This window comes from Pseudoalteromonas sp. SG44-5, assembly GCF_014164175.1.
Taxonomy (GTDB): domain Bacteria; phylum Pseudomonadota; class Gammaproteobacteria; order Enterobacterales; family Alteromonadaceae; genus Pseudoalteromonas; species Pseudoalteromonas nigrifaciens.
Map to the genome: position 1 here is coordinate 72,337 of NZ_JACJES010000002.1, position 57,671 is coordinate 130,007.

Sequence of the window (57,671 nt, forward strand, 5' to 3'; positions counted from 1 at the left end):
TGTCGGTTAGGTTAGGTGCACCAAAGGGTAAGTTGTGTGCAACAGAGCCTTTACCGTCAGCACCATGACATGCAGCACACATAGCCCACTTAGCTTCGCCGGCAGCAGCGTCTTTTTGGTTTACAGTACGACCTGAAAGGCTAAGTACATGAGCGGTCATTTCTTTAACGCCTTGCTCACCTAATGCAGCACCCCAAGGTGGCATTGCTGCTATACGCCCGTAAAGTAATGTTTCTTTAATTTTATCGGGTGTGCCGCCATATAACCAATCATTATCAGTTAGGTTAGGAAAGCCAGTACCACCACGTGCGTCAGAGCCATGACACTGAGAACAGTTTTGTGCAAAAAGACGTTGGCCAATTTCAATTGCTAGCTGACCTTGTGTCTCGGCATGTTTTTCACCATTTTCAAGTGCAACTTGCTGTGCTGCGTCACCTTCAAATTTAGACTCAACCAATTTTACTACAGGTATTTGTGCTAGTTCATTAAAAATAGGACCAAAACGTGCATCTGCAACGCGGTACTCAGCGTCTAGTTTTACAAAGCGACCTTCTTCTTTAGCAAGTTCTACTGCTTCTTTAGACTCAGCCAAAGATGTAATACCTTGGTTAGAACTAGTCCACTTACCTAACCCTTCCCAGTTACCTAAACCTGGGTAAGCTGCTAAGTAATAAACAGACCAAATAAATGTTGCAAAGAACATGTAAGTCCACCACTTTGGTAGTGGATTATTTAGCTCTTCAATTCCATCATATACATGTCCGCAGCTTTCACCTTCAGGTACACCAGCGTAGTTTTTTAAATTCCACACGAGTAAACCAAACAAAATGAACAAACATGATAGGGTTAATACAATAACCCAAATACTCCAAAAGCTAGTCATTTCTCAGACCCCTTTTCCTCGTTAGAGAGCGTATTGTTGTGTTTTTTTTCATCTTCGAAAATAACATTAGCAGCGTCTTTAAAACGTGTTTTACTACGTTTGCTGTATGCCCAAGCAACAATCACAATAAATAGTACTAAAATTACCAGAGTTAAAATGCCTCTGTATGTCCCATAATCCATAATTAGTTACTTCAAGTGGGTGCCAAGCTGTTGCAAATAAGCGATAAGGGCTTGCATTTCTGTTGCACCTTTACCGTCATTCATTGCATCAACTTTGGCAACATCAGCGATTAATTCTTCATCACTACCGTAACCTAAACCATCGTAACGGTCGGTACGGCTATCGATTCCAAATGTGTCACGGAAAATTTTAAGTTTATTCAAAGTCAAGCTTGTATCAAGCGTATTCTCTGCTAACCAAGGAAAGCCTGGCATGTTCGACTCAGGAACCACAGCACGTGGGTCAACTAAGTGAGCATAATGCCAGTCATCCGAATAACGTTTGCCTACACGAGCTAAGTCAGGACCAGTACGTTTAGAACCCCAAAGGAAAGGGTGATCCCAAACAGATTCACCAGCAACCGAATAGTGGCCATAACGCTCAACTTCGTCACGAAAAGGGCGGATCATTTGTGAGTGACAGTTAGAACAACCCTCACGTACATATAGATCTCGGCCTTCCATTTCAAGTGCCGTTAACGGACGTAGTCCGTCAACTGGTTTAGTTGTATCGTCTTGAAACATTAGCGGAGTAATTTCAACTAATGCACCAAAGCTAATTGCGAAAACGGTCAAGATAGCCATAAGGCCAATGTTTTTTTCGACTATTTCGTGTTTGTTTTGTGAATTTTTATTGCTCATTATCTCACTCCGTTATGCTAATTGTGCTTGTTCGTCTAATTGCAGCGAATCGTTCTTCGCTGCCACTGTACGATAAACGTTATAAGCCATAACTAGCATACCTACTACGATGAACACACCACCAATAAAGCGTATAACATAGAAAGGATGAGACGCCTCTAAAGACTGTACAAAGCTATACATTAATGTGCCATCAGAGTTAACTGCACGCCACATTAGACCTTGCATTACACCTGAGATCCACATTGCTACTATGTATAAAACAACACCAACAGTGTGTAACCAAAAATGTGTGTTAATTAATTTAACGCTGTACATACGACCTTGCGAGAATAGCGCAGGGATTAAGTGGTAAATAGCGCCGATAGATATCATTGCAACCCAACCTAATGCACCTGAGTGAACGTGTCCTACAGTCCAGTCGGTGTAATGAGAAAGCGCGTTTACAGATTTAATTGCCATCATTGGACCTTCAAACGTAGACATACCGTAAAAAGATAATGAAACAACTAAGAAACGTAAAACAGGGTCAGTACGAAGCTTATGCCATGCACCAGACAACGTCATAATACCGTTAATCATGCCACCCCAAGATGGAACGAATAGGATAATAGACATAACCATACCTAAACTTTGCGTCCAATCAGGAAGCGCAGTGTAGTGAAGGTGATGAGGGCCTGCCCAAATATAAAGCGAAATAAGCGCCCAAAAGTGAACCACAGATAAGCGGTAAGAGTAAACCGGACGGCCTGCTTGTTTTGGTACAAAGTAATACATCATACCTAAAAAGCCAGCTGTTAATAAAAAGCCAACGGCATTGTGTCCGTACCACCACTGTACCATTGCATCAACTGCACCAGCATAAATGGAATACGATTTAGTTAACGACACAGGTACAGCCATACTGTTTACAATATGAAGTACAGCAACCGTAATGATAAAGCCAGCATAGAACCAGTTAGCTACATATATATGAGACACTTTACGCTTTGCGATTGTGCCCATAAATACTACGGCATAAGTTACCCATACAACGGCTATTAAAATATCAATTGGCCACTCAAGTTCTGCATATTCTTTAGAACTTGTAATACCCAAAGGTAGTGTAATAACAGCAAGCACAATAACAAGCTGCCAACCCCAAAAGGTAAAAGCTGCTAATTTATCTGAAAGAAGGCGCGTTTGACAGGTACGTTGAACGACGTAATAAGACGTCGCAAAAAGTGCACTTGTACCAAATGCGAAAATAACTGCGTTCGTGTGTAACGGACGAAGTCGAGAGTATGTTAACCATGGTGTATCAAAGTTAAGTGCTGGCCAAGCTAGTTGGGCAGCAATCAGAACCCCAATACTCATGCCAACGATGCCCCAAATCACTGTCATAATAGCGAATTGGCGTACAACTTTATAGTTGTACTCAGTGTGTGATGCTACTGTCTGGCTCATTTTCTGGCTTCCGCTGCAATAAATGCGTTTAGAAATGAATTACCCACCTAAAAAAAGTGGGGCCTACTATTACTTCACAAGCTTGCCATCTAAAACATTAAAAATACGATTATTTTAGAAAACAGACTCGAGAAACCCTTATTTTTTTGCGGTTGAAATGATAAAATTTTTGGCTTAAAAAAGATAGGTCAATTACATAATATTATGACATCAATCAAACTTTACTAGCTTGCTGTTTACTTTTTGAGGTGAATTGTACGTTATTTGTAATAAAAGTGTGATTTGACCTTGTGACTATTAAATTAGTGCCAGCCATTATTTTTTGGATTGTGAGTACCTGCCACATGTATATATATAGAGTATGTTTGTTTTTTTTACTAATTTTTTTAGTTGCGTGTGATTATTCAAAAACCAGCGATACACAACAATTAAAAAACCTTGCTTGCGAAGCCGGTTTAGCCTGTACTTTTCCAAATGGCGTTAAAGTGTGGCTTAGCGATGGTGATTTATCCCCTGAAACACCATTCTCCATATTTGCCGAGTTACCTAAAGGGCATGTTATTACGAATGCAAAACTTGAAGGCGTAACTATGTATATGGGGTATATTCCTCAGCAATTTAAGCGCCATGGCAACACTTGGCAAAGTGAAACTATGGTAGGTATTTGCGCTGAAAAAAATATGCTGTGGAAATTAATCCTTAACGTAACCGATGAGGTAACACAGCAAAGCAACTCGGTATATTATTATTTTTACGTTACTTACTAAACATGCCATTGCTTATATTGCTTATTAAGTAGCTCGCTTAATTTGCAGCAGGGAGATAAGCATTCTGGTTGAGATCAGTTTAGTTGTGCTTACTCTCTTTAAGTTAAGCGTTACTTTTTATTTCTTGGCGCAGAAAAGCTAAATCCACAGAGGGTTAGCTTTAGCGCAAGAAGATTAAGCCTACAATAAGAATACTTCGTACACTCACATCATTTTAGCTAGCACTTAGCACTCCTGCCTTTTGTAATTTTTACTTTCTCTTTTTAATTTCTAAAAATGCATCAATGGTATTTGGTTAATTAAGTGTACTACTAGGTTTGAGGCAATCATTGCTTCATTAAATTGGTGAATAATTTACTTGTTTAATCTTGGCTGAATAAAAAATCTCTCCTTTAAAAGCTATATATGCGTTAAAACAGACTAATTAATTACTCAAAGCGCATAAATATAGTTATCAATTAACATCTAGTTTTACGGTTTTAATAACCTACTGTGATTAACTTGTTAAATTACCGGTTAAAGGTACATTGTTGAGTTAATTACATTTAATTACAAAGTCCATTAGTTTGATTTCACCTGTGCTTTTAATGTAGCGCAATGCATTTAGTGTATTGATTTTGAAGTGTATTTATTAATTAACAAGGAAACATAGTGTAACTTTTGTACCTTTTTTGGGTGTTGTGTTTTTCGGTTGGTTTTTAATTAGTCTTTCGTTAAGTTTTTGTTCAGTTAATCACGCCTAAGTTGCTGTTTTCTGACTCACAATTCTTATAAAAGTGAGCATTACCATTTAGGTAAATTTTCAACAAGTAGGGTTCATCCATGAAAAAATCAACTCTTGGCTTAGCGGTTATCGCTGCTATTCCAATGTTCTCAAGTGTGCAAGTTTTAGCGGCTGACGAAGCGGCAAAGTCAATTGAAAAAATTCAAGTAACGGGTTCTCGTATTAAGCGTACCGACATGGAAACGTCTAGTCCTGTTACTCTTATTGGTGCAGATGACATCAAAGCGATGGGCGCAACGAGTATTGATAGCGTTTTACAAAAAATGACTGCTGCAAGTGGCGCTATGACCAATCCTGCAGTTAATAATGGTTCAGGTGGTAATGCACGAGTTGATCTTCGTGGTTTAGGCGCACAGCGTACTTTAGTACTAGTAAATGGCCGACGCATGATTAACTCAGGCACAGGTGCTGCATCTACAGTTGATTTGAATACCATTCCAGTATCTATGATTAAACAAGTTGAAGTGTTAAAAGATGGTGCTTCAGCAGTTTATGGAACAGATGCAGTAGCTGGTGTAGTAAACATCATATTAAAAGATGATTTTGAAGGCCTTGATATGAACCTTAGCGGTGCTATCACTGGCGAAGGCGATGCTGATGAAACTTCATTTGATATCACAATGGGGTCAAGTTTTGATCGCGGTAATGTTGTTATAGGCTTACAGTACACAGACCGTGGTGATGCAAATCAAGCAGACCGTGACTTCTCAAATTGTCCAATTGAAGAAAACTTTGCAGATAAGAGTTTTTATTGTGGAGGTTCTCCATACAGTCCGAACGGTCGAGTATGGGGTACAACTGCTGATCTACAAGGTCAAGCAGATGGTCAGTGGCATGATTATGTAGCAGAAAATGATGCTTATAACTTTGCACCGGATAGTTACTTATATACACCAATGCGTCGTTTAAACCTTACAGGTATTGGTCATTTTGAATTAACTGATGAGACGCGTTTATTCACAGAGTTTACATACTCTAAACGTTGGTCTACTCAACAAATGGCACCACAACCAGTATGGTTTGACTTTAATTATGACCAAGCTGCAATGGGTGATTCACTAATATCACACGGTGTTACTGACGGGGAAGCTATTTCATACGGTCGCCGTATGACTGATATTGGTCCTCGTGGCTATGAACAAGTAGTTGATACAGTACGCGCAGTTATTGGCCTTGATGGTGCATTTGATAATGGTTGGGGCTGGGATACATCTGTAGTATTTGGTCGTAATGATGCTGTAGATCGCGCCACAAATTTATTAAATATGGGTTCTATTCAAAAAGATATAGGTACGGGTAACTTCAATCCTTTAGATCAAAGTGATTGGAGTGCAGGTAATTTAGCTGAATATAACTACACGGAAAATAACTCAGGCGGAAGCCAATTACTTGTTTTATCTGCAGGCTTAAACGGCGAAGTGGTTGAACTACCAGCTGGCTATGTAGGTTTTGCTGCTGGTATTGAGCGTCGTGAAGAAAAAGCATGGTATATACCTGACTCATTAACATCACAAGGCCTAGCTAATGATCCACGTGTAGAGCCAACGGGCGGTCGTTTTGCAGTTAACGAAGCGTATGTTGAGTTTGCAGTACCGCTAGTTGCAGATACAGTGTTTGCTGATAGCATTGATTTGAGTGCTGCTGTGCGTGCATTTGATTATAGTACTTTTGGTTCAGATGAAACATGGAAACTTGGTTTAACATGGCGTGTAAATGATGAGCTAATGCTTCGTGCTGTTCGTTCAACTGCTTTTCGTGCTCCAACAGTTTCAGAGCTATACCAAGGTAAATCACCTTCATTTGAACGAGTCGAGTTCCCAGGAGCGCAGGATCAAGCTGAAGTAACCGTAGGTGGTAATGATAATTTAAGCCCCGAGCTTGCTGATACCGTGACGGCTGGTTTTGTGTATGCACCATCTTGGTTTGAAGGTTTTTCAATGACAGTTGATTACTACGAAATTGAAATTGAAAATGCAATCTCAAGTGTTAATAATCAATATATTGTGAATAGCTGTCTTGATTCAGCATCAGGTAACAATATTAATGAAAATACAGCACTCTGTCAGTCTGCAGGTGTTAAATTTAACCAAAGTACAGGTCGTATTAGCTTTAATAATCAGTTACAAAATATTGGCGCTGAAACAACAAAAGGTTACGATGTAAACTTTAAGTATGCATTCGAAGCTGCAGGTCTTAATTGGCGCACTGGTCTAGATGTAACCATTTTAGACGAATATATAGTTGATTCAGGTACTAGCACGATTGATTATACTGGCCTTGTAACGTCTAGTAGCGGTAGCTATGCAAAAGTTAAGTCAAACTTCACACTAAATGTTTCAGGTGATAATTGGGATACACAATATCAAGCTCGTTTAATCGATGGCCTTGATAGCTATTCATGTCTTGCTGCTGACAGTGAGTGTTTAGTGCCGAGCGTTGGTACTGTTGTTTACCATGACTTAAGTGGTTCATATGTAATAAATGATACTGTTTCTTTATCTGCAGGTGTTAATAACTTGTTTGACAAGCAAGCACCTTATTACACAGGCAACAATGATTCAAACACTGACCCGTATACCTATGACGTATTAGGTCGTCGTTTCTTTGCTGGAATCAATATTAAGTACTAATTAAATACAGTACCATAAATATTTTAAGGCCTAGTTTTTACTAGGCCTTTTTTATTGAACAAAATACTTCAGGCAAGTACACTAAGGAGCTATATTACAAGGAGATTTAATTGTTAAAGCAAGATGAGAATTTATCTTTTATTATTGAACCGCAGCTGGGCCAACGCTCAGAGCAACGCCTTGATTTATACTTTTCGATCCCCAACGAAATGGGCGTGAATGCACAAACCCTTAGTGAAGAATCCTATTTTAATAATCAATTTAAATCTTATTTAGCTTATAACGCCAATAATATTCACCTACCGCTAGTGCGAAGCCGTTTTGTAAGTAAAAACAAAGGTGAGCAGCGAGATTACCGACAAAACCTCAATTTGTATTGTTATCAGGTGCGCTTGGCTATTGATGCAGATATTAAAGAAACCCTCAAAATAGAAGACCCTGATGAATTTTATCAACGGGCGGGTGAGCTGTGCGAGCAAAGCCAAAGCTTATTAAGAAAACTAAGACGTTATACCCCTGAAGATGAAAAGCTAATTTCATTTTACACCAATGCCGATAACTACCTTAGTTGGCAAATAGAGCAGTCGTTTTTAAAACTGCTCGATGAAGGACCGCGCAGTAGTGACTATGCAAAAGAGCGCAACGACTTAGTTAATTTTTGTAAGTCAGAAAACAGTTATCGCGAAGAGCAACAATATAATTCAGAATCAACCCTTAAAGATGCAAACCGCATTACTAATAAAATGCGGTTATTGCAGCGTTTAATTGAACATGGTGTAATTTTAAACCGCCAAACTCGCTACCTTAATAGTTATTTAAAACGTTTAGTTAAGGGCTCGGTAACCGCTGTAATTATGGCGTTAGTGATGATAGTTATACTCAACGCACGCGCAACTTTTACAGAAGTTACAGCAACATTAATCTTAATATTGGGGCTTATTTATGGCCTTCGCGAAATATTTAAAGAAGATATAACCCGAATTATTTGGCGCGCTATTGTACGTGGGCGGCCTAAGTGGCGGTTTGTTTTTAAAAATAGCGTGACCAAAGACAAAGTTGCGAGCCAGCTTATTTGGTTAGAATATACGCGCTTTAAAAATATTCCAAAAGAAGTCCGTGCTATTTTCTCCAAACGCCGGCAACAAAATAAGCTCGCTGCACAGTGGTTACACTTTGCAAGCGAAACACGTGTAAATGCCCGAGAGTTTTTACCAGGTTACGATAGTTTGCATCAAACACTGCAGTTTAGCCTTGCGCCGTTTTCTCGCTATCTTAAAAAAGGTGAGGGTAAGTTATATCATCTTGAGAGTAATAAGGTTTCTAAGCAGGCTGTAGAGCGGCGTTATCAATTAAATATGGTATTAGTGCTAACCGAGCGAGATAAAAAGCTGTATCAGCGTTATAAAATAACCATGAACCGCAGTAAAATAGTTAATATTGAACTTATTTACTCTGATGACGGTACTAAGCAGGAATAACAAAGGCTGTAACCGGTTACATCCCATGTTATTCCTCTAAAGGGTTAGCGTTAGTTGTTCGCTAACCCTTTTTTGGTAAATAAAGTTACCTTGTTTGATACGAGTATAATTTCGATATTTTTCGCATCGTCACCCCAAACGCAGTTGGTATGCAGTGTTTTTTCTACGCAGTTATCAGCGTTTCCTAAAAAAACTTCGACTTCTGATTTATCCATACCAATTTTTATTTTTTCGTAGTTCTCAACACTTACTTTAGAACACGCTGCTAGGCTTAGCGTTGCTGCAATAATCAGGAGTTTTTTCATTGTTATTTCCTATGTGTTAAATAACATCATATTAATGTTTGAATTTTCTAATTTGGACGATCATCCCCATTCTAGGGTGATCAAAATAGTGTATTTCTTCACTTATTACTCGTCTAAATTGTGAAAAACGAGCGGCTTCTATTTCACCACTATCGTGCTTTTGGCTAATATCGAAATTAGCGGTTATGTATAAATAATGGCGTAAATGTATTTTAAATAAACCGTCGAGTTCCCACTTCATAGTGGGTTCTTTAGGAGCATTAAAAAAGGAATCTTGCGAGTTAACCAAACTAATAAAGTCTGGGTTTGCATAACTTGGGGCGCTAGGCTCTGCACTTTTAATATGCTCACCAGCGATTAAATGCATGCTAGGTGCACGCGACTTACTTGCCCCTTCAAAACGCCAGCCAGTATGTAATAGTGGCGTTAACCCTTTGCGCTCTAGGGCTTGGCGTTGGCTGTTAAATTGCAGTTGTGTTGGTGCTAAAAGGTATGTTTGCTGCATTGTATCTTGTGCAGCTACAAGCGGTGTTACCGGTAGCTGATCATAACTTTTTAAATAATCAATACTGTTATCACACACCCCAGATTGCTGTTTTGAGTTAACTAAAGAATCTGTAAAAGAGCGTTTTTCAAAGCGTGTATCGCCATCAATACACGCTTGCATAGCTTGCTCAGTGTAAAGTGGGGTGAGTAAATCAAGTGTGTTTTTATCTTCAATAGCTGGTTTTTTAAGGCTAAAGTCTTCTTGTAAGTACGGAGCAGGGCGTTGTTTAAATACCAGCACTTCTACTTCAAACCAGCGCTCAGCAATTGCGGTGCTGCTAAATAAGCAGCATAAAATAATAAGCGATTTTTTTAGCAACATTAATGGCTAACCTTTTTTTCGAAATCTGCAAGCATTGCAGTGACCATTTTCAAGCGTTCGCGGGCATTTGCCTCGCTAATAACAAAGCGCAGTTTATTTGCGCCATCCATTTTGTACACGCGCGGTGCACTTTGTATCAAGCCTATGATGAAGCTAGGATTAACCTTAGTGTTTTGGCTAAATTCAAAGTAACCACCTTTCGGGTTTGCCTCAATTTTTGTTATACCTAAATCACTTGCTCGCATTTTTAATTGCTGCAGGCTAAAGAGGTTTTTAGCCGCGTCGGGTAATAAGCCAAAGCGGTCGATTAATTCTACCTGCAATTCGTCCATATCGGCAACATTAGCACAACTAGCAACGCGCTTGTACATACCTAAACGTGCGTTCACATCGTAAATATAATCATCGGGTAATAAAGCCGGTAGCTTTAAGTCTACCTCAGTTTGTTTTTGCAAGAGGTTTTCAAGGGTGGGCTCTTTGCCTTCTCGCAATGCTTTTACTGCTTGTTCAAGCATTTCCATGTATAAGCTAAAGCCAATGGTTTGCATTTGTCCTGATTGATCATCACCTAAAAGTTCACCCGCACCACGAATTTCTAAATCGTGGGTTGCTAGTGCAAAACCTGCGCCTAAGTCTTCTAATGACTCTATTGCTTGTAAGCGTTTGCTTGCATCTTTAGAAAGAGCTTTAGGATCGCCTGTTAATAAGTAGGCATAAGCTTGATGATGGCTGCGACCAACACGTCCACGTAATTGGTGTAACTGCGCTAAACCTAGTTTGTCGGCTCTATCCATAATTATGGTGTTAGCAGTTGGTATGTCAATACCGGTTTCTATTATAGTGGTGCACACTAATACGTTGTATTTTTGGTGGTAAAAGTCAGCCATTATTTGCTCAAGCTCTTGCTCGCGCATTTGCCCATGTGCACTGGTTACGCTTGCCTCGGGCACCCATTCACTTATTTCTTGTGCTACGCGCTCAATTGTCTCTACGTTATTATGTAAAAAGTAAACTTGGCCACCGCGTTTAATTTCTCTAAGTACCGCTTCACGTATTAATTCTACATCGCGTTGGCGCACAAAGGTTTTTACTGCTAAACGCTTTGCAGGTGGAGTGGCAATAATAGATAAGTCGCGCATACCGCTCATGGCCATATTTAAGGTACGCGGGATAGGCGTTGCAGTTAAAGTGAGTATGTCGACATCGGCGCGTAGCGCTTTAATCTTCTCCTTTTGGCGCACCCCAAAGCGATGTTCTTCATCAACAATTAATAAGCCTAAATCGTTAAATATAATATCAGCCTGGATCAGCTTATGAGTACCAATGACAATATCGAGCTTGCCGTTGGCCATTTTTTCAAGCGTGTCTTTTTGCTCTTTAGGTGAGTTAAAACGCGACAATACACCTACCTCAATAGGAAAGTCGGCAAAACGGTCTTTAAAGTTTTCAAAGTGTTGTTGGGCAAGTAATGTTGTAGGCACCAAAATAGCTACTTGTTTGTTATCGTTAACAGCTACAAATGCGGCGCGCATGGCGACTTCGGTTTTACCAAAGCCTACATCGCCACACACTAAACGGTCCATGGCTTGTTTTGATTGCATATCGCCTAATACGGCTTCAATGGCATTGCGTTGATCGTCGGTTTCTTCAAACGGGAAGCTGTCGCTAAATTGGCGATAAGCTGGGGCATCGAGGGTAAATTTATTCCCTGGTTTAGCTTGGCGCTGAGCGTAAATATCAAGTAACTCGGCGGCTACATCGCGCACTTTTTCAGCAGCACGTTTTTTAGCTTTGTCCCATGCATCTGAGCCAAGTTTATGCAGTGGTGCACTGGCTTCTTCGCCGCCCGAATAACGACTTAGCATATGCAGCGCCGAAACCGGTACATACAATTTTGCTTCACTGGCGTAAGTAATGGTAACAAATTCAGTGATAATGCCTGCGGCATCTATGGTTTGCAAACCTTGATAGCGACCAACGCCGTGATCAAGATGTACAATAGGTTGGCCTTCTTTAAGTTCGGCTAAGTTACGAATTAGTGCATCTTGGCTGGCTTGGTATTTATGCTTACGGCGACGGCGCTGCGATACTTTTATGCCAAGCAATTCTTGTTCGGTGATAATAGATAAACTAGGTTTAGTACCTAATACAACACTTTGCTCCAGTGGGCTAACAATTAGGCCAACATCGCTTTGGCTTTTTGTAAACTGCTCAAAACTAGTAAATTCTTTAAACTTTAAGCCGCTAGGTTTTAATACTCCCAGTAATGACTCGCGCCGGCCATCCGACTCTACGCTTAGTAAAATACGGCCTTTGTGCTTTTTTTGCGCCGCTACATAGTTTATAAACGCACCGTAAGGTTCGCTTTGTTTATGATCAATGCGAATAACAGGTAATTCACTAACAGTTAAATTTTTATTGCCTGCTTTTGTACCTAGTTTTGCTTGAGATAAGCGAATACGCGCATAATTCCCTAAATTAGCAAACAATTCATTAATGGGTTGATACAGCGCGCTTGGCTCTAATAATGGACGCAGTGGGTCTACGCGGCGGTTTTCATAGCGCACGTTTACGTCATGCCAAAAATTATCGGCGGCATGTTCTAAATCACCGAGCTGCATTACCGTTGTGGTTTCAGGTAGGTAATCAAAAATAGTGGCCAGTTGCTCGAAAAACAGTGGCATATAATATTCTATACCGGCGGGCCAATTACCTTTACTCACTTGCATGTAAACAGAATCTTGCTGCGCGCTGGCACCAAACTTCTCACGGTACGCTATTCTAAAGCGTTCAATGTCGGCTTCGTTAGTGGGAAATTCGTGTGCCGGGAGCAGTTCAATTTTATCTACTTTTTCATCTGAGCGCTGGGTTTCAACATCAAATAAACGAATGCTGTCGAGCTCGTCGTCAAAAAAGTCGAGTCTAAAAGGATGCGGGCTGCCCATAGGGTATAAGTCGACAATAGAGCCGCGAATGGCGTACTCGCCGTGCTCCATTACTTGCTGTACGTTTAAATAACCCGCTTGTTCTAAATTATTTCTGAAATTATGAGTATCGAGCTTATCACCCACCTTAAAGTTAATTGTGGACCCATAAATAAACGAAGCCGGGGCGGTGCGCAGCATTAAGGTAGAAACAGGGACAATTAAAACACTTTGTTGCTCGTTTTTGAGCGTATTTAAAGTGGCTAAACGGGCAGAAATAATATCTTGATGAGGAGAAAAATGGTCGTAAGGTAGGGTTTCCCAGTCAGGAAATATCATTACCGGGTTGTCGGGCAATAAATATTCTAGCTCGGTTTCAAGGCGCAGGGCGCTTGGCGTGTCTGGGGTTACAATTAACACTAAATTGTCTTGTTGTTTTACACCCTCAGCAATAGCAATGCTTAAACCACTGCCGCTAAGTTGCCCCCATTGAATTTTATCTTTTTGAGATTTCACCCAAGGCAAGGCTGCCCATTGCTCAAACGCCATTTATTACTCCATTTATAAATTGGCCCTAACTTATTATGTAATAAGGGCCAAGTAATTTTATTTAATCGCGGTAAATTTTTGTTAAGTCTTGGTAGTGATCAATTCTGCGGTCGCGTAAATACGGCCAAATACGTCTTACGTTTTCGCTGCGCTGTTGATCAAGCTCAATTACTAAAATTTGCTCGTCAGTATTATTAGCCTCAGCAAGTAATTCACCTTGTGGCCCTGCAATAAAAGAGTTCCCCCAAAATTGAATCCCTTCGCTTTGCTCACTTGGGTCTTGCTCGACTCCAACGCGGTTACAACTAATTACCGGTACACCATTGGCAATCGCATGGGCGCGCTGGCTAATAACCCACGCATCTTTTTGGCGGGTTTGTTCATCGCTATCATCACGCGGATCCCAGCCTATTGCAGTTGGATAAATAAGTAGCTCAGCACCGGCCATTGCCATTAAGCGTGCAGCTTCAGGAAACCACTGATCCCAACATACTAATACGCCCAATTTACCTACTGAGGTTTGAATTGGCTCAAAGCCTAAATCGCCTGGAGTAAAGTAAAATTTTTCGTAAAAACCAGGGTCATCGGGAATATGCATTTTACGGTATTTACCGGCAATACTGCCGTCATTTTCAAGTACTACAGCGGTATTGTGATAAAGGCCGGTAGCACGTTTTTCAAATAACGACGCCACAATTACAATGCTTAACTCTTTTGCCAGCTCACCTAAAGTATGCGTGCTTGGGCCTGGAATGGTTTCGGCTAAATCAAACACGTCTACATCTTCGGTTTGGCAAAAGTACAGGCTACGGTGTAGCTCTTGCAGCACAACTAATTTAGCGCCTTTGTTGGCTGCTTCACGAATTGCGGCAATCGACTTTGCCATATTTTGCTCAGCATTATCGCTATTGCTTTGTTGTACGAGTGCAACGGTTAATTTTGCAGGGCTGGTCATTGAGCTGCTCCAGTTAAAAATCCACGTGGGAGTTGCATTGTTATACAGTGCAAACTGCCAAATTGTTCAATAATAGGTAGGCAATTAATGCCCACTATTGTGTGCTCTGGGTACGCTTGTTGAATTTGCGCTAAGGCGAGCTTATCGCTTACATCATCGTACGTTGGTACTAATACCGTATTATTAATAATTAAGTAGTTAGCATAGGTGGCAGGCAAACGTGTTTGCTCATCGTCATACACTGCTTTGGGCCAAGGTAAGGCAATTAAATTATATGGGGTGTTATCGGTAGTTTTAAAGCCTTGAAGCTGTTTTTCCATCGCATGCAGCGCGTTGTAATGCTCATCGGTTTTATCATCGCACTGTACATAAACAAGGGTATTGTTTGGTGCAAAGCGAACTAGCGTGTCTATGTGGCTGTCGGTGTCGTCGCCCGCTAAATAACCATGGTCAACCCATAAAAAGTCAGTTGCTCCTAAGTGCTGTTTTAACAGTGTTGCAATGTCACTTGGGGTTAAATTTGGGTTGCGGTTTTTATTGAGCAAACATTCACTGGTAGTAAGTAATACGCCGTGTTCGTTTATTTCAATGCCACCGCCTTCAAGTACCATATCTACTGCTTGGTAGTCATTATTTGTATCGCTAAGCTCATTGACTAAAACACGGTTTATTTGATTATCTAAATTACTTGCAAATTTATTGCCCCAACCGTTAAAGGTAAAATCATACACTTTAAGCTGATTAGGGTTATTTATAGCGGCGCAAGTAAGGGGGCCGTGATCGCGTGCCCATGTATCATTTGTTGGTGTAACTACAAAGTGAACACAGTTTAAGGGGACGTTGGCGGCGTGCAATAGCGCAATAACATGCTCTTTTACAGGCTCACTGTGCGCTACAATAACTAACTGTTGTACTGCGGTAATATGTTTTGTAAGCGCTACATACACAGGCTCAACGCGTGCTAAGTTTTCAGCCCAATCGGTGTCTTTATGCGGCCAAGTTAGCATAACAGCGTCTTGCTCGGCCCATTCTGGTAAAAGTCTAAAATTCATGAGTAATTGATACAAATTAAGGTAGCGCTAGTTTAGCAGTTTGAGTGTACATGTCAGCTATTTATCATCTGCTTGCATGTTTTGTGATTGCTCTAATTGCTGGCGTTTTTTTAGTTGTCGGGTTTGTGCATGCAAACTGGCTCTAACGACTAGTTCTTGGTCGCTGTCTCTTATGGCTATAAAGAGTAAAGTGTATTGGTAATGCTCGGTATCGATTTTTTTAATTGCAACGACTTCGGTATAGCAATAAACAGCTGACGCTTCATGGTGTAAAAAAAGTTTAGTCCGAAACTTTTGCCCTAAAGAATAAACATCCTCTGTTGTAAATTTTACGCCACCGCCGCCATAACTATCGCAATAAATAACGTTATCTTCGCTTTGCTCTGAGGCGAGAACATGGCTCATTATTAAGTCTATTTTACGTGATTGCGCTTGTAAAAAAACCGCTAGCTCTTGGGCAACATCACCTAAATTACGCAGTGGTCCAAGCGCGCTTTGCTCTAAGCTACTTACTTCATTAGCGAGTTTAAATAAAGGGGGAATGTCTGCGTCTAACTGGGTAAGGTTTTTTGGAACGGCGTTATCATCAACTATGTATAGGTTTACACGGTTACTTTCATCAATTTGAAAATATTGTTCAAACTCACTTAATCTTTGACTGTTCATAGCACTCTCCGCAACACATTTAAGTAATAATAGCGCCCTTAGTGCTAAATTACTAGAATATATGTTTTTTGAATAACTGCTTGAATACTTTATTTATATTCATTTTATAAATATAAAAAAACGGCCAACGTTATCCTAACATTGGCCGCTGGGGTATTGATTAATTTTTACCACTTTAATCATGGCACATAGATGCCGTATGGGGAGGAGAGCATTACATCAGGTTATTTAAGCAGCTCGGTTAACTCATGTAAGTTTTTTACAACATGATCTGGTTTTTTAGCCAGTGGGTAAAGTGCTTTACCTGGGCGTGCAATAAAAGTGGTTTGTAAACCGGCTGCTTTTGCGCCGGCTACGTCCCAACCATGTGCTGCAACCATCATGGCATCATTTGGTTTTACATTAAGTTTTTTAAGTACCCATTGGTACGCACGTAAATCAGGCTTGTACACTTTAATATCTTCAATGCTGTAGCGCTCGTCAAAATAATGGGTTAAACCAGCGCTTTCAAATTGTGCTTGTACGCCTTTATTTGAAGAGTTTGTTAGGCTAACCAGCTTATAACCTTGTGCTCTTAATGCAGCTAAACCTGCTTTTACGTCTGCGTGTGGAGGCAGTGTTAATAATGGTGTAACAATCGCGGTTTTTGCTTGCTCGCTGGTAATATTAATATTGTTGTTTTGTGCCACCATTAATAATGACGCCACGCCAATTTGGCCAAAGTCTTGGTAATCGCCAATTACAGTTGATACCAACGAGTGGTGTAGCATAGTAGAAAACCACAATGGTAATAAATCCTCTCGCCCACCAAGTGCTTCGCCTATAGAAGCGCGCATTGAATCTAGATCAAGGAGTGTTTCGTTAACGTCAAAAATTAACACTTTAGGTTTATTTGAGGTTTGTTCGGCCATAGTATCTCCAGATAATAGGCTTGCGCCTAAAATTAATGAAAGGGTTAGGGTTTTTAGGGATGTTAATACAGACATTATTTACTCTCAGATTTTAAAGCGTTTAATACATCAAAAGGTTCAGCGCGTAGGGTGTAGTCTTCAGTTACAAATGCGTAAGTGATCACACCTTGTTGATTAATAACATAAGTGGCCGGTAGTGGTAGTTGAAAGCTTTTATCGCCGTAGTAGTGCTCAAAATCAATACCAAATTCGGTATATAACGCTTGAATACGCTCATCGAGTGTAAACAATAAACCGAACTGCTTGGCTATTTTATTACTTACATCTGAAAGTACATCAAATTCAAGGTCGTTTTTTTGCGCCGTTGACAGTGTTTCATCAGGAAGTTGTGGTGAAATGGCAATTAACTGTGCATTTTGCGCTTTAAATTGTGGTAAGTAATCATTTAGGGCTTTTAACTCTAAATTGCAATAAGGGCACCAGCCACCACGGTAAAAGCTAATAATTACTGGGCCTTGTTTTAATAATGTCGCAAGTTCAACCGTGTTCCCTTGATGATTAGCCAAGCTAAAATTGGTAACTTTTTGCCCTACCTGTAATGCATTATCTTTAATGTGCTGGGCAATAAGCTCTGCGTTTGTCGTATTCATTAGTGCTAAAACATCTGCAGGGAGCTTTGCTTCTTTTTGCACGTTATAGGCGTCAATTTGCGCTTTTAAACTCATATATAACCTCAATAATTAAGTTACGTTAGATTATATAGTTTTAGTTATTTAAATATAGATTGCAAAAGTGAAAGCTTCATTCGAAAATATTAAACATTGAAAACCCAAAGTAGCTTTTTATGTATAACATAAGTGATTTAGAAACTTTTATAGCCGTAGTAGAGAATAAAGGTGTACTTGCCGCTGCGCGCGAGCAAGGTTTATCGCCAGCAACAGTGAGCCATCGCCTTAGTAAATTAGAGCGAGAGTTGTCTACTGTTTTAGTCTTTAGGGATAGTCGGCGAGTACGTTTATCGCCTGCAGGAGAGGTGTTTTACACGCGTGTGGGCGCTATTATTGAGGCACTGCACGATGCAGAGCATAGTATAGGTGCTCGCAGCTCAACTGTGAGTGGGTTGCTAAGGGTAACTATGCCACCGTGGATTTTTTCTAAGTATGTTATGCCTAAGCTCAGCGAGTTTGAAAGTGAATATCCTCAATTAAAACTCGACTTTTTAATTACGGACCACTTTATTAATGTGGTTGATGATGCTCAAGATGTGGCTATAAGAGTAGGGCAGTTAAACGACTCTGGCATGTTGTCGCGTAAAATAGTCAATAATAGCCGTGTGTTATGTGCAGCGCCTAGCTATATAAATAAACAGGGTATGCCAAGTAATTTAACCGAGCTTGCGGCGCATTATTGGGTATGTTTGCCGTGGCAAAAGCAATTAAAATTATTTGACGAGCAAGGCAAAATCCACAGTTTTAATGCTAAAACCCGCTTTACTATTTCAAACTCAGATAACATGACCCAAGCTGCCATTGCTGGGCATGGCATTGCAATTAAATCAAAAATAGCAATTGGTGAAGAGCTTGCAAATGGCACCTTAGTTGAAGTTATGCCCGGTGTAATGGCGCAAAGCGACGCACCAGTATGGTTTTTACGGCCACAAAACAGCTTAACCACACGTAAAACTGAGGTGTTTTTTAACTTTATAAAGTCATTATTTGTTGCATGCTAACTATATAAGCGGTTGCATGACGCTTTTATTATGAGCAGCGCATGCGTTAGATCAACCTTTGTTCTTATACTCATTTGAGAATATTTTATTGTTGTTATTATCTCCCTCAGGCTTATTGGCCGTTTTATTTCTTTGAGGGATTAAATTTAACAATGAAAAAAGTGACGTACATTGTGTTAGTAGGTATTGCACTCTTGGTGTTTGCCTTTATGGGCGCTAAGCTCATTCCTATTACTTTAGCACCACCTTTAGCTGCAACACATAAAGTAGATATTAACGATCAAACGCTCATTGCTCAGGGCGAATACTACGCACGAGTTGCTGACTGTGTTGCGTGCCATACGGCACCCGGCGGAAAACCTTTTGCGGGTGGCTTAGGCATGCAAACACCTATGGGGGCTATTTATTCTACAAATATTACTCCCGACATCGAAACAGGCATTGGTAGTTATAGCTACGCCGATTTTGAACGTGCAGTTAGAAAAGGCATTCGCCAAGATAACCAACCGCTTTATCCTGCTATGCCTTTTGTGTCATATAAAATAGTAAATGATGCTGAAATAGAGGCAATGTACGCGTATTTTATGTCAAGCGTTAGCGCAGTAAAGCAACAAAATCAACAAACAACCATTCCATGGCCTGCAAGTATGCGTTGGCCATTAGCATGGTGGCATGCATTATTTTCACCAGCGCGTAGCTTTACAGCTAACCCCAATTTAACGACTGAGCAAAATCAGGGTGCCTATTTAGTTGAGGGATTAGCTCACTGCGGTGCGTGCCATACGCCACGTGGTATTGCTTTTCAAGAAAAGGCGCTATCAGATGATGCATCGGGTCAGTTTGTATCAGGCTCAGTACTGGAGGGCTGGTATGCTAAAAGTTTACGTAATGAAGGGTTAGGCTTAGCAACCTGGAAACAAGCCGATATTGTTGAATTTTTAAAAACAGGACGTACCGACAAAACTGCCGCATTTGGCAGCATGGCCGATGTAGTGGCGCATAGTACGCGGTACTTTACTGATAAAGATTTAAACGCTATTGCTAGCTATTTGCATCAGTTAGCACCGCGCCCTGGGTATGAAAAAAATTGGCAGTCAAAAGCAGATACCACCACAAGTGCATTGCGGGCAGGTGACTTTTCGGCCTCTGGTGCTTTGTTGTATATGGAGCAGTGCGCCGCGTGTCATCGTTTAGATGGAAAAGGCGCACCACGTATTTTTCCAGCATTGGCTGGTAACTCTATTGTGTTTGCAGAAGATCCCAGTTCGTTAATTCAAGTCACTTTAGCAGGGGGGGAAATGGCAACAACCGCGCACGATGTAATGACATTTACTATGCCTGAGTTTTATCATTTAAAAAACCAAGAGTTAGCCGATGTTTTAAACTTTATTCGCAACAGTTGGGGCAATCATGGCAGCCATATTTCAACTCGAGATGTTGCGACTATGCGCCGTGTAGTTGACCATGCTCCGGTGCATTATGTACCCGCAAAGGAGATAGAAAATGAATAAGTTACTAGGGATAAGCGTGCTTGTAGTTGTAATTTCGGTTGCTGCTTACATGGGTTATGAAAGCCGTTTTTATGATGCGCCTGATGCAAAAACTTACGATGTAATTGATGCCGAAGGTAAGGTGATTGATCAATTTACCATTCCAAAAATTACCGATGTAGTAGGCCACAAAGATGAAGAGGCTATTTTATACGGTATGCGCTTACTTAACGAAACGGCGCGCTTATTGCCCGATAATGTAGGTAACGGGCTCAATTGCAATAGTTGCCATATGGGGCAAGGTAAACGAGAGTTGGGGGCACCCTATATAAATACTTATAATCGCTATCCGCGCTTTAATCCGCGTGCGCAACGCGTACTTGATTTAAACGAGCGTATTAACGGCTGTTTTCAACGTTCGATGAATGGTAAACCAATCCCAATAGATTCGCCAGAAATGCAAGGTATGCATGCTTATATGAAATGGTTGGGTGGTGATGTGGCACCGGGCAATACCGTTAAGCTAACTAGCCTAGAGTATTTTAAAGTAGGCAAATATACAGCAAACGCAAATAACGGTGCACAGGTTTATGCAGCGCAATGCGGTACTTGTCATGGCAGTGATGGCGAGGGGGTAAAAGATCAATTTGGTGATTATATTTTCCCACCATTATGGGGCGATGACTCATTTAACATTGGGGCAGGTATGGCACGAGCCTCTCGAGCAGGTGCATTTGTTATTCATAACATGCCATTGAGTGTGAGTCGTGAAGCGCCGCTTGGGCAGATCACTTTATCAGAGCAAGAGGTTGTTGATGTTGTGGAATACTTTACTAAAAAGCCACGTCCAGACTTTGCAGGTAAAGAAAACGATTGGCCAGGTATGGATAATCCCGCTGATTCTCGTTATTAATACAGTATGCATAACCGCTTAAGCTAACAAGGTTAAGCGGTTTTTTATTGCTGCAATGTACTTAGTTAAAACTCAGATTATTTACTCTGTGTATACTAGAGTAGTACAAAAAACGCGCCGTTTTGGCGCATTTTTATTGGCATAACATAAACCTAATATTTGAATTAAGACCATTACCTCAGATTATTTAAAATTCCACATTGACCATATACCTACTTCATTTTGAGTTCGCTCAACTGTTGCACTATCAATATTACTTTGCTTAGCAACAAGCGCCAGCGTTAAATAAGAAGTTGCCTTATAATCAACACCTAGTTGTATGTAATCACGTTCTAAACTAGCGTTTAAACGTCTATTAGGGTTGATTGTATCGTACCGAGCAAATGCAGAGTAACCCGGTTTAAAAGCATAACTTGCCCAGGTCCCCCAGCCGCTGCTAGCGTCTTGCGGTATTTTGTTAACTTGGTTCCAGTTGTCGTTATATACATATTCAACGCCAAAACGTACCCCTTGATGCAGGTAACTTAGCGCTGCATTGAAACGCTCTGCAGTATGATTTTTCTCGGCCTCGTCTTTATCAAGTGCGCGTGTACCTTGATAAGCACCTAAAGCAAAATCAAATTGTTTATTTATATGCCACACAGCCGATGCTTCTAAATCAATTCGATCGCCCACAGTTGGCTTTTGAAAACCACCCCCAGTAATAGCCGATACAGCATACGAAAAGTGCGCCGATTTATGGCCATAATGAATACCTAAATCGGTTGGACCGGCTAATTTGTTTTTTGGCGTTAAGCTCGGATCAACATAACGATACCCTACACGGCGTGCGATGTAATCAATCCATGGCAGTTCAGCAACACCAATTTTAAGCGTACTTCCTTGATTAAAATTGCGTTTTATATAAGCATGACGAAACCAAATGTCGGTAGGGTCTTGCTGGCGTTGCCACTGCACATCTGTGGTCACTGTTAATGACCAGTCATCATTAAATTGATGGTCTAAATTAAGATAAAAGCGTTTTACATCAAGTTGCCAATCTTCAATATCCTGGTGCTGATCGTCAATTTGAATATTACTAAAATTCGCAAATACTTGGCTCGATAACGTGGTTTGCGATGCGCTCACCGGTGCACTAATAACAAGCAATCCACTTGCTGCTAATAATACAGAAACACTTAAACTTGTTTTATTAAACACCACAAAACTCCCTTAGGTTGCTTACATTCAAGCGAGATAAATTTTGCATATTATAGCTTTTTAGTTGTTGCACCACGAACTTGCTAATACGTTATTTAGTTAAAGCATGACCTAGGTCAAAATGCAGGTTTATTACTGTTTTAATAACATATAAAGAGACTTTTAACGCAACGAAAAAATAACCGCGGATTAACAATTTACCTTGTAATTAACGTTAAAATTAGTCATCTTAACAAACTTAGGTTTATACAATAATAAGGGATGAAATTAAGGATGGCGCGAGGACTCAAATTAGCCACTACATTTACAGAGTTATCGACTCATTTACGCCGCTTTGTTTCACGAATAGTGTTACCTGACGACGTAGAAGATATAGTGCAAGAAACCTTTATTAAAAGCTACGAAGCTGATTTAAAACAAGATATTCAATTTACGCGTAGTTACATGCTCAAAACTGCTAAACACCTTGCCCTTAATCATATTGCTAAATGGGATAATAAATTTAGCGACTCCCTTTGTGATGATCATGAATTACCAAAGTTACTTAAATCAATACAACTAGAGGACGAGTACACCTCGAAAGAGCGTTTTTTATTGTTTTGTCGGGCAACAGAGCAACTAAGCTTGACGGTTCGCAAGTGTTTTATATTAAAAAAAGTGTACGGTATGAGCCAAAAAGAAATTGCCCAGCAACTACAGTTAAGTCAAAGCACAGTAGAAAAACATATTGCAAAAGGGTTACTACAAACCATGCTATACATGCGAGAGCATTCTCAGGATGAAAATGAGCAGTATAAAAAGCACGACACCGCTGCTCAAAGGCCAACTATAGTGAGTGTGGCAAAATGAGTAATATTCATCAATTTACACCAAAAGATTTAATTTTAGAAACAGCAGCTAATTGGATAAGCGCGATAGATCGCGGTTTAAACAAGGTTGAAAAAGAGCAATTTAAATTATGGATGCTGCAAAGTAATGCACACCAAGACGCCGTTTACGAACTCGCTAAGTTGTGGGACGAACTGAGTGTATTAAACGAGTTAAGCACTTTATTTCCGCATAAAAACAATACCGAGGAAAAAAGTAAATGGGTGTTTTCGTATGGTATCGCGGCCAGCTTATTTGCTGCGTTAATGATTTGCAGTTACTTATTGGTTAATTTAGAGACTGGTTATAACCAAGCCCTAGCGAAAGTTAATTATACTAAAATTTATAAAACCAAGGTGGGAGAGCAAGCCACTTACGTACTGCCCGATGGCACCATAGTGCAACTTAATACCAATAGCCTATTAGAGGTTGCCTATAGTAAAGGGCGCAGACAGTTATTACTGAGTAGAGGGGAAGGGCGTTTTAATGTTGCTAAAGATGCTACGCGGCCATTTAGTGTGATGGCAGGTGATAAAAGCTTTACAGCATTAGGTACTGTATTTAATGTGCAGCGCAATACCTCATCTCATTTAGAATTAGTGGTAACCGAAGGAAAAGTGATGATCACTGATCCGAGTGTAGCTGTAGATGCTAACGATTTTAAAGCCTATCAACTAGCCGATAACAGCACCCAAAAAATTAGAAAAATAAACGCAAATATTGTGCTCTCAGGCGAAAAAGCAATTATAGAAAAAAGTGTTACAGCGCCTATTAAACGCCTCTCTGCTGACGATGTGCAACGAGATTTAGCGTGGCAAAATGGCATGCTAATTTTTAACGGAGAACAATTAAGCGATGCCTTAAATGAAGTTAGCCGTTATACCGCTACTCGGTTTGAGCTTTCATCGGCAGAGCTTGCGAATATTAAAGTTGCAGGGGTATTTAAAGCGGGTGATGTTGCTGGGCTACTTGAAAGTTTAAAAACAAATTTTTCGATTGATCACGAACGCTTAGGTGAGCACGTAGTTAGCCTTAAACGTCAAACTAAGTCATAAATAGCAGCGCCTAAAATCATGCTAATGTTGGATTAAGTTGCAATTATGAACATGCAAAGTAAAAAATATATTAATAAAAAGAATAAAACCTATAGAGGATTTTTGTTTGCCAACTGTTTATATAAGTTGCGCAGTAACCAAACGCATTTATTGTGTAGTTTGAGTGTGCTTGCATCGGCTTTTTTTAGCTTGAATGTTTTAGCCACAGTAACTACCGGGCAAATGGTGCAATTTGATATAAAAGCGCAGCGAGCAGACAAAGCTTTAATAGAATTTGCTAAGCAAACTGAGCAAACCGTGGTGTTTTCTTATGAGTTAGCTAAACAATATAATGCAAATTCGCTTTATGGTTTTTACACCCAATTAGATGCACTGGAGGCACTGTTAGGTGACACTAAGCTCGATGCGGTTGTTGATCAAAATGGTTTACTGAGTATAAAACTCAAACAAATCAATAGGAAAGATAACAACATGATGAAGCTTTCAGGCGTTAGTGCAGCAATATTGCCTGCATTACTTGCTGCAAACACTCAGGGCGTTAATGCTGCTGAAGATGTTGCCCAAGAAAAAATAGAAAAAATTGCCATTGTCGGGAGTCGTGTAGCAGGTCGTTCAGTTGAAGATTTACCTGTTCCGGTTGATATTTTAAGTGCAGAAGCACTAGAGAATACAGGGCAAACAGAAGTGGGCAGAATGCTGCAGTCAATTGCGCCTTCGTTTAACTTTTCAAGCTCGTCAATTAGTGATGGCACCGACGCCCTTCGCCCAGCAACACTGCGTGGTTTAGGCCCAGATCAAACATTAGTACTTATTAACGGTAAGCGCCGCCACCAAGCCAGTATTATTCATATTAATACTTCGGTAGGTCGTGGTACAGCGGGTACCGATATGAATGCTATTCCGGCGTCGGCAATTAAGCGCATTGAAGTACTGCGTGACGGTGCTGCAGCGCAATATGGCTCAGATGCCATAGCGGGTGTTATTAATATAGTACTCAAAGATGGTAGCGAAGGTGGTAAAGCCGCAATTAACTATGGCCAATATTCAGAAGGCGATGGTGAAACGATAAACCTTGATTTTAATAAGGGTTTTGCTTTAGGTGATAAAGGTTACGTAAATACTACACTTAACTACCGTGATCGTGCGCCAACTAACCGTGCCGGTTTACATGGCTCTTGCCAATTTAATGGTTGTACAACACTTGATGACGGCACTTTAGTAGCGGGCGATCCGCGAGAGCTAACAGCCGACAGAGATACCTTTAGAATAGGCGATGCCGACTCACAACAATTTGGCTTAATTGTAAGCACAGGTTATGAGTTAGGTGATGGCGAACTATACGGTTTTATTACTTATTCAACGCGCGATAACGAGTCGGCAGCGTTTTTCAGGCACAATGCCAACGGTGGCGGTAATACGGTTTTACAAGATAACGATGCGACAATTCAGGCTGGCTTTTTGCCAAAAATTAACACCACTATCGACGATATTTCGTATAACTTTGGTTACAAAACGCAATTTGATAACGATGCTAGCTTAGACTTATCGTACACCTATGGTGAAAACAGTATTGATTACACTACCAGTGACACAATTAACGCCTCGTATGCTAACTTTTTACGCTACGACCAAGGCTTAAGCGCTGCTGATATTCGCGCCACTATTCCGCGCGAAGCCTATGCTTACGGTATGGAATTATCGCTACAAACGCTTAATTTAGATTTTACTCAAAATTTTGATGATTACTCACTCGCTATGGGCGCAGAAATTCGCACCGATGAGTATCGCATTTTAGAAGGCAGCGAATACGCATACCGAGATTACGACACTAATAACGGCGTAAGTATATACGACGGTTTAAGCGGTGGCGTTGGCAGCGAAGATGCTTCGGGCGGCACGCAAGGTTTTGGTGGTTCATCGCCAATGTCATCGGTTGATGAGTCGCGCGATGTGATTTCGTTCTACCTTGATGCTGAAACCTATATTATTGAAGACGTTATTTTATCGGGCGCACTGCGCTACGATAATTATAAAGGCTTTGGTGATACGGTTAACTTTAAACTAGCGGGTAACTGGTCGATTACTGACGATATATCACTGCGTGGTGCATTAAGCTCAGGTTTTAGAGCGCCGTCAATGCAGCAGCTGTATTTTAATAATATCAGTACTCAGTTTGTTGTTGACGATGTTACTGGCAACTTAGTTGCCGAAGAAGTCGGTACTTTTAGAAACGACTCAACATTAGCGCAAAGCTTAGGTATTCCAAAATTAACAGAAGAAAAGTCGCAAAACCGCAGCTTAGGTATAGTGTATAACGTAACAGACAACATTAACGTAACGCTCGATTATTACTCAATTGATATAGACGATCGTATAGTTATCAGTAATCGTTTAGGTAAAGGGTTGTCGCCAAGTCTTGACGCTGCATTAATAAGCTCAGGTGCTGGTGCGGGTCAGTTCTTTTTAAATGGTGCTGATACAGAAACGCAAGGTATTGACTTTGTTGCTACCTGGAACACTGAAGGGTTAGGCGGTACGCTTGATTTTACCTTAGCAGCTAACTTTACTAAAACCGATGTGGTGTCGTTATTTACCCCGGCAGGTTCAGGTTTAGAAACAGTACCGGTTGAGGACGTGTTCTCTGACCAAGAAATTTCGATTATTGAAGAATGGCAACCAGAGGATCGCATTAACTTAAGTGCGCTTTATCAACGTGATGACTGGACAGTTAATTTGTCACTTAATCGCTTTGGTGAGTACACAGTAGAAGATGGCGGCCGCCAGACTTACGGTGCCGAAATATTAACTGATGTTAAAGTAAATTACTTTATAACTGAGAACTTATCGGTAAATATTGGCGCAAATAACTTATTTGATGTGTACCCAGATGAAAATACCATAGGTAATTCACGTACTGGTACTATTGTAGATGCCCAAGGCAATACCATTGTAAGCAGCCCAGGGGTATTTAAATACTCTCGCCGTTCAGCCCCATTTGGCTTTAACGGTGCGTATTACTACCTAGGTGCAGAATACCGCTTTTAATTATAGATACTCCCATTTTTATACTTAATATAAAGCCCAGCATTTAAGAATGCTGGGCTTTTTTAATTGTTTAACCTGAACTCAGCTTTAGGTTGAGTTATTATCCAGAATTTAGGCTACTTACTGCTTTTTCATTCGGCTCATTTCAGCATGACAGCTTTGCATTGTTAGTAATGCTTTAGCTAGTACAGCTTCGCAGTCTGTGGGTTGTGGTTTTTTCATTGCATCTTTAATTTCTTCGAGGGTTTTATCCTCAACTTCTTCTAGCTCTTTAATATACGTATCGTCGTTATTGCTGCTAAATTTAGTGATAAGCGCAGTGTAAGCACGGCGCGCTTCTACCGCAAATGATGAGCCATCTTCACGTTCGCCTTGTTCATTAACAGCAAAAGGTTGTAAGCGTTCAACGGTTACCTTACGCGCATCAATCATGCGCTGGAAAAGGGCGGCAACAGCGGGATCTTTTACGTTCTGTTGGGCTTTTTCGTAAAAATCTATACCACTATTCATTACTTGGATGATGTCAGAAATATGATTTACTTCATTACTTTGATGGGTGTTCATAATGACCTCTCTTATAAATGAAATTAAATGTTCATTTATATAAAAGCAAAGGTTGTTCCACTATAAATACTTTCGTAATCATTTGTTTTTATTGGTATAAATGTATTTTTAGGATGATGTTTGCTTACTTGTTAGATTAAGTAAGCAAATTTTACAAAGCTTTTGTAACGGTATTACTTAAGTTCTTCAGCAACTTCGGCTACTTTTTGACGTAACCAAATATGACTAGCATCGCGATGTAACAGCGGGCTCCAAATCATATCTAACTCAAACGGTGGAATAGGAAAAGGAGGTTCTAATATTTTAAGACTAGGATCGTCTATATAAATGTTAGCTGCTTTGGAGGGCAATGTTGCTATTAAGTTTTGTACTTTGGCTAAATGTACTGCCACATGGTAGTTACGGGTAAAGGTGGCAATATTACGGTGTTTACCAAAATGAGCGAGTGCTTCATCAACCCAGCCGAGTTTTTGCACATCTTTAGGATCCATTCCTACGCCTACACCAAAACCGGTTTTACTTACCCAAATATGGCGTGCTTTTAAGTAGCTCTCTAGGCTAAAATTGTCAATAATCGGGTTATCGGATTTAACTAAACAGCAAAAACTGTCTTTCCAAATGCGCTTATGATGAAACGATTGCGGTAGGTTTTCAAAGCGATTGATTGCCATATCCACTTTGCCATTTTCCACATCATGAAAGGTCACATCACTAGGGGTGAGTATATCTAGGGTGGTGTCGGGGGCTTCTGCGTGTAATTTACTTAATAGCTTGGGCGCTAAGGTACTGGCCGCATAGTCACTGGCCATTATTCTAAATACGCGCTTACTTTGGCTTGCTTCAAACTCACGATTAGGCGCAAGTGTTTCCTCTAGGGTCATTAATATACCGCGAATAACGGGTTGTAACTCTAACGCGCGCTCTGTGGGTACCATGCCATCGCTGGTGCGTACTAAAATAGGATCGTTAAATAAGTTACGAAGGCGCTTTAAGCCATTGCTCATGGCAGGTTGAGTAATACTTAACCGGTTTGCTGCGCGGGTAACATTACATTCGCGCAATAAAGTATCGAGATAAACCAGTAAATTTAAATCTATTTTACTTATATTCATTGTGTGTCCTTAACGCTTTACCAGTGATGGATAAAACGTTGTGCTGTCGGGTATGGATAAATATGACTAACCTGACCATTTTTAATATTTTGCTGTGCTTGCTTCCAAAAGTTAACATCAATAAGCTCTGGATGTGTGCTCATTAAAAACTGCTTATAGATTAGGTTAGGCATTACAAAGGTGCAAAGTTGCTCAGGGAATACATCTTGCGGCGCAACCGAATAGCTTTGCTCATCCATTAAGTAGTCGTCATACGTTTTTGCTTTAGGCAGTGCTCTAAAATTCATGTCGGTTAAATATTGCACTTCATCGTAATCATAAAAAATAATGCGTTTGTGTTTACTAACACCAAAGTTTTTTAACAGCATGTCGCCGGGAAATATATTAACAGCAATCATTTCTTTTAGTGCCTGGCCGTACTCTTCAATCGCGTCGGCGGCACTGGCATCATCGGCATTTTCTAAAAATAGATTAAGCGGTGTCATGCGTCGCTCAATATATAAATGTTTGATAATTAGCCAGTCGCCTTCAATTACCATGGATGAACCAATGGTTTGGTGCAACTGCTGCAACAAGTTACTATCAAACCGCGCTAAAGGAAATACGACGTTAGAATACTCTATGGTGTCGGCCATGCGGCCAACCCGATCGTGTTTTTTAACTAACTGGTAGCGCTTTAACACGGTATCACGACCAAAAGGTTTACTTTCGCCAAATTTATCTTTAATAACTTTAAATACATAGCCGAATGAGGGCAGGGTAAATACCATCATCACCATGCCTGGTGTACCAGGGGCGATAGTAAACTCGTCGTTAGAGTGAGTTAAATGATTTAAAAACTCACGGTAAAACTCGGTTTTACCTTGTTTATGAAAGCCAATAGCGTTGTAGAGCTCAGCTATGGTTTTATTGGGCATTAATTGGTTTAAAAATCGCACTAATGCGCAAGGCGCATGGGTTTCTACCATAAAGTAGGCACGCGCAAAACCAAAAATAACTCGCATTTGCGACGATTTAGTAAGTAGTGCGTCTAGGTACAAGCCTTTATCTTCATGGTGTAGTACTGCAATAATAAACGGTTGTACGCCGCTTTGCGATACCACTCGCCCTACAATGTAGGCAGCTTTGTTACGGTAAAATGGAGTGTGCAGTATATCAAAGCGCATTTGCCAGGCTTTATGGTGCGTATCGGGTGCTTGTTTATAAAATGCTTTTACCAGTAGTCGTATGTCTCGCTCTAAGTTTACAAAGGGAGCTTTAAAATCAAAGTGATTAATGATCTGTTTAATTGTGGGCTTTAGGCCGTCAACCACAGGAAAATAGCTGCGATACTCAGCTTCTACGGGCACTACAGGCGCATCTTTTAGAGTGGCTTCTACAAAAATAAAGTCGTTATGAAAATAACGGCGATGATACAAGCGGCAAAATACCGAGTTATAAAAAGTTTCGGCAAGCTCAGCCTGAGGATGAAAACATAAAAAATGTTGATAGAGCTTTTTTACTTCTAGCCACAGCTGTTCGTCGAGTTGTTCGGTTTGTTGTTGTCGAAGCGTGGCGGTGGTTTCGTTAACCCGATCATCATAATGGCTAATACGTAATCGGCTTATATCATTAATTGCTTGCCAGTCTCTTTTAGCAAACGCCAGCGGTGCTTTTGCCGTGGTTTTTTGAAATAACAGGTAGTGCTTTTTAAAGCCCGTTAAAATTAATTCAGCAATATGACGAGGCTGCATCATTACTCCTTATTAGACGCTAGAGCTTATACTCTATCATTGTTAAGAGTATGTTATTCTCGATTTAAAACCAAGCTAAATTAAGATGTTATTTATTCATGAGATAAAGGTTACTGATAGTTGTCTATTTTTTTTTGTAATTTATTAATGCGCTTTTTTACCATATTAATTTGTGCTTTATAGTTTTTGTTAATTACTTTTTGTTTTTTAGCAATATCGGCGGCAATACGTTTTTTATCTTCCTTGGCTAAAATATGGTTAAGGCGCTGTTGCTGTTTATAATCAGCTTGGTCTTTTTTACGATCTAATATTGCTAACTTATGTTGATTACTGCGCAGCTCTGCCTGTAAGCCTGCTAGTAAGCTTTCGCGCTCCAGTTCGTTTAATTGCTTGGTGTAATCTACTTTAGGGCCTACTTGCTGATTTATTGTGGTGTTGACTTTGTATACGGTGGCGTTGTTATCGCACGGGAATTGAGAAAAGGTGGTGCCTTCTTGTGTAACACACTTGTAGTAACTGGTTGCACTGAAACTGTTAAAGCTTAAGGTTGTAAGCAAGAGGAAAATAAAAATACAGTACAGCTTAATCATATTGGCTATCCCTAAGAGTGTTTTACTGCGTTAAATTAATAACGTTAAAGTAAAACTATAACCTAGCTTGGCGGTATAGCAAGCTAGGTTAATAATAGCCTTATTGAGTAAAGGTTTTTAACTTTTTGATACTGTGAACTAAAAATGGAATGTCTAAGCCTTGTTCAATAGAAAACCCTTCGGCGGCAGAAATATTTTTAAAGTCGCCATCAGGATCAATTAAGGTAATTCTATCCTTTTTATACGCTATAACCACGCCTTGAGAATAATTAACACCCATATTATCTTTTTTCTGGTGTAAGTTAACACCAAGCATAGTTTGCTCAGCAATAGCGTTGCAGTTTAAATACTGCCCAACAGCGGTCGCTATTATATCGCTAGGTTGAATAAGGCCATTAACGCGAGTGATCCGTTTATCTGAACTATAAAGCGTTGAGGTAATTACCACCTCTTTATTATTATCAGCCAAACTAAAAGCATAAACATGAGTATTTTTATCGCGAGGTGCTAAATCATCAGTGCCTTTAATAATTCTAATTGCACTATTAGTATGGGTTTGATCGTTAATAAAGTTTAACGCTGCAATACCCGTTACTTCAACACTGCGACGTTGGCTTTGCCATGCGGGTAATGTTTGCTCATTTATAATTGTAGATTTATAAAATGCTGGTAAACCATAAACTAAACTAAAGAGCATATCGTTATGATCGGTTGGTTGTAAAAACTGCTTAGTGCTATACAAGTTTTTATTACTGGCAAATTGAGCAAGCTGCTGCGCTGTTTCAAATACAAAAATATCAATTTTAGCCGGTGTGTAATCTTCGCATTTTGTCAGCGGAGTAGGCAATTGGTAGCTAATGTTTTGTTGATTAATTTGCACATTATGCGCTTGTTTATAGCTTTCTATGTCTAGTAGATCATTTTTAGCTAATAAGCTTTTAGCCGTTGTAGGGTAAGAGAGTGGTAAAAAGTTATCTTGTTTAGTTACATCAAACTTTAAATTAGCGTCTGCCCAAATATGAATACTATGACTTAAAGCAAAACAAATCACTAAAAATGAACTCGCGTAGCGAGCAAACTTGAGCTGCTTTAAACGCGCTAAATTTTGCCAAGTAAAATTACTGACCGTTAACTGAAAACCTAAAATAACTAAAACTATGCCACCGGCTAAAATAGTTGTTAAAGCGGGTGAGCTGTTTAAGCGGTGCCATAAAAGCGAAATGATCTCAGGTAAAGCAGAACTACTTAAGTGATAACCTAAATTAAAATAAACATAAGCATCAAGTGTGAGTAAAGAGGCGCCAAAGGTAGCAATAACTGCAGCCATACCGCGAATATGGCGAGGGTATGGAAAAACTAAACTGAGCGGAAATACCGTCAGCACAAACGCTAAAAAGGCAATAAAGCTAGTATGGCTAAGCCAAGTAACTAGCATATAAGTAATACCCATAAAGCTTGTAGGTGGCGAGTCGGCAAACAAGTAGCTTAAGCTAATTAAGAGCGCTAAGCCAATATTGGCAAAGGTAAACCAATGCCCCCAACTTAGTAATTGACTCGCTTTTGATGAAAACTGATTGTGCTGCGATAAATTCATAGAGTTTATTTAACCGACTGTGCGAGAGCTTTAGCAAAGTTCTCGGTAACGGCTTGTCTTTTCCCTGTTGGTACATGCTCTTTTAAGATATGCGTGATAGAATTTCCTAAACACATAAGACTCAAATCAACCGGCGCATTGTGTTGAGTTAACACATCAATAAGCTGATCGACGATTTGTTCTACTTGTTCATTAGAGTATTTTGATAAGATTGGCATCAGTTGGTTCAATTTAATAGTTATATTCTCACATTTTAACACCAGAGGCGTGAAAAACAAAGATGGCAACAGACGTTAAAAAACTAGTCGTTCATTATGTAGACAAAAAAGACGGCGATACTCAAATCCATTTACGTAATGATGAAATGCTAATCAACGATAAAGTAGCTGTGTTTATTGAGCAATTGCATCATGCATATAATGGTAAGCCAGGTAAAGGCTTTTGCGCTTTTAGTGGCGATAAAAACAGCGTAGTTGCATCGGCAATGCAAAGTTACCGTAACAACGAACTTGGCTTTTGGCATATGACAGATCAAGCATCGAGTGTGTTAAAAGAGGAGCTTGATAAATACGCATTTAATGAAACCGGTTATTTAGTGTTTTGTCACTATCAGTATGTGGCTACAGACTACATGCTGATTGCGATGATTAATATTAAAGAGCATTACTCAATTACCTCTGAGCTTGATTTAGCATCGTCACGTCATTTAGATATTTCGCGTATGCAATTAGCGGCACGAATCGATTTAACCGCTTGGGACACCCAAGCGCAAGACAATCGTTATATTTCATTTATTAAAGGCCGCGCAGGGCGCAAAGTTGCCGATTTCTTCTTAGACTTTTTAGGCTGTGAAGAAGGTATTGATCCTAAACAACAAAGCCAAGTAATGCTCAGTGCTGTAGAGGATTACTTATCAGAGCAACAATTTGATAAATCAGAAAAAGACGATTTACGTAAACAAGTATTTGATTACTGTAATGATTGTGTAACGACAGGTGAAGATGCCAACGTAAGTGAGCTTTCGGCAACACTTACAAAAGGCGATGACAGTCCGTTTGACAGCTTTTGCAAAGAGCAAAGTTACGATTTAGAAGAGTCATTCCCCGTTGATAAAAAAACAGTGGCAAGTATGGTTAAGTTCTCCGGTTTAGGTGGCGGTGTAAGTGTGAGCTTTGAGCGTAAACACTTAGGTGAACGTGTTACTTATAATGAAGCAACCGATACCTTAGTGATCAAAGGCATTCCGCCAAACTTAAAAGATCAGTTACAACGCTTCATGGAAAAAGAACAAGACTAATGCGATTGATCTAAAGTTACAGGTACAAAAAAGCCCCGCTAGTTAATAATTAACTAGCGGGGCTTTTTAATGAGTATTGTTAATCAACACTCATTGTTTTAGTCATTGTAGAACTTGCACGACCAGCAGGTTTGATTGAACCCGCACGCAAACCACTGTCTGGCACTAGTTCACGTTTATCGTGAGCCATAGCAACAGATGTATGTTTTACTTCGCTATCAGCTACAGGGGTAGGCTGTGCCATTGGCGCACTTGCTGACCCTTGAGCTATCGCTGTTTTAACATGTGGTGCTGCAGTTACTACTGGAGTTTCAACTTTAGCTGGCTCTTCAGTTACCACTGAAGTTTCAACTTTAGCTGGCTCTTCAGTTACTACTGGAGTTTCAACTTTAGCTGGCTCTTCAGTTACCACTGGCGCTTCAACTTTAGTTGGCTCTTCAGTTACCACTGGAGTTTCAACTTTAGCTGGCTCTTCAGTTACCACTGGCGTTTCAACTTTAGCTGGCTCTTCAGCTACTACTGGCGTTTCAACTTTAGCTGGCTCTTCAGCTGCTACTGGAGTTTCAACCTTAGCTGGCTCTTCAGTTACAACTGGAGTTTCAAATTTAGCTGGTTCTTCAGTTTGTACTGGCTCTTCTACAGCTTCAACTTTGGCTAAGTCTTCAACCGCAACGGCTTGTTCAACTTGTTGCGCTGCATCCGCAGGTGTAGCTGCAGATTTAGCTTTAAGCTCTGCTTCATACTCTGCAGCAGCCTGGTCGGCAACAGGAACAAATGCCGGTGCTTCATCTGACTTAGCTTCATTGCCTTCACCTTCAGGGCGACGACGGCGCTGACCTGATGCACGAAGATGACGAGGTGAGCGACGTGAACGTGTACGAGTTTGCTCTTGCTCGTCTTCGGTTGTAGGTGTTTCATCGTTAGAATCAACATCTTCAACTTTCTCTTCTTTAATATGAGCTGTTTTTTCTGCCGCTGTTTGAGTTTGCTTTTCTACAACAGGTGCTTGCTCTTGGGCTACTGGTGTTTCTTTTTCTGTAGCTTGTACAGGTGTTTCATCTGTTGTTTGTACTTGCTCAGCATTTTCATCTTGCAGGCGTACTTTTTTACGCAAATTACGACGCTGGCGACGAACCTTTGGTTTTTGATCCTTTGGCTCTTCGGCTTGAACTGGCTTAGTTTCAGCTTCTGCTTTTGCAGGTGCATCAACTTTTACTGCATCTTTATCTTCAGTGCGTGGCTCTGGGCGCTTACGTGAATTAGGATTGCGACGACGCTTATTGCGATTCTCGCCTCTCTCTTGGTTCTCGTTAGTTTGCGTTGCTGCTTCAGGTGTTGATACAGAGTTAGTTTTAACCTCTTCATCCGCAGTACGCTCAGTGCGTGGCTTAGAACGAGGGTTATTACGGCGACGCTGATTGTTGTTATTACGGCGACGATTATCGTTATTACGCGTATTATCGCGCGTTTCTTGTTGCTGTTTTTGTGTTTCTTCTTTTTTCACTTCAACGGTTTCGCTGGCGAATAAAGATTTAAACCACTTACCAATTGCATCCAGTAAACCACTTTGCGCTTTAGTTTCAGCAGGGGCAACAACGTTAGCAGGAGCCGCTTGTGGAGCTGGTGTTGCAGGCATTACAACGCCTTTTAACATTGGCTCTTCACGTGCTGGTGCGACAGGCGACTTAGACATTTCAAATGCTTCAGGCTCTGGAGCAACAATTTGTCCATAGCTTACTGTTTCAATCGTTTCGTCTTTACGTAAGCGCATTACTTCGTAATGTGGTGTTTCCATGTGTTGATTAGGAATGATCACTATGTCGCACTTATGTTGTTTTTCCATGCGATGAACACTACGGCGCTGTTCATTTAATAAATAAGCGGCAACAGCAACAGGCACTTGAGCATTAACTTGTGCAGTGTTGTCTTTAATTGCTTCTTCTTCAATTAAACGCAAAATAGACAGTGCAATTGATTCGTTAGAACGAATCGTACCTTGACCACTACAACGTGGACATGGGCCTTGGCTTGCTTCACCTAATGAAGGGCGCAGACGCTGACGCGACATTTCGAGTAAACCAAAACGTGAAATTTTACCAATTTGCACACGAGCACGATCAGGACGAACAGCGTCTTTTAGACGGTTTTCTACTTCACGCTGATGGCGTGGTGGTGTCATATCGATAAAATCGATAACAATTAAGCCACCTAAGTCGCGAAGACGTAATTGACGTGCAATTTCATCTGCTGCTTCTAAGTTAGTATTAAGTGCTGTTTCTTCAATATCGCCGCCTTTTGTTGCTTTAGACGAGTTAATATCGATAGAGGTTAATGCTTCTGTAGGATCAATTACAATTGAACCACCTGAAGGCAAGCGTACTTCACGCTGGAACGCAGACTCAATTTGGCTTTCAATTTGGTAATGCGTAAATAATGGCGTATCACCTTGATAAAGCTTAACACGGCTCATAAAGTCAGGGCGAAAACGTTCAATATGCGCTTTAGCTTCTTCAAAAACACGTGGTTTATCAATTAATATTTCGCCAATATCACGACGTAAATAGTCGCGAATTGCACGAAATATTACATTGCTTTCTTGGTGTATTAAAAACGGCGCTTTAGCACTGTCGGCTGCAACACCAATTGCTTCCCAATGAACAAGTAAGGCTTTTAAATCGTAGTTTAATTCTTCAAACGATTTGCCAACACCAGCAGTACGAACAATTAAGCCCATACCTTTAGGAAGTTCTAAACGACTAAGTGACTCTTTTAGTTCAGTACGCTCATCACCTTCAATGCGACGAGATATACCGCCAGCACGAGGATTATTAGGCATTAAAACTAAGTAGCTACCGGCAACGCTGATAAAGGTAGTAAGTGCTGCGCCTTTTTGGCCACGCTCTTCTTTATCAACTTGTACTATAACTTCTTGACCTTCTTTGATCACGTCACGAATATTCGGACGGCCATGGAAAGTATACCCAGCTGGGAAGTAAGTACGGGCAATTTCTTTTAAAGGAAGGAAACCATGACGATCAGCACCGTATTCAACAAATGCTGCTTCAAGAGATGGTTCAATGCGAGTGATTTTGCCTTTATAAATATTGGCTTTTTTCTGTTCGTGACCTGGGCTTTCTATATCTAAATCATATAGGCGCTGGCCGTCAACCAGTGCTACGCGCATTTCTTCTTGCTGCGTTGCATTGATTAGCATACGTTTCATATTGTTACTCTACTAGTTTGTGTCGCTGACATGACGCTGTTTTCACGTCTGTTCAGTTATTCCTATTTTTAGAATGTGCAGCCTCACGACTGGGTCTTTAATGGAACGGCTCTGTTTTTTTGCGTACGCAGTATTTTTAAATGCAGGCAAACAATAGTGTATTTATTACTATTAAATTCATAGCAGGGCTAAAACTGTCGGCTTTTCAGCTACGTTACACGTTTACCCAGAAGTTGGCCTGTCATACTAATCTTATTAAATGCCGTTCATATTTAGGCGCATAGGGCTCGTTAAGTAAGTGAGTAATACAATGTGATGTACTACTAAAATCCATTTTTGTGAGCAAAAATCGCTGCCAATGTTAATGACGACTTATTTATTAGATTTTTTTAGTTCTAAATAAGCTGCTGTACGGTACTACAATTGAGCAAGTGCTGAACGACGTTTTTACGTCGTCACTATCAGACAAATTATCTGTTCATTGCTTTTTCAATCGCATTAAAAATCAATTCATGTTCAAACTTAACTGGCAATATATTACGCGCATTGCCGCTAATTGATCGCACGTGTTGACTGGGTATGTATAAAAGCTTTGGAAAACTTAACTCGGATCTGTATGATCAATTACCCAGAATGTGCATCACGAATGTATTACTGCGTTAAAAAGCACCGTTGTTATTTGCAAATACTAAATATTTGCGCTGCTGATTATCCCACTATTATAACTGTGTTAGCAACTAAATTATTTTTCTTAAATTAGTGATTAGGCAATGTCAGAAAAAAACGACTTACAAGTAACTTATGTCACGATCAACGAAGACCATTTAGGTCAACGAATTGATAACTTTCTTATTACCCATTTAAAAGGGGTGCCTAAAAGCGCAATTTATAAACTTTTGCGTAAAGGTGAGGTGCGCGTTAATAAAAAACGCATTAAGCCGGTATATAAACTGCAGCTAGAAGATGTTCTTCGTATTGCGCCAATTAGGGTGGCAGAACGAGAAGAGTTTGTGCCTTCAAAACTTGATAAAGTAACACGCCTTGAAAATGATATTATATTTGAAGATAAATACCTGATTGTTATTAATAAACCATCGGGTATGGCGGTACATGGTGGTAGTGGCTTAAGTTATGGTTTAATTGAAGCGCTGCGAGTATTACGCCCAGAAGAGCGCAGTTTAGAGCTTGTGCATAGACTAGATCGCGATACGTCGGGGTGTTTATTAATTGCTAAGCGCCGTTCAGTACTGACTGCTTTACATGAGCAGTTACGTGAAAAAACCATGGAAAAAAACTATTGGGCGCTAGTTGATGGCCAATGGGACTCTAAAACTAAAAATGTTACCGAAGGGCTGCGTAAAAATACGCTTAAGTCTGGGGAGCGCGTAGTGCGTGTAGATAACACTGAAGGTAAACCCTCACATACCCGCTTTAAAGTGCTTGAGCGCTTTAACGAGTGCTCGTTAGTGCAGGCGTCACCGGTTACCGGGCGTACTCACCAAATACGTGTGCATACACAATGCAAAGGGCATCCCATTGCGTGTGATGATAAATATGGCGATGAAGAGTTTGATAATTCGATGCGTAAAACAGGGTTAAATCGTTTGTTTTTACATGCTCATGACTTAACTTTTTATCATCCTAAAAACGAAACAACCATGCGCGTAGAAGCACCGCTTGATAAAGCACTGGCTAATTGCTTAGTTAAATTGCGTGCTAATAAAACGTGATAGCAGTCAGTTCGCTCAAAAAGTACAAGCTGGTTATTTTTGATTGGGACGGCACAGTAATGGATTCAATAACTAAAATAGTTAATTGTATTCGCAGCAGTGCCGTTGCGTTAAATATAGAACCGCCAAGCAATGAAGCAACAAAAAGCATTATAGGTTTGTCGCTTGATAAAGCCATTGCGGTATTATTTCCGCTGCATAGAGCGCAGCACCAAGCGTTAATTAGTGGATATAAGCAGCATTACCAAACAGATACTACGGCTACACCATTATTTGCCGATGTAGAAAAAGTGCTATTAGCACTACAGCACAGTGGCATTATTTTAGCCGTGGCAACAGGTAAAGGGCGCGCAGGACTCGATCGTTTATTACATCAAAGTGAGTTAGGGCATTATTTTAGTGCAACGCGTAGTAGTGATGACGCAAGCTCTAAGCCATCGCCCGATATGTTGTTTCAATTATTAGCAGAGCTTGGCATAAGCGCCGATGAAGCGGTTATGATTGGCGATACAAAAATTGATATGGCAATGGCGCAAGCCGCGGGTATGGATAGCATAGGTGTCACTATGGGTGTACATAACGCAAAGCAACTTAGCGAGTTTAACCCGATTGCAACTGTTGATAGTTATCAGCAGTTGCAACAGTTATTGCTGCCTGAGCATTAACTAAGGGGGGTATTTGATTGCGCACTTAGCACATCAAGGCCAAACTCAGCTAATAATTGGCTGAGTTTGATCAGTGGTAAACCAATTAAACTGTTGGGATCGTCTCCAGTTAATTTTTCAAATAAACAAATCCCTAGGCCTTCACTTTTAAAACTGCCTGCGCAATTATAGGGCTGCTCAGCATCGCAATAAGCACTTATTTGCGCATCAGTGAGTGTTTTGAAAGTAACATTAAATGGTTCAATGCAGGTTTTACTCTCCCCAGACGTAAGATCGTAAACGCACAGGCCAGTTAAAAATGTTACACTATGGCCGCTAAAAAGGGATAACTGCTTTACGGCATTGTGTTTATTATGAGGTTTACCTAAAATTTGCTCCTTAAATACAGCAACCTGATCTGAGCCAATCACTAAGCCTTTACTAAAGTGTTTACTAGCTGCGCGGGCTTTTAATTCACTTAAACGCTTAACTAGTTGTGCAGGGGTTTCATTGTTTAATGCTGACTCGTCAACATTCGGTGAAAATGTATCGAATGGTAGATTGAATTTTTGTAATAAAGACTGCCTAAAGGGTGAGCTTGAGGCTAATATAAGTGGGTACTTCATAGATTGTTTTCCTAACCAAAATCAGATTGAGTTAGGATAAATCAGATCCGTGAGTAAAACACGTGAAAAACCACGTAAATATGGTTTTTTACTTTGACTAACCAACTAACTATCTATATGATGCAGCCCCTATGCAAAAGGTGAAAATTCCCATCACTCTTCATCCAGGCAAAGCAGCGCAACACCGTTTAAAGTATGACGGCATTGTACCGCTTGAGAAACTAACTCGTTTACGAGAAGTTGTGCAGGAAGAAGTAGGTGAAATAGCGGTAAAAATTCATTGCAAAAACGACGACCAAGGTTTTGTTGTGATTAGAGGCAATTTGTCCACACACGTAACTGTCACTTGTCAACGTTGTAATGGTGATTTAGGGTTGGATTTGGTGCAAGATTTTGTTTATTCACCAGTTGGTGATGAAACAGAATCAGACATTTTTCCAGAAGACTACGATGAAGTAGCGCTTGATGAAAATGGTGAAATTAACGTTTTTAATTTAATTGAAGACGAATTAATTTTAGCAGTTCCATTAGTCTCTACCCACAACGAAGCTTCATGCAGTTATTCAGCAAAGCCTGCCAGCTTTGGTGTTTTAAAGGCGGAAGATGAGAAACCTAATCCATTTGATATTTTGAAACAACTTAAGAAAGATTCTTAGGAGAAGACTATGGCTGTACAAAAAAGCAAAAAGTCTCGTGCAAGACGCGGCATGCGCCGTTCACACGATGCGATTAGTGGTCCAAGCTTAACTGTAGATCAAACATCTGGTGAGACTCATCGTCGCCACCATGTGACTGCAGATGGTTACTACAAAGGCGTTCAAGTAATTTCTAAATAAGAGATTTCTTTATGCTGAATAATCTAACCATAGCGTTAGATATGATGGGGGGCGATTACGGCCCCCGTTCATCTATCCCCGCTGCCGTTAACGCGGTAAATGCTCATGCTAATTTAACGCTAATTTTATGCGGTAATGAGCAAGTCATATCAAAACAACTCGAATCACTCGATTCACTAGCACACCCTCGACTTATTATTCGCCACTGTAGCGAAGTTGTTACAAATGCATGTAAGCCCGGTGTTGCTGTACGCTCCAAAAAAGATTCATCTATGCGCGTTGCCCTTAACTTAGTTAAATCGGGCGAGGCTCAAGCATGCGTAAGTTCAGGTAATACTGGCGCGTTATTCTTTATGGCACATTACGTGTTAAAAATGCTTCCTGGTGTAAAACGTCCAGCACTTATTTCTGCGGTACCTACAGAGCGAAAAAACCCTGTTTATTTACTCGATCTGGGTGCTAACGTACATTGCGATGCGCAAACCTTATATCAATTTGGCATTATGGGGTCGGTAGTCGCAGGACAAGCACTTGGCTGCGATAATCCCAAAGTAAGTTTATTAAATATTGGCTCTGAAGATATCAAAGGCCATGAAGATATTAAGCAAGCTGCACAATTAATGCAGCAAAGCCCTTTAATCAACTATATTGGTTACAGTGAAGGTAGCGATATATTTACCGGAAAAGCCGATGTTATTGTATGCGAAGGCTTTGTGGGTAATGTGGCGCTTAAAACCTGTGAAGGGATTGCAAAACTTATAATGAATAAGTTTACCGCCGCGCTTGAAAAGCACCTCGTATACAAATGCATGGCGTTTATGCTGAGCCCTATAATAAAAAAACTCTATAAAAGGGTGAACCCCGACCAGTATAACGGTGCAAGTCTGGTAGGATTGCGCGGTATTGTGGTTAAAAGCCATGGAAATGCCTCAGCTAAAGCATTTCAAGCAGCAATTGATGAAGCGGTAAAGGAGGTTGAACGCCAACTTCCTGACAAAATAGCCGCAATTTTTGAAAAAATACATTCTAAAGACACGGTGAACGAGTAGTAATTGAGTTGCCGTGTTTATAACATTATTTATTTGTTTAATTAAAAAGAGCAAAATATGGCACAACAAATTGCAATTCTATTTCCAGGTCAAGGCTCACAAAGTGTTGGCATGTTAACTGAGTTACTCCAAAGCTCAGACATTGTTAAAGCAACTTTTAGCGAAGCGTCAGCGGCGTTAGGATATGACCTAGCAGAACTGGTTCTTAATGGCCCAGAAGAAAAGCTAAATCAAACTCACCGCACTCAACCTGCATTATTAACAGCCAGTGTTGCTATTTACCGTGACTGGTTAGCAGCTAACCCAGATGCAGATGTTGTTATGGCTGGACACAGCTTAGGTGAGTACTCAGCATTAGTATGTAGCGAAGTAATAAGCTTGAGTGAAGCGGTAAAGCTAGTAGAAAACCGTGGTTTATATATGCAAGAAGCCGTACCTGCAGGTGTGGGTTCAATGGCTGCTATTATTGGCTTAGGCGACGATGAAACCAAAGCGGCTTGCGCCGCTGCAGCGCAGGGTGAAGTGGTTTCTCCGGTAAATTATAATTCTCCTGGGCAAGTTGTTATTGCAGGCCATAAAGCGGCTGTAGATCGCGCTTCTCAAGCGTGTAAAGATGCAGGTGCAAAACGTGCATTGCCACTTGCTGTTAGCGTACCATCGCATTGTGAGCTAATGAAGCCGGCCGCTGAAAAGCTAGCTATTGATTTAGCTGCGTTAACATTTAACGCGCCTAAATGCGCTGTTATTAATAATGTTGATGTAAAAGCTGAAACGTCAGCTGATGCAATTAAAGACGCATTAGTACGCCAGTTATACAGCCCAGTACGCTGGACTGAAACAGTACAAGCATTAGTTGCACAAGGTATAACGCAAAGCTACGAATTTGGCCCAGGCAAAGTATTAACTGGCCTTGCAAAACGAATTGATAAAGCAATGATCTGTGGTTCAGTTAACGACTGTGCCTCAATTGATGCTGCAAAATAAGAGTATAATATATGACTAATTTATTTTCATTAGCGGGCAAAGTTGTCCTGATCACGGGCGCTAGCCGTGGTATTGGTAAAGCCATTGCAACTACTTTAGTTGCCCAAGGCGCAAAAGTAGCGGGTACGGCCACCAGTGAGTCGGGCGCTGCTAAAATTAGCGAGTATTTAGGTGAAAGCGGCAAAGGTTATGCGTTAAACGTAACTGATCCTGCATCTATTGAGGCGACATTGGCGGCGATTAAAGCTGATTTTGGCGATGTTGACATATTGGTTAATAATGCCGGCATCACTCGCGATAATTTATTAATGCGCATGAAAGAAAGTGAGTGGGATGATATTATCGACACTAACTTAAGTTCTATATTCCGTTTATCTAAGGCAGTATTACGCCCAATGATGAAGAAAAAGAACGGTCGTATTATCAATATTGGCTCAGTAGTGGGCACTATGGGTAATGCTGGGCAAGCTAACTATGCAGCGGCTAAAGCCGGTGTTATTGGCTTTTCTAAGTCACTAGCACGCGAAGTAGCGTCGCGTGGTATTACGGTAAACGTAGTTGCGCCTGGTTTTATTCAAACCGATATGACCGATGGTCTTACGGATGAGCAAAAAGCAGCCACACTGGCAAATGTACCAGCAGGGCGTTTAGGGCAACCAGATGAAATTGCTGCTGCTGTATGTTACTTAGCGTCAGATGCGGCTGCGTATGTATCGGGTGAAACTTTGCATGTAAATGGTGCGATGTACATGGTTTAATAGCCTATGTGCAAAGAAAGTAATTAAATATAAGTAATTAAATTGCCAAAAAAGATTGAATTATTGGCAATCTTGCTTTAAACATACTTGAAATCGTGGTTAAAATAAGCGATAAAAGACGAAACGTACACTCAAGAGGTTTGACCAGACAATTATTTATGGTCAAAAGATTGAATCAGAGAATTATGCGACGTAAACTACGCCGCAATCTGAAAATAACGCATTGGCGTTTTTAATAAAGGAAAGAAGAATGAGCGATATCCAAGAACGCGTAAAGAAAATTATCATCGAACAACTAGGTGTTAAAGAAGAAGAAGTGAAGAATGAATCTTCTTTCGTAGATGACTTAGGTGCAGATTCTCTTGATACAGTTGAATTAGTAATGGCCCTTGAAGAAGAGTTTGATACTGAGATCCCTGATGAAGAAGCTGAAAAAATCACTACAGTACAATCTGCTATCGATTACGTTACAGCTCACGCTGAGTAATTAATCGCATATTAAGGGCAGCATTCGCTGCCCTTAATCTCTATATCCAAACCACTTCAAAGTATATGATTCAAAGCAAAGCTAAACATCAATCTAATTTACACTGATTTTATTGGTATTATGCGTTTTAAATCTAATTTGGGACGAGTACTTTGAAGTTGCTTGGGTATTATTATCCCCTTATAAAACACCTTATTGGAGGCAAACCGTGGCTAAACGTCGAGTTGTCGTAACTGGCTTAGGAATGTTGACGCCGCTAGGTAATGATGTGCAATCAACCTGGCAGGGCTTATTAGATGGCAAAAGTGGTATTCAAACTATCACACACTTTGATACATCAAAATTTGGTACGCATTTCGCGGGTCTAATCAATGATTTTGATGCATCGGCTTATATGCCAGCAAAAGATGCTAAAAAAATGGATTTATTTATTCAATACGGCATTGCCGCGGGGATCCAAGCATTTAAAGATTCAGGCCTTGAAGTAACTGAACAAAACGCGACGCGTATTGGCGTAGCAGTGGGTTCAGGTATTGGTGGTTTAACGCTTATTGAAGAAAACCATATAAAACTACTTAATAGTGGACCGCGTAAGTTATCCCCATTTTATGTACCTTCTACCATTATTAATATGATTTCTGGTCATTTATCAATAATGAATGGACTACGTGGCCCTAATATTTCTATTGTTACAGCCTGTACTACGGGTTTGCATAATATTGGCCATGCTGCCCGTATGATAGCGTATGGCGATGCAGATGCTATGGTAGCTGGCGGTGCTGAAAAAGCCTGTACACCAATTGGTATGGGGGGCTTTAATGCTGCTCGTGCACTTTCAACACGCAACGATGATCCACAAGCGGCTTCGCGTCCTTGGGATAAAGACCGCGATGGTTTTGTATTATCAGATGGCGCGGGTGTTGTGGTTGTTGAAGAATACGAACACGCAAAAGCACGTGGTGCAAAAATTTACGCAGAACTAGTTGGTTTTGGTATGAGTGGTGATGCATTTCATATGACTTCACCACCAGAAGATGGTGCAGGCGCAGCATTAGCGATGGAAAATGCGCTAAACGATGCGCAAGTAAATGCGGACCAAATTGGTTACATTAACGCACATGGTACATCGACTCATGCAGGCGATAAAGCAGAAACCTCGGCCGTTAAAAGTGTTTTTGGCAGTGCAGCAAAAGACGTAATGGTGAGTTCATCTAAATCTATGATGGGTCACTTATTAGGTGCTGCTGGTTCGGTTGAGTCGATTATTTCAATATTGTCGTTAACCGATCAAAAAGTTACCCCAACAATTAATCTTGATAACCCAGATGAAGGGTGCGATTTAGACTATGTACCGCACACTGCCCGAGATGCAAAATTAGAGTTTGCACTATGTAACTCGTTTGGCTTTGGTGGTACTAATGGCTCGTTACTGTTTAAAAAGGTATAATCTTTTTTAACAACAGACCAGACTATAAGAGCTCAGTTGTTTAACTGGGCTTTTTTTATATGCAAAAAACACAAAAAAACACACAAACTATTATTACAACAGTTAAAAACAGCACTATAAGCGCGTACGATCGAGGCTTAAATTATGGTGATGGCTTTTTTACAACTGCAAAAGTAGTAAATGGGCAAGTAGAGCATTGGTCACATCATAAAGCACGTTTAATTGAATGTGCTGCACGACTTGGTTTTCCATTAGTAGATATTGCTGAACTTGAAGCTCACATAGCTAAAAGTATAGCGGAGCATACGTTGTGTGTGCTTAAAATTGTAATAACGCGAGGCGAAGGAGGGCGCGGTTATGGTTTGCCGCAAACCTGTAATGTAACCGTGTTATTGAGTGTTTTAGAGTATCCTCAAAATTACAGCAGACTGGCAAATGAGGGTATAAGCCTTAACATCAGCCCCATTAAACTAGCCGCACAACCCTTGCTTGCAGGGCTCAAAACACTAAGCCGCCTTGAACAAGTATTAATAAAAAAAGCGCTGCAAACGCAACCTTGTGACGATGTGCTTGTACTTGATTATAACAACAATGTGATAGAAGCCTCTGCAGCAAATATTATTGCTATTAAGCAAAATAAATTATTTACCCCAAGCCTTAATGAGTGCGGGATAAAGGGGGTTTATCTACAATCATTATGTGATAAATTAGCCGTTGATTTTAAGTGCGTAAGTATTGCAGACTTGCTTGAAGCAGATGCGGTTTTTATCTGTAATAGCTTAATGGGCGTAGTGCCTATTAATCGTCTTGAGCAGCGTAGCTTTGATATTGTGCATAGCCAGTTATTATTAAATAAATTATTAGCCAAGGAGGCTAAGTGTTAAAAGTTACTTTATCGGTATTATTATTAGCTATAATTACCAGTGTTTTTGGTTATCAGCAATTACAAACAACGCTCCATAGCCCATTAAAAGTAGCGAATAACACCCAATTTGAAGTGAAAAAAGGTACTGGCTTTAATCAGTTATGTAAGCAATGGCAAGCCAATAACTGGGTAGAAAACTGCTGGCGTTACCAATTACTTGCTAAACTAGACCCAACACTCACAGATTTAAAAACGGGGCTTTACGCACTTAATAGTGATAGTGTTATTAGCAATATAAAAAAAATAAATAATGGCCAACAAGTTAGCTTTAGTTTTACAATTATTGAAGGCCAAGCGCTGCGCGAAGTATTAGCCGCTATTAAAAATGCCAATAACTTAAAAAATGATTTAAAAGAGCAGCAACTAAGTCAGCAAATACTTGGCAGTGATATGCACTTAGAAGGCTGGTTATTTCCCGAAACCTATCACTATCATAATAACGACACAATTAGCAGTGTGCTAAAACGCGCCGCCCAAAAAATGCAGCAAACCCTTGATACTGCTTGGCAGCAGCGTGCACAAAATTTACCCTATAAAACAGCGTACGAAGCACTGATAATGGCCTCCATTATTGAAAAAGAAACGGGCCTTGCCAGTGAGCGGCCATTAATCGCCTCTGCATTTGTAAACAGACTAAATACTAATATGCGTCTACAAACAGATCCAACCGTAATTTACGGCATTGGGGAGAGCTTTGACGGCGATATTAAACGCAAAGACTTGCGTAACTACACGCCCTATAACACCTATCGTATTAATGGCCTGCCGCCAACACCCATTGCCATGCCATCAAAGGCAGCTATTTTAGCCGCGGTTAATCCACCCACAACTGAGTATGTTTACTTTGTTTCAAAAGGTGATGGCAGTCATCAATTTTCAACCACATTGAAGCAACACAATGCGGCAGTTAAAACGTATATATTAAACAAAAAGAACTAATTTTTTATGAAACCTAAATTTATAGTAATCGAAGGGTTAGAAGGGGCCGGTAAATCTACCGCTATTGCTTTGTGCCAGTCGTTTTTAAACAGCAAAAAAATTGATTTTATTAATGTGCGTGAACCCGGTGGTACGCCGCTTGCTGAGTCGTTACGTACATTAGTAAAAGCACAACATGACGAAGAAATAGCGTTCGAAACTGAGTTATTAATTATGTATGCTGCACGCTCGCAGCTAATGCATAATGTTATTAACCCAGCACTTGAGCAAGGGCAATGGGTACTTGCCGATCGTCATGACTTGTCATCGCAGGCGTATCAGGGTGGTGGGCGTGGTATTAGTGCTAATACACTTGCATCACTTTCTTCCATGGTATTAAAAGGGCTAAAACCCGATTTAACCATTTACTTAGATATTGATCCGGTTATTGGCCTTGAACGCGCTAAAGGTCGAGGCGAATTAGATAGAATAGAACAAGAAGCGATTGAGTTTTTTCAGCGTACACGGATGCGTTATTTAGAACTTGCTAATGACGACAACTCCATTAAAACTGTTGACGCAAACCAAAGCATTGAGCACGTACATCGTGATATAACGAATGTATTACGCACATTTTTTGCAGAGCAAAAATAATATGAGACTGCCTTGGCTACACGATATAGAGCAACGCTTAACACAAAGTTTTAAAGCACAGCGCTTTCATCATGCGCAGTTGTTTAGTGGTCCTATTGGTGTTGGCAAGTTTGCTTTTGCAAACCAGTTAGCAAATGCATTGTTGTGCAACAATATAGCCGAGCAAGTTGCGGCAAAAAAAAGTGTATTATCGGCTTGTGGACAGTGTAAAAGTTGTTTATTAATAAAGGCAGGTACTCACCCTGATAAGCGCTTAACGCAAGTTGATGGGCAGAGTATTGGCGTAGACGATATACGTGGTATTAGTGATTTTATGCATCATTCGGCAGCGCAAAATGGTAATAAAGTCGCTATTATCGAAAACTGCGAAAAAATGACTACCGCTGCTGCAAATGCGTTATTAAAAACGCTAGAAGAGCCAAGTCAAAGCCGGTTTTTAATTCTCACAACCAGTCAAGCTACACAATTGCCAGCCACTGTTTTAAGTCGCTGTGCAAAAACGGATGTAAAAGTAACAAACTTAGCACTTGCTCAGCAATGGTTAGAATCGCTAGAAATAACTAATTACACCTGGTTGCCGCTGTTTTACAGCCAACCACTGCAAGTTAAATACTGGCAAGAGCAAAATCAGCTAAAAAATATAAATACACTTTATAAATTTGCAACTGAGTTTAAACAAAGTCATAATTTTACTGAGTTAATAGCAATAATAAATAAACAGCCTGAGCTTATTCGTATATTTACGTTGTTTTTAAGCGAGCAATTAAAACAACAGCTTATGCAAGGCATGAGCTTTGACGCTTATCAAAATGTGCAACATGCTCTAAACGAGTTTTTACAAAATAATACCAAAATACTCGGGCTAAATTTACCGCTAGCAGTATCGAGATTAGCGTCCGTACTGCGAAATAATTAAAGGAATGAGCATGCAAGAGCTATTAGTAGATATAGACGATTTAGATGAATTATATTGCTGTTATATGCCTTATTTAAAAAAAGGCGGCTTATTTGTACGCACTAATATGCGTTACGAAGTAGGGCATTCACTCGCTTTACGAGTTACCCTTCCAGATGCGTTAGAGGATGACGTTGTGACCGGGAAAGTGTCGTGGATCACACCACAAGGAGCGCAAAGCTCTAACCCGCCTGGCATAGGTATTAGTTTTTTAGATGATAAAACAAACCTAAACGCCAAGATCGAAAAACTACTGGGGACTATGTTAAACTCCGGTAATCCAACTTATACCATGTAAAGTAGTACCATGATTGTAGATTCTCATTGCCATTTAGACCGCCTTGATTTTGATAAGCTCGATTTAAACCTTGACCAAGTGCTTGATAAAGCGCGTGCAAAAAAGGTTGAACACTTTTTATGTGTAAGCGTAACACTTGATCAATTCCCGAATATGCTTGATAAAATTAAGCATTATGATGATGTGTCAGCTTCGTGTGGCGTACATCCACTTGATCAAAAAGATGCGCTTAATAAGCAACAATTAATCGATTTAGCGTCGCACGATAAAGTCGTCGCCATTGGTGAAACAGGACTTGATTACTACTACGCAAAAGACACGCATGCCGTACAACAGGCAAGCTTTGTAGGTCATATAGAAGTAGCAAATCAACTACAAAAGCCATTAATTATTCATACTCGTGACGCTCGTAGCGATACCATTAATTTAATGAAACAGCATAACGCCGAAAATTGTGGTGGTGTACTACATTGTTTTACTGAAGATTGGGATATGGCTAAAAAAGCCATTGATATGGGCTTTTATATTTCGATTTCGGGCATTGTTACCTTCAAAAATGCCGTAGAGTTAAAAGAAGTGGTAAAACAAATACCGCTCGATCGCTTGTTAATAGAAACCGACTCTCCATATTTAGCACCAGTACCGTATCGCGGAAAAACTAATCAGCCAGCATATGTAGAAGATGTGGCTTATTACATTAGTGAATTAAAGGGAATTAGCTTTAACGAGCTGGCAAAAGCGACTACAGAGAACTTTTACTCTTTATTTAAATTAGCAGCCAAAGGCTAAATACATGAAAACTCACACGGCGCAACTTCCTATTTTATTAATGGGGCCTATGGTGCGCCGTGCAGAGCAAACCAGTGTATGCATTCAGTTTGCTACCTCTAAGCCTGTAAACTGTCGCATTGAACTGTTAAATTATGAATGTTACAGCGATCAGCACAGCGTTTCTCTCGGCGAGCACTTATATCTGCATTTCGTCATTATAAAGCCAATAAATCATAAGTTTCCTACTGACAGCTTATTAAGCTACGAACTTATAGTTGACGATACTCCAATTGATTTATCGCCTTGGTGCTATAGCAATCAAGCAACACCTGCATTTGTAATTCCCAATAAACTCAGTGATATTTTGCACGGATCATGTCGTAATGCACATCATCCCGCAAAAGACAGTTTAGTCTGTGCAAGTCATTGGCAAAACACTCAGCGCGGTAATAACAACCAAGGTGCACAATTGCTATTACTGAGCGGTGATCAGGTTTATGCCGATGACGTAGCAGGACCTATGTTATTAGCCATTCATCAGTTAATTGAAGCCTTAGGTATTTATAAAGAGCAACCACTTACAGTTGAGCTACCGAACGATATAAATGAGCAGCTTTATAATCGCCATTTGTTCTTACCAAAAACACCTTGGCAAAAACGCTCAAAGTTAGGTGTTAGTTACTGGCTGAAAAAAGATGAACCTCACTTTTCAAGTGTAAAAGCCCACAATCACCTTATTCACTTTGAAGAATATATAGCACTTTATTTATTAAATTTTAGTGCTGCAGCTTGGCAATGTGTAGATATACAAAGCATAACGTATGCAGGTCAAAACGAGCAAAACAAGACTATTTTTAACGCCGAAAAATCAGCACTGATTGATTATACAAAAGGATTGAGTGATGTAGAGCGGTTGTTTGCCAATGTATCTACATTAATGATATTTGACGATCATGATGTAACCGATGACTGGAACCTGACAGCTGGATGGGAGCAAGCGATTAGTCAAAACCCAGTGAGTAAACGTATTGTAAGCAATGGTTTAATTAGTTACTGGTTGTTTCAAGGGATGGGAAATGATGCACTCACTAAAACGGGCACATTAATCGCTGCGTTTAAGCACAGCTTAGCGAGTAGTAATATTTGGCAATTTAAAACATTTGATAAAACACTAACAGAATTTAGTCATTGGCATTATGAACTGACAACGGTTCCTAAAGTGGTGGTGCTCGACACTCGCACACATCGTTGGCGTAATGAGCAAAATTTTAATGAGCCCTCTGGTCTACTTGATTGGGAGCGACTTACTGATCTTGAGCAGAGCTTATTGAGCCATGATCAAGTTATTATTGTATCGCCCGCGCCAGTATTTGGCGTTAAATCGATTGAAGCTATTCAAGCGCTATTTAATATGTGCGGCCAACCGCTCACGGTAGACGTAGAGAACTGGATGGCTCACGAAGGCTCGGCAAGAAAATTGCTCGATACTTTTAGAAGAGACGATACCCCAAACGAAACGCTAATTTTATCTGGTGATGTACATTACTCCTTTTGTTTTTCGGTGCAAAAACGTTTTGGCGATCATCCTAATAGAGTGTGGCAGCTGACTGCCAGTGGTATAAAAAATGAATTTCCGCGTAAATTAATAAATATACTCGATAAACTCGATTCAATTTTATATAGCCCGAAAAGTCCGCTGAATTTCTTTACTAAACGTTGGCATATGGAGGTTGATAAACACCAAACCAAAGGCGATGGGCAAAAGTATTTAGTGAGCGATTCAGCTATTAGCTTAATAACGCTAGAGCAAGGTAATTTGGCCCGCTATCAGCTTATTCATGGCGACGGTCACTTAACTGAGTTTGATTTAGCACAGCGCTAGTCGGCTTGATTACGTCTTTTTTTTATAGTTTTAGGCGCAGGTAATTTATTAGTTAAAATAGCTAAGCATAAAATAGCCATAAACTGCATTGAATTAGCGCCTGCTTGCAGCGAATAGTCGACTAAAGAATGCAGTAGCATAGTAATAATAGCTACTGCACAGCCAAATGCTACTCCTTGATAAAGTGCGGTTTTGCGTTGGCGCATGGTCGCAATACAGAGCCATAAACAATAAAGTATCAGCAAACCAAGTGCTAATGTTGCCGGTATACCTAGCTCCACAGCAAATTGTATATAATCGTTATGCGCATTATCGTAGTAGCCAGAAAAGGGCTCTGATTGATACGCAGGGAAAGCAGTGTAAAAAGTACCCCCACCTGATCCCAGCAATGGTTTATCTAATATAAGTGGTATAGAGTCGCGTACCACTTCGTCACGCGTTTCTGAGTGTATACTGGTTTCGCTAATACGCTGTTTTACTTTTTCAACGTCAAATATTGCACCAATAATAATTAAATCGATAATAAAAAAGCTAATAATAAGGTGTTTAAACGCTTTGGGCTTTTGTCTGTAAATAAATAAAGCCAATAAGCTCATAACCATTAAAGCGATAAAAAATGCCGAGTTACCCATGCGGCTGCGAGTTAATATTAAGGCAACAATAATAATAATTAATGATACGCGTAATACAATTTTAGAGCTTAATAATATACCAGCCCAGTCACGTAATGTTTGTGCGAGTGATTGTGTATTGTCGTTAGCAGAGCGTTTTAACTCACTGATCAACACACCTATGCCTAAGCATAAGCACAGCGCTAAATAGTTGGCTAAAAAGTTAGAATAAGTAAAAGTACCAATAGCACGATCGGTATGTTTATAACTAAATAATGGGCTAATAATATCGGGTGATAAGCTTAAATAACTTGCATATAAGGCCTGAAAAACCCCAGCAAAAATAACAGTGTAAACTAATTTTTTAATTCGTAGGGAGTGGTTACAGTAAATAAAAATTAACCAGCAAAATAATAGCATAAACCAGGTTTTAATTAACATTTGCTGAGTTTGAAACGGATCAACACTTATACTAAATAGCTGTATTGTGCAAACTAAAACAACAACGCCAAGAGCAATAAATATAGGCCAAGAGTATAAAGGAGGATAAAGCAGTTGTTTATTTTTAATAGCACTATTAAATAAATGCAATAAAAACGTAAAGCTAATCAGCACGCCTATAGCTAATATTGCCCATGGGCGGTAACTGCCAAGGGGTAGGGGGAGTAAAAAAATAATTAAACATATAACAAAAAATATAAAGCGATTCACAGCCATCTCAAAATATAAACGCAGCGCTAAGGCTGCATTTATATTTAATAAAGTTAGTTACCAACTTCAGATATACCAGCATCACCACCAGTACCACCCGATCCAGGAGGTGTAGGCAATACAGGTAAGCTAATAGGAGGATTAGGTTGTGCTTGGATAGGGCCTGCTGCCGTGGCTTGTGAAGCAATAGTAGCATCTATGCCCGCATTAATTGCAGCAAGTGTAATAGTGTCTGAATCTACTCCGTATGCAGAAAGTGCGGCTAATAAAGTAGCAACCATAGGGCTGTCTACACCAAAAGCAGCAATAACGGCAGTAATCATTTGATCAACCTGAGCGTTACTACAATTGCCTCGTGGCAAGGTTTTGTCTAGTTGGTTTTTTATATTGTTTTTACAAATAATTTTAATGGCGGCAACTAAGTCTTGTTGCAGTTGCTCAGGAGATACATTTATTGGTGCATTACTTAAAATCGAAATCAAGTTGTCTATCCCTGCAGACTGAACAGATTTTGATGTATTAGTTTGTGCATAAGTTTGCGGTACATAAAATACACACAGCCCTACTATTAGTCCAAATAAGATAATTGCTTTCATGATCGACCCTTGTTTAAAAAATAGGCTACTTACAAAATTCTAATACATTTGGATGAAAAGTAAACTTTTTATTTGTGTTTTCATCAATAATGTTGATTACTTGTGAGGCGGAGCAAATTAAATTCCCTTGAACACCATCACAACCTAAGCTTTCGAGTATGTTTAATGTTTCGGGCTTTTCAATTAAACACGCTAAGACTTTAATACCAAAGCCATGACAAATATTATTTACAGTTTGAATATAAAAGCGACTTTGCGGATTATCAATTAAATCTTGAATGTAGCTACCGTCAATTTTCACATACTCAATATCAAGACCATGTAAATACTTAAAAGAGGTTAAACTGGTGCCAAAGTGCTCTACACACACACTAATACCAACCTCTTTTATCGCATCAATATGAAGTGCAGCAACGCGTATATTACTTAGTAAGCTCAATTCATGAAGCTCAAAAATAAGATTGTTTTTGAGGCAGGGGTAGTGTTGAGAAAACGCACCTAGCCATTGTATAAACTCCGGTGAATATAATGAGGACTTACTTATATTTAATGCGAATTTATCCTCTGGATATTGCATTTTAATATTAATAAAATCACGGATTAATTTTTTATCCAGTTCTTCTGTCAAATTTAACTTTTCGGCCATAGCGAATAAGTGACTATTGTTTATTTTTTCATTGTTATAGATAAAGTGCGCAAATACCTCAAAGTAGCACTGTGTAAACTCGGTATTACTTTTTTTCACAGGCTGTACTGAAAAGCTCACTTCCCCAGAGTTAATTATGCTCTGAATTATTCTTTGCCACTCTTCAACACTAAAGACTATTTTATTATCAATGTTAGCGTCAATCGTACTTTCTCCAATAGTACATTTGGTATCTAATGACGAAAGTAAATGACTCAGTGTTAAGCTTTTTTCAACATTTATAGAAGCTAAGCGGGCATAACCATTATTATGTGAGCTGTGCTGTTTTTGGCTAAACAGGTCAATAAGGTTAGCGTGTAAATTATATAAAAAAGTAATATCGTATGGCGCAATAAAAACAAAAGTACTGCCATTTATTCGGCATAACCTATAATTATTTAGTTCAGCTAAAGAGAGTTTTAATATTTTAGCAACGTCAGTCACATACTCATCACCCCTTTGATAGCTAAGTGTTCGATTAATGTTTACTAGCGAGGGAAGTGTGACCATTGTTGCTGTCATTGGACGCTCAGAGGTAATGGAGTGGGTAACGGCGTTAAAATAGTTTTCAAAAGATTTGCGATTACCTAACCCTGTTAGTGGATCACTATACACGGCGTTTGTTAGTGCTTGGGTTTGTTTAGCTAAAGAGTCGAATGTACTTTGCAAATTAAGCACCATATTATTAATTGCTTTGGTTACTATGCGCAATTCGTGGGCTAACGGCACTTTATTATTGAGTGTAAAGCGTTTGCGAGTAACAAGCAGTGCTTGCTTCTCAACTGCTTTTAAAGGTTTGAATATTGTTTGTAAAATAAAATAAGTGATCAGCAGTGAAGCAATTAATAATATGAGCGAACTATAAAAGCTACGCTTTGTGTGTAGCCATAAAGTTAAATATGACTCTCCTAAGTGGCTGGTAACTTCAAGTGTACCAGCAATGATCCAACCCGTATTTATTTCAGATTGCATTGTAGGCGCGCTTAATTTTACAGTGTTTGTAAACCAATGAGGCACAGAATCTACATGGGTAGGGTTTTCTAATGAGAATAGCGTTTCATGTTTCGTATTAATAAAGCGTATTTTACTATAATAACCAGAATCAAATATTGCGGTTGCCATAGTTTGCCCTATTATGATTCCATCTGTATCCAAATAAGGGGAGATAGAAAGTCCTAGGCTTGTAGCTGTGTCTTTTGCATGGCTTGCCATTTGTGTTTGTAAATAGTCTCGGGTTGTATCTACATCAATAATAATTCTTACAAAAAAAGATAAAATGGAAATACAAATTATTAGCCCGTAGATCTGTATTTTAAGACTCATACCTTGTTTAAAAGGGTGATACATTATTTTCATCTCCTGTATCAATTCCATTTACGAGTGCAAGCTCACCTTTTTCAATTCTTTTTAGCATAGTATCCCAAGCCGACACACCGCTACTATTTTTAACTTTATTACCAAGCCCTTTTGCTTTGGCTAACCATAAACCTTGGCCATTAAAACTGTATATAGGTGTTAAATCGTGACGTTTATTTGCGGGGAGTAACTGGGTATTAAAGTTACCCAAAACAAAAGGAATTTGGTCAGCTTCAGGAAAGTATATCAGTACCATGTGGGGCTGATTAATGGTGTGTTGACGCACATACATAAACCTTATTTTTTCTTCAGGAATACCAAGCGCAATTAAAGTAAAGTATTTAGCTATAACGTAATCCTCACAATCCCCCATACCTACACCCAAGCTTTCTATTGGTGTAGCCCAATAATCATTTTTATTCCAAAGCTCATTATCTGTTTTGTATTTTATATGTTCATTAAAAAAATTATTAACCAGATGTACCTGCCGCCATTCATTCTTATCAATCGATGCATCAATAAACCTAAGCCATTGCTTTATGCGATTATGTCCATCTTTACCATAATGTTGTTTTGCACGTTCAATTATTTCGCTATTACGCAAGTAATTGATTGTGTCTTGTGAGTAAACATAAAAAGATAACAAGATAACAATGCAGCACCCCAAACGCACAAGTAGTTCCTTAAAATTTAGATGCGACACTTATTATATTATTAGCATTAAAACCGAAACTAGCAATAAAGTAGGTTAAATAAGTTTTAATGAAACAATTTGTTAGCATTGACTAATTAAAAGGTGTGGTTTAATGTTTATTGAATTGCGTTGTTTTGTACTTTAAATGTACGAAATCGCGATTAGTGACCCCAACATATGCGTTAAAAGTTTTAAAGATTGCTCGTTGGATATAATAAAAATTGGCACTAAATTTTGACTTTATTAAATTGTATGGCAATTGATATAAAGTGCTATGTAGCAAATACACTACATTGTTAAGTTATACCATTGATAAACCATATATATTAATTACTTAAAGCTTAAGTAATACATGAGAGGCTTAATATTAAACACAATCTCGGTGCACATGAAAATACAATGTTTACGAGTTTTTTGAGATCTGTTTTACTAAGTAAATTAAAAGTTTAATCTTATAAGTTGATCTATTATAAGATGAATTGTTCTATTTAAAACCAAGTGAGTTTGATGGTAGCTCCAATTTTGGAGTTAGAAAAATTATTTTACGTTTAGTAAATTTAA

General features: G+C 39.8%; 51 protein-coding genes (1 of these 51 running past the window's edge). 26 read left to right on the forward strand and 25 right to left on the reverse strand.

What is annotated here, in order from left to right; genetic code table 11:
* The 4 genes in view from H5079_RS02735 to ccoN are tightly spaced (at most 12 nt apart) and all read right to left on the reverse strand, a layout consistent with a single transcriptional unit that may run on beyond the window.
* A protein-coding gene (locus H5079_RS02735; protein WP_011328520.1) for a c-type cytochrome crosses the window boundary here: on the reverse strand, positions 1 to 883 show its 5' portion. Its footprint begins 152 nt before the window's first position; 883 of the gene's 1,035 nt are visible here — the first part of the coding sequence; its start codon is at positions 881 to 883; its stop codon lies beyond the left edge, outside the window.
* On the reverse strand, positions 880 to 1,065 hold the full coding sequence (locus tag H5079_RS02740; protein ID WP_011328519.1) for a cbb3-type cytochrome c oxidase subunit 3: 186 nt from the start codon (positions 1,063 to 1,065) through the stop codon (positions 880 to 882). Before H5079_RS02740 ends, H5079_RS02735 begins: the two co-directional genes overlap by 4 nt.
* 6 nt (positions 1,066 to 1,071) lie before the next feature.
* Positions 1,072 to 1,746 carry a cytochrome-c oxidase, cbb3-type subunit II gene (gene ccoO / locus H5079_RS02745; RefSeq protein ID WP_011328518.1) on the reverse strand — a complete coding sequence of 225 codons (675 nt, stop codon included), beginning with the start codon at positions 1,744 to 1,746 and terminating at the stop codon, positions 1,072 to 1,074.
* Positions 1,747 to 1,758: 12 nt separating this feature from the next.
* The gene (gene ccoN / locus H5079_RS02750) at positions 1,759 to 3,192 is read right to left on the reverse strand and encodes a cytochrome-c oxidase, cbb3-type subunit I (RefSeq protein WP_011328517.1); all 1,434 of its coding nucleotides are present in this window, start codon (positions 3,190 to 3,192) and stop codon (positions 1,759 to 1,761) included.
* 344 nt (positions 3,193 to 3,536) lie between these two features.
* On the opposite strand from ccoN, the gene H5079_RS02755 reads away from it, so the two are divergent.
* The 3 genes from H5079_RS02755 to H5079_RS02765 all read left to right on the forward strand — a co-directional run bounded on the left by H5079_RS02755 (position 3,537) and on the right by H5079_RS02765 (position 8,851).
* The gene (locus tag H5079_RS02755; protein ID WP_182683372.1) at positions 3,537 to 3,959 is read left to right on the forward strand and encodes a hypothetical protein; all 423 of its coding nucleotides are present in this window, start codon (positions 3,537 to 3,539) and stop codon (positions 3,957 to 3,959) included.
* An 822-nt stretch (positions 3,960 to 4,781) separates the two neighbouring features.
* Positions 4,782 to 7,373 (forward strand): TonB-dependent siderophore receptor, encoded by a 2,592-nt coding sequence (locus H5079_RS02760; protein ID WP_182683373.1) that lies wholly within the window; start codon positions 4,782 to 4,784, stop codon positions 7,371 to 7,373.
* A gap of 110 nt (positions 7,374 to 7,483) precedes the next feature.
* Positions 7,484 to 8,851, forward strand: coding sequence for a hypothetical protein (locus H5079_RS02765; RefSeq protein ID WP_011328514.1), 1,368 nt, complete (start codon positions 7,484 to 7,486; stop codon positions 8,849 to 8,851).
* A gap of 50 nt (positions 8,852 to 8,901) precedes the next feature.
* On the opposite strand, the gene H5079_RS02770 is transcribed toward H5079_RS02765, so the two are convergent.
* The 8 genes from H5079_RS02770 to H5079_RS02805 form a co-directional block, all read right to left on the reverse strand.
* Positions 8,902 to 9,156 (reverse strand): DUF3862 domain-containing protein, encoded by a 255-nt coding sequence (locus H5079_RS02770; RefSeq protein ID WP_182683374.1) that lies wholly within the window; start codon positions 9,154 to 9,156, stop codon positions 8,902 to 8,904.
* Between the two features lie 31 nt (positions 9,157 to 9,187).
* A complete protein-coding gene (locus H5079_RS02775) occupies positions 9,188 to 10,024 on the reverse strand; it encodes a peptidoglycan binding protein CsiV (protein ID WP_182683375.1) in 837 nt (278 codons plus the stop codon).
* On the reverse strand, positions 10,024 to 13,497 hold the full coding sequence (mfd, locus tag H5079_RS02780) for a transcription-repair coupling factor (RefSeq protein ID WP_011328511.1): 3,474 nt from the start codon (positions 13,495 to 13,497) through the stop codon (positions 10,024 to 10,026). The genes H5079_RS02775 and mfd overlap by 1 nt, the downstream gene beginning before the upstream one ends.
* Before the next feature lie 61 nt (positions 13,498 to 13,558).
* Positions 13,559 to 14,452 carry a carbon-nitrogen hydrolase gene (locus H5079_RS02785; protein WP_011328510.1) on the reverse strand — a complete coding sequence of 298 codons (894 nt, stop codon included), beginning with the start codon at positions 14,450 to 14,452 and terminating at the stop codon, positions 13,559 to 13,561.
* Positions 14,449 to 15,504 (reverse strand): agmatine/peptidylarginine deiminase, encoded by a 1,056-nt coding sequence (locus H5079_RS02790; protein WP_182683376.1) that lies wholly within the window; start codon positions 15,502 to 15,504, stop codon positions 14,449 to 14,451. Before H5079_RS02790 ends, H5079_RS02785 begins: the two co-directional genes overlap by 4 nt.
* 57 nt (positions 15,505 to 15,561) lie before the next feature.
* Positions 15,562 to 16,170 carry a PilZ domain-containing protein gene (locus tag H5079_RS02795; RefSeq protein WP_182683377.1) on the reverse strand — a complete coding sequence of 203 codons (609 nt, stop codon included), beginning with the start codon at positions 16,168 to 16,170 and terminating at the stop codon, positions 15,562 to 15,564.
* 224 nt (positions 16,171 to 16,394) lie between these two features.
* The gene (locus H5079_RS02800; RefSeq protein ID WP_179807299.1) at positions 16,395 to 17,156 is read right to left on the reverse strand and encodes a haloacid dehalogenase type II; all 762 of its coding nucleotides are present in this window, start codon (positions 17,154 to 17,156) and stop codon (positions 16,395 to 16,397) included.
* On the reverse strand, positions 17,156 to 17,806 hold the full coding sequence (locus H5079_RS02805; RefSeq protein WP_179807298.1) for a peroxiredoxin-like family protein: 651 nt from the start codon (positions 17,804 to 17,806) through the stop codon (positions 17,156 to 17,158). Before H5079_RS02805 ends, H5079_RS02800 begins: the two co-directional genes overlap by 1 nt.
* Before the next feature lie 119 nt (positions 17,807 to 17,925).
* On the opposite strand from H5079_RS02805, the gene H5079_RS02810 reads away from it, so the two are divergent.
* From H5079_RS02810 to H5079_RS02820, 3 genes are all read left to right on the forward strand, one after another.
* Positions 17,926 to 18,810, forward strand: a complete 885-nt coding sequence (locus tag H5079_RS02810) for a LysR family transcriptional regulator (protein ID WP_011328505.1) — start codon at positions 17,926 to 17,928, stop codon at positions 18,808 to 18,810.
* 152 nt (positions 18,811 to 18,962) lie between these two features.
* Entirely contained in the window at positions 18,963 to 20,321 is a 1,359-nt protein-coding gene (locus H5079_RS02815) for a cytochrome c (RefSeq protein WP_182683378.1), read from the forward strand.
* Complete coding sequence (locus H5079_RS02820) at positions 20,314 to 21,213, forward strand: c-type cytochrome (protein ID WP_182683379.1); 900 nt, start codon at positions 20,314 to 20,316, stop codon at positions 21,211 to 21,213. The genes H5079_RS02815 and H5079_RS02820 overlap by 8 nt, the downstream gene beginning before the upstream one ends.
* A gap of 183 nt (positions 21,214 to 21,396) precedes the next feature.
* Here the strand turns inward: H5079_RS02820 and H5079_RS02825 are convergent, their stop codons facing one another.
* Positions 21,397 to 22,413, reverse strand: coding sequence for a hypothetical protein (locus H5079_RS02825; protein ID WP_011328502.1), 1,017 nt, complete (start codon positions 22,411 to 22,413; stop codon positions 21,397 to 21,399).
* A 273-nt stretch (positions 22,414 to 22,686) separates the two neighbouring features.
* Between H5079_RS02825 and H5079_RS02830 the strand changes: the two genes are divergently transcribed.
* From H5079_RS02830 to H5079_RS02840, 3 genes are read left to right on the forward strand one after another with little or no spacing between them, the layout of a single operon-like run.
* A complete protein-coding gene (locus H5079_RS02830) occupies positions 22,687 to 23,262 on the forward strand; it encodes an RNA polymerase sigma factor (protein ID WP_182683380.1) in 576 nt (191 codons plus the stop codon).
* Positions 23,259 to 24,335, forward strand: a complete 1,077-nt coding sequence (locus tag H5079_RS02835; RefSeq protein ID WP_011328500.1) for a FecR family protein — start codon at positions 23,259 to 23,261, stop codon at positions 24,333 to 24,335. Before H5079_RS02830 ends, H5079_RS02835 begins: the two co-directional genes overlap by 4 nt.
* Positions 24,336 to 24,380: 45 nt before the next feature.
* On the forward strand, positions 24,381 to 27,380 hold the full coding sequence (locus tag H5079_RS02840; protein WP_259398041.1) for a TonB-dependent siderophore receptor: 3,000 nt from the start codon (positions 24,381 to 24,383) through the stop codon (positions 27,378 to 27,380).
* Positions 27,381 to 27,500: 120 nt separating this feature from the next.
* Here H5079_RS02840 and H5079_RS02845 read toward each other — a convergent pair whose 3' ends face one another.
* The 6 genes from H5079_RS02845 to H5079_RS02870 form a co-directional block, all read right to left on the reverse strand.
* Positions 27,501 to 27,944: a PA2169 family four-helix-bundle protein gene (locus H5079_RS02845; protein WP_182683381.1), complete on the reverse strand. Its 444-nt coding sequence runs from the start codon at positions 27,942 to 27,944 to the stop codon at positions 27,501 to 27,503.
* Between the two features lie 173 nt (positions 27,945 to 28,117).
* The gene (locus tag H5079_RS02850) at positions 28,118 to 29,056 is read right to left on the reverse strand and encodes a LysR family transcriptional regulator (RefSeq protein ID WP_011328497.1); all 939 of its coding nucleotides are present in this window, start codon (positions 29,054 to 29,056) and stop codon (positions 28,118 to 28,120) included.
* A 17-nt stretch (positions 29,057 to 29,073) separates the two neighbouring features.
* Positions 29,074 to 30,789, reverse strand: a complete 1,716-nt coding sequence (gene aceK, locus H5079_RS02855; RefSeq protein WP_182683543.1) for a bifunctional isocitrate dehydrogenase kinase/phosphatase — start codon at positions 30,787 to 30,789, stop codon at positions 29,074 to 29,076.
* 110 nt (positions 30,790 to 30,899) lie between these two features.
* A complete protein-coding gene (locus tag H5079_RS02860) occupies positions 30,900 to 31,379 on the reverse strand; it encodes a hypothetical protein (protein WP_011328495.1) in 480 nt (159 codons plus the stop codon).
* A gap of 100 nt (positions 31,380 to 31,479) precedes the next feature.
* Positions 31,480 to 32,973 (reverse strand): DUF3413 domain-containing protein, encoded by a 1,494-nt coding sequence (locus H5079_RS02865; RefSeq protein WP_182679242.1) that lies wholly within the window; start codon positions 32,971 to 32,973, stop codon positions 31,480 to 31,482.
* Between the two features lie 5 nt (positions 32,974 to 32,978).
* The gene (locus H5079_RS02870) at positions 32,979 to 33,191 is read right to left on the reverse strand and encodes a DUF1414 domain-containing protein (protein WP_011328493.1); all 213 of its coding nucleotides are present in this window, start codon (positions 33,189 to 33,191) and stop codon (positions 32,979 to 32,981) included.
* 62 nt (positions 33,192 to 33,253) lie between these two features.
* On the opposite strand from H5079_RS02870, the gene yejK reads away from it, so the two are divergent.
* On the forward strand, positions 33,254 to 34,270 hold the full coding sequence (yejK, locus tag H5079_RS02875) for a nucleoid-associated protein YejK (protein WP_011328492.1): 1,017 nt from the start codon (positions 33,254 to 33,256) through the stop codon (positions 34,268 to 34,270).
* A gap of 79 nt (positions 34,271 to 34,349) precedes the next feature.
* On the opposite strand, the gene rne is transcribed toward yejK, so the two are convergent.
* Entirely contained in the window at positions 34,350 to 37,493 is a 3,144-nt protein-coding gene (gene rne, locus H5079_RS02880; RefSeq protein WP_182683382.1) for a ribonuclease E, read from the reverse strand.
* Positions 37,494 to 38,263: 770 nt separating this feature from the next.
* Here rne and rluC point away from each other — a divergent pair.
* Both rluC and H5079_RS02890 read left to right on the forward strand, forming a co-directional pair.
* Complete coding sequence (gene rluC / locus H5079_RS02885; RefSeq protein ID WP_011328490.1) at positions 38,264 to 39,223, forward strand: 23S rRNA pseudouridine(955/2504/2580) synthase RluC; 960 nt, start codon at positions 38,264 to 38,266, stop codon at positions 39,221 to 39,223.
* Positions 39,220 to 39,888 carry an HAD-IA family hydrolase gene (locus H5079_RS02890; protein WP_182683383.1) on the forward strand — a complete coding sequence of 223 codons (669 nt, stop codon included), beginning with the start codon at positions 39,220 to 39,222 and terminating at the stop codon, positions 39,886 to 39,888. The genes rluC and H5079_RS02890 overlap by 4 nt, the downstream gene beginning before the upstream one ends.
* Here the strand turns inward: H5079_RS02890 and H5079_RS02895 are convergent.
* The gene (locus H5079_RS02895) at positions 39,885 to 40,493 is read right to left on the reverse strand and encodes a nucleoside triphosphate pyrophosphatase (protein ID WP_182683384.1); all 609 of its coding nucleotides are present in this window, start codon (positions 40,491 to 40,493) and stop codon (positions 39,885 to 39,887) included. The two genes, H5079_RS02890 and H5079_RS02895, sit on opposite strands and share 4 nt — an antisense overlap.
* 131 nt (positions 40,494 to 40,624) lie before the next feature.
* On the opposite strand from H5079_RS02895, the gene yceD reads away from it, so the two are divergent.
* From yceD to H5079_RS02965, 14 genes are all read left to right on the forward strand, one after another.
* Positions 40,625 to 41,149, forward strand: a complete 525-nt coding sequence (gene yceD, locus H5079_RS02900) for a 23S rRNA accumulation protein YceD (RefSeq protein ID WP_011328487.1) — start codon at positions 40,625 to 40,627, stop codon at positions 41,147 to 41,149.
* 9 nt (positions 41,150 to 41,158) lie between these two features.
* Positions 41,159 to 41,329, forward strand: coding sequence for a 50S ribosomal protein L32 (gene rpmF / locus H5079_RS02905; protein WP_011328486.1), 171 nt, complete (start codon positions 41,159 to 41,161; stop codon positions 41,327 to 41,329).
* Between the two features lie 11 nt (positions 41,330 to 41,340).
* Positions 41,341 to 42,378 carry a phosphate acyltransferase PlsX gene (plsX, locus tag H5079_RS02910; RefSeq protein WP_011328485.1) on the forward strand — a complete coding sequence of 346 codons (1,038 nt, stop codon included), beginning with the start codon at positions 41,341 to 41,343 and terminating at the stop codon, positions 42,376 to 42,378.
* 57 nt (positions 42,379 to 42,435) lie between these two features.
* On the forward strand, positions 42,436 to 43,362 hold the full coding sequence (gene fabD / locus H5079_RS02915; protein ID WP_011328484.1) for an ACP S-malonyltransferase: 927 nt from the start codon (positions 42,436 to 42,438) through the stop codon (positions 43,360 to 43,362).
* Positions 43,363 to 43,373: 11 nt separating this feature from the next.
* A complete protein-coding gene (gene fabG / locus H5079_RS02920; RefSeq protein WP_086994963.1) occupies positions 43,374 to 44,120 on the forward strand; it encodes a 3-oxoacyl-ACP reductase FabG in 747 nt (248 codons plus the stop codon).
* A 250-nt stretch (positions 44,121 to 44,370) separates the two neighbouring features.
* Positions 44,371 to 44,607, forward strand: a complete 237-nt coding sequence (gene acpP / locus H5079_RS02925; protein ID WP_006792304.1) for an acyl carrier protein — start codon at positions 44,371 to 44,373, stop codon at positions 44,605 to 44,607.
* 208 nt (positions 44,608 to 44,815) lie between these two features.
* On the forward strand, positions 44,816 to 46,054 hold the full coding sequence (fabF, locus tag H5079_RS02930) for a beta-ketoacyl-ACP synthase II (protein WP_011328482.1): 1,239 nt from the start codon (positions 44,816 to 44,818) through the stop codon (positions 46,052 to 46,054).
* Between the two features lie 59 nt (positions 46,055 to 46,113).
* Positions 46,114 to 46,938 (forward strand): aminodeoxychorismate lyase, encoded by an 825-nt coding sequence (gene pabC, locus H5079_RS02935; RefSeq protein WP_182683385.1) that lies wholly within the window; start codon positions 46,114 to 46,116, stop codon positions 46,936 to 46,938.
* Positions 46,932 to 47,918 (forward strand): endolytic transglycosylase MltG, encoded by a 987-nt coding sequence (gene mltG / locus H5079_RS02940; RefSeq protein WP_182683386.1) that lies wholly within the window; start codon positions 46,932 to 46,934, stop codon positions 47,916 to 47,918. The genes pabC and mltG overlap by 7 nt, the downstream gene beginning before the upstream one ends.
* A gap of 6 nt (positions 47,919 to 47,924) precedes the next feature.
* On the forward strand, positions 47,925 to 48,551 hold the full coding sequence (tmk, locus tag H5079_RS02945; RefSeq protein ID WP_011328479.1) for a dTMP kinase: 627 nt from the start codon (positions 47,925 to 47,927) through the stop codon (positions 48,549 to 48,551).
* Position 48,552: 1 nt separating this feature from the next.
* Positions 48,553 to 49,467, forward strand: a complete 915-nt coding sequence (locus H5079_RS02950; protein ID WP_182683387.1) for an AAA family ATPase — start codon at positions 48,553 to 48,555, stop codon at positions 49,465 to 49,467.
* A 10-nt stretch (positions 49,468 to 49,477) separates the two neighbouring features.
* Complete coding sequence (locus H5079_RS02955; protein ID WP_011328477.1) at positions 49,478 to 49,804, forward strand: PilZ domain-containing protein; 327 nt, start codon at positions 49,478 to 49,480, stop codon at positions 49,802 to 49,804.
* Between the two features lie 9 nt (positions 49,805 to 49,813).
* Positions 49,814 to 50,593 (forward strand): TatD family hydrolase, encoded by a 780-nt coding sequence (locus H5079_RS02960; RefSeq protein WP_011328476.1) that lies wholly within the window; start codon positions 49,814 to 49,816, stop codon positions 50,591 to 50,593.
* A 4-nt stretch (positions 50,594 to 50,597) separates the two neighbouring features.
* Positions 50,598 to 52,457 (forward strand): alkaline phosphatase D family protein, encoded by a 1,860-nt coding sequence (locus H5079_RS02965; protein WP_182683388.1) that lies wholly within the window; start codon positions 50,598 to 50,600, stop codon positions 52,455 to 52,457.
* Here H5079_RS02965 and H5079_RS02970 read toward each other — a convergent pair.
* From H5079_RS02970 to H5079_RS02985, 4 genes are read right to left on the reverse strand one after another with little or no spacing between them, the layout of a single operon-like run.
* Positions 52,454 to 53,779 carry an O-antigen ligase family protein gene (locus H5079_RS02970; protein WP_182683389.1) on the reverse strand — a complete coding sequence of 442 codons (1,326 nt, stop codon included), beginning with the start codon at positions 53,777 to 53,779 and terminating at the stop codon, positions 52,454 to 52,456. The genes H5079_RS02965 and H5079_RS02970 overlap by 4 nt on opposite strands.
* Before the next feature lie 53 nt (positions 53,780 to 53,832).
* Positions 53,833 to 54,375, reverse strand: coding sequence for a hypothetical protein (locus H5079_RS02975; RefSeq protein ID WP_182683390.1), 543 nt, complete (start codon positions 54,373 to 54,375; stop codon positions 53,833 to 53,835).
* 25 nt (positions 54,376 to 54,400) lie between these two features.
* Positions 54,401 to 56,407 (reverse strand): EAL domain-containing protein, encoded by a 2,007-nt coding sequence (locus tag H5079_RS02980; RefSeq protein ID WP_182683391.1) that lies wholly within the window; start codon positions 56,405 to 56,407, stop codon positions 54,401 to 54,403.
* Complete coding sequence (locus H5079_RS02985; RefSeq protein ID WP_089368437.1) at positions 56,391 to 57,089, reverse strand: transglutaminase-like cysteine peptidase; 699 nt, start codon at positions 57,087 to 57,089, stop codon at positions 56,391 to 56,393. Before H5079_RS02985 ends, H5079_RS02980 begins: the two co-directional genes overlap by 17 nt.
* Positions 57,090 to 57,671: the final 582 nt, after the last annotated feature.

Bases quoted from the DNA above. Each gene is read 5' to 3' on its own strand.
- H5079_RS02895 (WP_182683384.1), bottom strand. From the start codon at position 40,493: ATGAAGTACCCACTTATATTAGCCTCAAGCTCACCCTTTAGGCAGTCT.
- ccoO (WP_011328518.1), bottom strand. From the start codon at position 1,746: ATGAGCAATAAAAATTCACAAAACAAACACGAAATAGTCGAAAAAAAC.
- plsX (WP_011328485.1), top strand. From the start codon at position 41,341: ATGCTGAATAATCTAACCATAGCGTTAGATATGATGGGGGGCGATTAC.
- H5079_RS02960 (WP_011328476.1), top strand. From the start codon at position 49,814: ATGATTGTAGATTCTCATTGCCATTTAGACCGCCTTGATTTTGATAAG.
- rne (WP_182683382.1), bottom strand. From the start codon at position 37,493: ATGAAACGTATGCTAATCAATGCAACGCAGCAAGAAGAAATGCGCGTA.
- H5079_RS02975 (WP_182683390.1), bottom strand. From the start codon at position 54,375: ATGAAAGCAATTATCTTATTTGGACTAATAGTAGGGCTGTGTGTATTT.
- rluC (WP_011328490.1), top strand. From the start codon at position 38,264: ATGTCAGAAAAAAACGACTTACAAGTAACTTATGTCACGATCAACGAA.
- H5079_RS02950 (WP_182683387.1), top strand. From the start codon at position 48,553: ATGAGACTGCCTTGGCTACACGATATAGAGCAACGCTTAACACAAAGT.
- H5079_RS02860 (WP_011328495.1), bottom strand. From the start codon at position 31,379: ATGATTAAGCTGTACTGTATTTTTATTTTCCTCTTGCTTACAACCTTA.
- pabC (WP_182683385.1), top strand. From the start codon at position 46,114: ATGCAAAAAACACAAAAAAACACACAAACTATTATTACAACAGTTAAA.
- H5079_RS02775 (WP_182683375.1), bottom strand. From the start codon at position 10,024: ATGTTGCTAAAAAAATCGCTTATTATTTTATGCTGCTTATTTAGCAGC.
- ccoN (WP_011328517.1), bottom strand. From the start codon at position 3,192: ATGAGCCAGACAGTAGCATCACACACTGAGTACAACTATAAAGTTGTA.
- fabG (WP_086994963.1), top strand. From the start codon at position 43,374: ATGACTAATTTATTTTCATTAGCGGGCAAAGTTGTCCTGATCACGGGC.
- H5079_RS02845 (WP_182683381.1), bottom strand. From the start codon at position 27,944: ATGAACACCCATCAAAGTAATGAAGTAAATCATATTTCTGACATCATC.
- tmk (WP_011328479.1), top strand. From the start codon at position 47,925: ATGAAACCTAAATTTATAGTAATCGAAGGGTTAGAAGGGGCCGGTAAA.
- H5079_RS02795 (WP_182683377.1), bottom strand. From the start codon at position 16,170: ATGAACAGTCAAAGATTAAGTGAGTTTGAACAATATTTTCAAATTGAT.
- H5079_RS02815 (WP_182683378.1), top strand. From the start codon at position 18,963: ATGAAAAAAGTGACGTACATTGTGTTAGTAGGTATTGCACTCTTGGTG.
- H5079_RS02760 (WP_182683373.1), top strand. From the start codon at position 4,782: ATGAAAAAATCAACTCTTGGCTTAGCGGTTATCGCTGCTATTCCAATG.
- acpP (WP_006792304.1), top strand. From the start codon at position 44,371: ATGAGCGATATCCAAGAACGCGTAAAGAAAATTATCATCGAACAACTA.
- yceD (WP_011328487.1), top strand. From the start codon at position 40,625: ATGCAAAAGGTGAAAATTCCCATCACTCTTCATCCAGGCAAAGCAGCG.
- H5079_RS02755 (WP_182683372.1), top strand. From the start codon at position 3,537: ATGTATATATATAGAGTATGTTTGTTTTTTTTACTAATTTTTTTAGTT.
- H5079_RS02835 (WP_011328500.1), top strand. From the start codon at position 23,259: ATGAGTAATATTCATCAATTTACACCAAAAGATTTAATTTTAGAAACA.
- H5079_RS02865 (WP_182679242.1), bottom strand. From the start codon at position 32,973: ATGAATTTATCGCAGCACAATCAGTTTTCATCAAAAGCGAGTCAATTA.
- H5079_RS02840 (WP_259398041.1), top strand. From the start codon at position 24,381: ATGAACATGCAAAGTAAAAAATATATTAATAAAAAGAATAAAACCTAT.
- fabD (WP_011328484.1), top strand. From the start codon at position 42,436: ATGGCACAACAAATTGCAATTCTATTTCCAGGTCAAGGCTCACAAAGT.
- H5079_RS02830 (WP_182683380.1), top strand. From the start codon at position 22,687: ATGGCGCGAGGACTCAAATTAGCCACTACATTTACAGAGTTATCGACT.
- H5079_RS02805 (WP_179807298.1), bottom strand. From the start codon at position 17,806: ATGAGTTTAAAAGCGCAAATTGACGCCTATAACGTGCAAAAAGAAGCA.
- H5079_RS02800 (WP_179807299.1), bottom strand. From the start codon at position 17,156: ATGTCTGTATTAACATCCCTAAAAACCCTAACCCTTTCATTAATTTTA.
- H5079_RS02955 (WP_011328477.1), top strand. From the start codon at position 49,478: ATGCAAGAGCTATTAGTAGATATAGACGATTTAGATGAATTATATTGC.
- yejK (WP_011328492.1), top strand. From the start codon at position 33,254: ATGGCAACAGACGTTAAAAAACTAGTCGTTCATTATGTAGACAAAAAA.
- H5079_RS02980 (WP_182683391.1), bottom strand. From the start codon at position 56,407: ATGTATCACCCTTTTAAACAAGGTATGAGTCTTAAAATACAGATCTAC.
- H5079_RS02785 (WP_011328510.1), bottom strand. From the start codon at position 14,452: ATGACCAGCCCTGCAAAATTAACCGTTGCACTCGTACAACAAAGCAAT.
- H5079_RS02870 (WP_011328493.1), bottom strand. From the start codon at position 33,191: ATGCCAATCTTATCAAAATACTCTAATGAACAAGTAGAACAAATCGTC.
- aceK (WP_182683543.1), bottom strand. From the start codon at position 30,789: ATGCAGCCTCGTCATATTGCTGAATTAATTTTAACGGGCTTTAAAAAG.
- H5079_RS02820 (WP_182683379.1), top strand. From the start codon at position 20,314: ATGAATAAGTTACTAGGGATAAGCGTGCTTGTAGTTGTAATTTCGGTT.
- H5079_RS02740 (WP_011328519.1), bottom strand. From the start codon at position 1,065: ATGGATTATGGGACATACAGAGGCATTTTAACTCTGGTAATTTTAGTA.
- H5079_RS02810 (WP_011328505.1), top strand. From the start codon at position 17,926: ATGTATAACATAAGTGATTTAGAAACTTTTATAGCCGTAGTAGAGAAT.
- H5079_RS02790 (WP_182683376.1), bottom strand. From the start codon at position 15,504: ATGAATTTTAGACTTTTACCAGAATGGGCCGAGCAAGACGCTGTTATG.
- H5079_RS02965 (WP_182683388.1), top strand. From the start codon at position 50,598: ATGAAAACTCACACGGCGCAACTTCCTATTTTATTAATGGGGCCTATG.
- H5079_RS02850 (WP_011328497.1), bottom strand. From the start codon at position 29,056: ATGAATATAAGTAAAATAGATTTAAATTTACTGGTTTATCTCGATACT.
- H5079_RS02770 (WP_182683374.1), bottom strand. From the start codon at position 9,156: ATGAAAAAACTCCTGATTATTGCAGCAACGCTAAGCCTAGCAGCGTGT.
- rpmF (WP_011328486.1), top strand. From the start codon at position 41,159: ATGGCTGTACAAAAAAGCAAAAAGTCTCGTGCAAGACGCGGCATGCGC.
- mfd (WP_011328511.1), bottom strand. From the start codon at position 13,497: ATGGCGTTTGAGCAATGGGCAGCCTTGCCTTGGGTGAAATCTCAAAAA.